Genomic DNA, 45,300 nt, shown 5'->3' on the forward strand with positions numbered 1-45,300 from the left:
TCTGGGGGAGCGACTTGGTCAGGTGGTACTTCGCGGGTTTGGCGCTGTCGTTCTTCGGGACGAGCGCGATGCACCTCGTCGCCGGTGTCTGGGTGAAGTCGCTGACGGGAAGCGACGCCCTCGCGACGATCGCCATCCTGTGCGTGTACGCGCCGGGCGTGCTGTCGCCGTGGATCGGCAGGATCGCCGACTCCTACCGCCGCAAACCCCTGCTCATCTGCACCGATCTGGCGATCGTCCCCGTGCTGGCGGTGCTGTTCCTCACCGACGAGATCTGGGTGATCTACACCGTCCTGCTGATCTACGGCGTGAAAGCCGTGCTGGTCAGCGCCGCGGAACCGGCACTGCTCGTGGCGCTGCTGCCACCGGATCGGCTCGCCAGGATCAACGGCCTGCGCATGTCACTGCAGGAAGGCATGAAGCTCGTTGCTCCACTGGCGGCTGCCGCGCTGTTCGCCGGATACGGCGCGTGGCCGGTCATCGCGATCGACGCGCTGTCGTTCCTGCTCGCCGCCGCGGCCACCAGCATGATCAAGGTCGACGAACCACCGCCCGCCCCGCGCGAAACGCCGAGCCGGCCCCACCTCAAAGCTCTCACCTGGCCGATCGCCGGCGCCGCGACGGCGTTGTTCGCGGGCTCGATCGGCACCGCCGCGTCGTTCTCCCTCGTGGAGAACGGACTGCACCACGACCCGGAGTTCCTCGGTGTGCTGTCCGCGGCCCAAGGCGCCGGATCAGTGATCGCGGGATTGCAGGGCAAGCGCGCGAACGTCACCGCAGGGCTCGTGCTCGTCGCGGCAGGCGCCCTGGCCAGGACGACGGCGTGGCTCCCTGCGGTGCTCGCGGGCGGGTTCCTCAACGGCGCCGGCCTCGCCTGGGCCGTGATCGCCGTCGCCACGCTCGTCCAGCAACGCACCCCACCAGCGGTTCTCGGTCGCGTGAGCGCTACGGCCATCAGCATCGTCTTCGCGGGCGGACCGCTCGGGCTCGCGGCGGGCGCGGCACTCGTCGCGCACCTGAGCTTCGAGGCCATCTACGTGATCATCGCCGTCATCACCACCGCCGCGGCGGTGTGGGCACGCGGGAGCCAGGCGCGCCGCTTCACTGCGCGCCGGGCTCCCGCGCGGGCGACCGACCAGATGGAGTGATCAGCCGCAGGTGGTGGCGGTCGGCGGAACCTGGCAGAGCCGGGCCGCGTAACCGCCGTTGCGTGCCACGGGCACCGTCAGGGAGTCTCCCGCCGAAACACGTTTGGTGTCGAACGCGATCTTCCCGGTCGGACTGTCGTGGTACAGCTCGACCAACCACGAACCGGAGCCGAGGAATCCCGTTCCGACCGAAAGGTCGTGTGGATCACCCGCCGCACCGGCACCGAGGAACCACGTCGAGCCGGACCGCCTCGCCAGCACCGCGAGCTTGCCAGGATCGCCCGCGACCAGCCGGGTCTCGTCCCACACCGCCGGAACCGTCCTGAGGAACTGCTCCGCCACCGGGTACGCGGCATAGCTGGAGATCTTGTCCGCGAAGTGCTGCACGCCGGACTCGTAGAGCACGCTCAGCGCGAGCTCCGCCGCGTCGGAGTTGGGCCGCACCCCCGAGAACGTCACCGGCGTGAAGTCCATCGGCCCGGTCAGGTTCCTGGTGAACGGCAACGTGAGGTAGTGCTCGATCGGGAACGGCTCCCGGCCAGGACGCGGCTTCGTGCCCTCCGCTCCCTTCACCGCCTCCGCCGTGAGCACGTGCGGCCAGGTCCGCTCGACACCGCGCGGGATGGGCGCGCCGTGGAAGTTCAGCATCAGCTGGTACTTCGCGGCCGCCGCGTACACGGCGTCGTACCAGCGCATCCGGTCCTGCCCGTCGGACTCGATGAAATCGATCTTCAGGCCCACCGCGCCCCACGAGCGGTACTGGGCGAAGAGCCGCTCGCGTTCGCTGTCGGTGTCGATGGTCTGCCATCGCACCCAGAGCCACGTCTCGACGCCACGCGCCTTGGAGTACGAGATCAGCTCGGGGATCCAGTCGGCGCTCCAGCCGGAGTCGACGAGGTTGTACCGGTAGCCCTGCTTCGCCGCGTAGTCCGCGTACTGCTTCTGCAGAGCCAGGTTCCCCGTGCCGTCACCCCACCACGACCACACCGCGGTGCCGGGCTTGATCCACGACGTGTCGGAGATCTTCGACGGCGGCGCGAGGGAGGTGATCAGCGAGCTCTCCACCAGCGACTCCAGCGACCCCACCCCGAGCACGCGCCACGGCGTGGCCAGCGGACCGGCCGAGGTCTCCGCGGGATCGGGCAGGACGAGCCGGTAGCGCGAGCCGTCGAACGCCACCCGCGAACCGCCGTAGCGGCCGTCGACATCGGATTCCGCGAGCAGCAGCCACGAGCCGGCGACGTTGAACAGCGCCGGATACCCGTACTCGACACCCTTCTCGGCAACGCGCACGTGCGCGGACTCGTAGTCGCCGCGCCCGTTGTCGTACGGCAGCAGGAACTTCTCGGCCGACGACGGCACCGCGAACTCCGACGCCTCGCCGAGCACGGTCGCCCACTTGCCGGATGGCAGGACGTACCGGTACGCCACGCCTTCCGCGGACGTGCGCACCACGACGTCCAGCCGTTCCGCCATTCGTTGAAGGTGGAACGTCGTCTCGGTACCGACGTAGGTGTGCCGGCGTTTCCTGCCGGACACCGTCGTGTACGAGTCCTGGACGAGCCGCGACGCCGACCCGACGAACTTCAGCCCCGACGTCAGGTCGGCGTCAGCGGTGCGGAGGCCCAGCGCGGACGGCTCCAGCACCGTGGTGCCGCCGTGCCGGACGGAAAGGCTCAACCTCCCCTTGTCGAGCCGGACAAGTGCTTCCGGTGCAACGGATTGCGCCCCGGCTGGTGCGGCGACGCGCCACTCGCCGGACTCGGCGACGGCGGGAGTCGTGCCGATCAGCGCGCCGGCGGCGGCCGCACACACCGCCACCAGCAGCACCGATCTGTTGCGAAGCCCCATGCGTGTCACTCCCTACAGCGTGGCGGCGGTAGGTGGACAGAGTTGGGAAAGCGCTTACCAGCTTAGGACAGCAGTCCAGCCGACTCCAGGTGACCGAACACGATCCGCGTGACCGGTGAGACCCGGTCCGCGTCGGCGGCGGTGAACCACGCCAGTTCGGCGATCTCGCTCGCCGGTTGCAACTCCCCGGCGAAGGACGCCGTGTAACAGGTCATTCGCACGGTCTCCCCCTCGGCGCGACCGTGCGCCTGCGCCTCGAACACGCCGAGCAGCTCGGCGCCGGAGACCTCGACCGACAGCTCCTCGCGAATCTCGCGCACGAGCGTCTCGACGTCGGACTCCCCCGGCTCGCGCTTGCCGCCGGGCAGGTAGAACGTGTCCTTGCCGTGCGACCGGGCGACGAGCACCCTGCCGTCTTGCAGATGGACCCAGGCGATCTTGTCGATCATGCCGCCAGGCTAGGGCCTGTATCGAAGTCCCGTTCGATGAGAGTCGCGCCTGAGGTGGTTTCTGGTGGTGCGGCCGGACGGCCCGCATACCGGTGTTGTATGTGGGTCGTCCGGCCGTGCCGCCAGGGGCCGCCTCAGGCCCGGCTATCGCGAACATGGACTTCGATACAGGCCCTAGGCCGAGGCGAGCTCCTTGACCACGCGGTGCGCGTCGGCGAGCGACTCGACCGCGAGCTCGCGGAACTGGTGCAGCTGCGGGTTGACGTCGGCCATCGTGAGCTCGGCGTGCACGAACTCCAGGTTCTGGTCGAGCCCGATCATCGACAGCACGGCCCGCAGGTACGGCTCCTGGAAGTCGAAGCCCGCACGCGGCGTGCCCGGCTTGTACGACCCACCGCGCGCGGTCACCACGACGACGCGCTTGCCGCCCAGCTCGAACGTGCCGTCCTCGCGCTGGAAGAAGTCCGGCGACGCGATCTGGTCGATCCACACCTTCAGCGTCGACGGGATCGAGAAGTTGTACATCGGCGCGCCGATGAGGATCACGTCGGCGGCCCTGACCTCGGCGACGAGGTCGGCCTGGATGTCGTGCTGGGTGCCGTCCACGTGCGGGATCGGGTCCGCGTGGAGGTCCCGGTAGGTGTAGCCGCCCTCGGGGTTCACCGACCGCCAGACGTCGGCGAACGCCGAGGTGATCTCGCGGGTCACAGACCCATCGCGACGGATGCTCGAGTCGATGTGAAGCAGATTGGTCATACCAAGAACATACGAGTTGAGAAGTTCCGAGTCAAGATGTTCTCAATCGAGAACATCTCTCCTCCGATGTATGATCGACCACATGGAGGTACAGCAGCCGATCCCCGCGTGCGTGGAGAAGTGGGACTTCAACTGGCTGCTGCACCGCGCCGCCCAGCGGGTCGGGTCCGCGTTCGCCGACGAGATCGCGAAGTTCGGCATCTCCTTGCGCGGCCAGCTGGTCCTGAACGCCCTCGCGAGCGACGAGGAGGCCGCGCGCACCCAGCTCAAGCTCGGGGCCATGCTCGGCCTGGACAAGACCACGCTGATGAGCGAGCTCGACAAGCTGGAGCGAGCCGGCCTGATCCTGCGGGTGCCCGACCCCAACGACCGCAGGGTGCGCACGCCGGTGATCACCGACAAGGGCCGCGAGCTGCAGAAGCAGGCAGGAGACGCGCTCGCCGAGGTCGAACGCGGATTCCGCGCCCGCTTCACCGATCAGGAGATGGCGGTCATCCGCAAGGCCCTGGGCGAGCTCGCCAACGGCGACGCCCCGATGCACGGCTCCTGCATCTAGGCCAGAGAACCCAGGTCCGCCTCACGCAGCAGTGCCGGAGTCACGGTCGCCTGCGCGTCCACCAACGCCTGCAACGCCGTGCCGTGGTCCCAGACGTTGACGTTCATGGCCGCCCGCAGCCGTCCGTCCCGCAGCCAGAACGCGATGAACTGCCGCGCGGCCAGGTCGCCGCGCACCACCACCTCGTCGTCGGGACCGGCGAGGCCGCGGTACTCCATGCCCAGGTCGTACTGGTCGGTGAAGAAGTACGGCGACTTCTGGTACGGCTCGTCCAGGCCGAGCAGCGAGCCGGCCACGTGCGTGCCCTGGTCCTTCGCGTTCGCCCAGTGCTCGACGCGGACGCGGTGTCCGTAGCGCGGGTGGTCGTGCGCCGCGATGTCACCGGCCGCGAACACGTCGGGTGCGGACGTGCGCAACGCCGCGTCGACCGCCACGCCGCCGTCGGTCAGGTCCAGCCCGGCGGCTTCGGCCAGCTCCAGCCGCGGTGTCGCGCCCACGGCCAGCACCGTCACGTCCGGCAGCAGCTCGGTGCCGTCCTCCAGCACCACGCCCGACGGCGAGAAGGCCGCCACGCCGGTGCCCAGCTTGAACTCGACGCCGTGCTCCTCGTGCAGGCCGCGGAACATCCTGCCCATCTCCGCACCCAGCACGCGGATCAGCGGTTCGGGCAACGGGTCGACCACCGTGACGCGGCAGCCGTGGGTGCGGGCGGCGGACGCCACCTCGCAGCCGATCCAGCCCGCACCGATGATCACGACGTGCCTGCCCTCGCGCAACGCCGGCTTCAGCGCGAGCGAGTCGTCGACGGTGCGCAGCACATGTCCTTGCGCGCCAGGCAGAACGCGGGGACGTGATCCGGTCGCGAGCAAGAGCCGATCGTAGGAACGCACTGCTCCATCGGAGTCAACGATCGTGTGATCACCCGGTCGCAGCTCCAGCACCGAGACGCCGAGCCGGAGGTCGATCTCGTTGTCGGTGTAGAAACCCGGCTCGTGCACCCACGCCGGCTCCGCGGCCTTGCCCAGCAGAACGTCCTTGGACAGCGCGGGAAGTTCGTACGGGCGGTGGTGCTCGGTGCCGAACACGGTGATCTCGCCGCCGTAGCCGCGGTCTCGGAGTGCGCCGGCCGCGGAGGCACCGGCGAGGCCGGACCCGACGATCACGATGCGTTGCGGTTCCGCCATTTTCACTCCTCCTCGTGACCAACTCTCGTCCCACGTGCGACGCTATCCGCAGCTCGGCACGGTCGCTCGACGGAGACTTTTCCCGCGAACGCGAAATCGCCGTCACGACCACCGGCCGCGCGCGTCTCATCCACGCGAGCGCCGGGACCACCGGGCCGGCGCGCCGAGTGAGCTGGAGGAAGAAACCCGTGGGAGCCAAAGAGGAGTGGCAGGTGAGCTGCCGCGACATCGCTTCGCGCCGACGGGACTTGACGGTGTTCGTCAGCCAGGGGCACATCGTGATCAACGTGCCACCGGGCGAAGCCGCTGTTCTGACACCGCTGGAGGTGGGCCGTCTGCGCGCCGCGTTGCGGGAAGCGGTGGTCGCCGCGTCCGACACGGAGCTGTGACCGCCGTCACAGCGTTACCTACTCGCAAGTAGGTAAGTGGTTAGAGTGGGCGGCATGCTGACCCGCGTGCTGCTGACCCTGGTCAAAGCCGGAGTGATCCGGCCGTTGGGCCCGCGCGGCCTCGCCGGCACCGTGCGCGGGTATCTGCAGTGGGACATCACGCTCGCGTGGGGTTACCAGACCGGCGCCGGACGACACCCGGACCGTGCCGCGATCGTCGACGACGACGGCGTGCTGACGTACGCGGAGGTGAACGAGCGCACCAGCAGGCTCGCGCACGCCTTCCGCGCCGGCGAGCGCATCGGGCTGCTGTGCCGCAACCACCGCGGTTTCATCGAGACGATGACCGCGTGCACGAAGATCGGCGCCGACGCCGTCCTGCTCAACACCGGCCTGAGCAAAGGGCAACTGGCCCAGGTCGCCCAGGACCAGAAGATCGACAGGATCGTCGCCGACCGCGAGTTCGCCGACGTGCTGCCCTCCGGAGTTCCCACGTACTTCAGCGACGAACTGGAGTCGCTGATCCTCAACGGTCCGACGACGCCGCTGCCCCGCCGCCCTCCGCGCGGCCGGCTGATCATCCTCACCTCCGGCACCACCGGCACGCCGAAGGGCGCCAAGCGACCGGAACCCGCGAGCCTCGCCCCCGCCGCCGCGCTGCTGTCCCGGATTCCGCTCAAGCACGGCGACGTCATCGCCATCACCTCGCCGCTCTTCCACGCCTGGGGCCTCGCCGCGTTCCAGCTCGGGCTCGTGCTCGGCGCCACGCTGGTGCTGCGCCGCAGGTTCGACCCCGTGCAGACGTTGAAGGACGCGGAGAAGTGCACGGCGATGTTCGTGGTTCCCGTGATGCTGCAACGCATGCTGGAGACCCCGCATCGGCCGAAGCTGCGGATCATCGCGTCGAGCGGGTCCGCTCTGCCGCCGCGGGTCGCCACCCGCACGCTCGAAGAGTTCGGCCCGGTGCTCTACAACCTCTACGGCTCGACGGAGGTGAGCTGGGCGAGCATCGCGACGCCGGAAGAGATGCTCAGGGAGCCCGGTACTGCCGGGCGACCGCCGCTGGGCACCCGACTGGCCATTGTGGACGATCAGGGCAATCCGGTGGCACCCGGCGAGACCGGGCGGATCTTCGTGGGCAACGAGATGCTGTTCGACGGCTACACCAACGGCACCAGCAAGGAGTCGTTGAACGGCCTGATGTCCACCGGCGATCTCGGCTACGTCAAGGACGGACTGCTGTTCGTGGCCGGTCGCGACGACGAGATGATCGTGTCCGGCGGCGAGAACGTGTACCCGCGCGAGGTCGAGGACCTGCTCTCGAACCTCGATGGCGTCACGGAGGTCGCCGTGCTCGGCGTGCCGGACGACGAGTTCGGGCAGCGGCTCGCGGCGTTCGTGGTGGGCGACGAAAGCCTGACAGCCGACCACGTACGTGAACACGTGAAGGCGAACCTGGCGCGGTTTTCCGTTCCGCGAGATGTTTTCTTCGTCAACGAGTTGCCGCGCAACGCGGCCGGGAAAGTGTTGAAACGTCAGTTGCGCGAACAGGTCTAGAGTCGAGCCCCGAAGGGGGCTTGATCCATGACGGTTCCCGGCAGGACCGCCGACCCGCGGTCCAACGCCGTGCACAACCTGCGCGAGGCACGCATCGCACTGGACGAGGGCAGGCCAGGCGAGGCGCTGGAGTACGCCGAGAAAGCGGTTGCCGCGTTCGCGTGGCTCGACGACGTCGAGGGCGTCGCGGAGGGCGTGCTGGCGCAGTCGGTGGCGCTCGGCAAGCGCGGGCTGTGGCCCAGCGCGCTCGACACGATCGACAGGGTGCAGGAGATCGCGGCCGCGAACCGCCACATCGGACTGCAGGCGCGGTGCAGCTTTTCCCGTGCCGTGGTGGAACTGCGGCTCGACTCGCGGGAGCGGAGCTTCAACTCGTTCGCCCGCGCGCTGGGGCTCGCGGAGCTCACCGGCGACAGCGAGCTGATCGGTTCCGTGCTGTTCGAGCAGGCGCGGGTGATGCGCATGCAGTACCACGAGCACTGCATGATCCGCACCCAGGAGAGCCGCTGCAGCCTCGACGGTGAACCGTGCGTGCGCAAGCTGCGGCGCGCGGAAGCGTTGTGCGCGCAGGTGCGCGACCGGTGGAAGCAGGTCGGCGACCCGGTGCGGATGGCGATGGTGAACGTCCTGCTGACACACGTGCGCATCGATCTGGGTGAACTTGACCGCGCGCATCGCAGCTGGCAGCGCGCTGACCAGTTGCTTGCCGGAAGGAACCGCCCGGTGGCGCGGGCGGAGGCGTTGATGGCGCGAGCCAGGCTGAGCGGGGCGCGCAAGCGGTACCCGGACCAGATCAGCCAGCTCACCCAGGCCGCCGAGCTCGCGATGAGCTGTCTCGCGCGCGAAGTCGCGGTGCACGCCCACCAGCAGCTGAGCGAGGCGTACGAACGATCCGGGGACCTGGAACGGGCGTTGCGGCACGCGCGGCTGCAGCTCGAGCAGTACCGCCTGTGGGAGCTGCAGGAAGGCAGGGATCTGCTGCGGATGCGCGAGCACGACCTGTCGTCCCGGCTCGTGGAACAGTTGGCGCACAGGCGTTTCGAGCCCAAGCGGGAGGACGCCGTGGTGCGCGTCCCGCACACCGGCGAGCTGCACGAGCCGGGGACCGCGGAGCACACGAACACCCGGATCGCCCGCGCGCTGCGGGCAGGGCTCACCAAGCGCGGCATCGAGGTGCTGCGGCTCGTGGCGGCCGGCGCGAGCACGGCGATGATCGCCGAGTCGCTCGGCCTGTCGCCCAAGACCGTGCAGAACCACCTCCAGCGGATCTACACGACGCTTGACGTCAACGGCCGTTCCGGCGCCGTCGTGTGGTGGATGAGCCTGGCCTCTCACGAGTCATCCATTGTCAAGTAATTGACAATTCGTCCGACCAGACCGGGTTCCCATCCCCCGTTCGGCCGCTTGCCGCTGACGAGGTGGTCGCGAATCTTGGGTGATTTACCCACCCCGGCGCGGTGGAATTGGGTGATGTGACGGGTAACTGGTCTGTGTCATGCTCCGTTAACAAGGTGTCCAGTTAACGAGCGAGGGGCGGTCATGACCGGGCAACGTCGCCTGCGGTCAGTGCTTGCGGAGAGCGATCCGCGCCACGTCGCGCCACAGGAGCGGATCGACACCTTCGGGGTTGATGTGCTCCAGCAGCGCGGCCAGGGCCGTGCGCGCACCCGTGCTGCCGTCCGGGTCGACCTCGTCCGCCGCCCGCACCAGCAACAGGTGGCACCGCAGCTGCTGCTCCGCGTCGAGCTCGCCGGTCGCGATGGCCTGCTCCGCGAGCTCCCGCGCCCGGTCGACCTCGCCGTCGCGCAACGCCAGTTCCGCGCGCAACGCCCTGGCGTGCGCCAGCAGGCCGTCCTGCCGGCGCATCGCCGCGACCGTCGTCTCCACCTTGTCCAGCAACGCCACCACCTCGTCGAGGTTCGCACCGGGCGTGCGCAACGCGATGGACGCGCCGGCGAGGCGGACGCGGCAGCGGTACTCGGGATCGCCGTCGAAGTCGTCGAGCATGGCGACGGCCTCGCGGATGCAGTGCGCGGCTTCGGTTCTGTCGCCCAAACGGTCAGCGACCTTGGCGCGCGCCCACCACGTGGAGATGGCGAGCCGGTCGCGGCCGAGTTCGGACAGCCGCGCGGAAAGCTGGTCCACGACCTGTTCGGCGTCGGCCAGACGTCCCGCGGCGGTCAGCTCGGCGCACAACGAGATGAGCGCGCGCGTGTTGACGCGACGCACCCGTTCGCCGTCACCGCTGGCCAGCTCAACGGCCTCGGTCGCCGCTTTCACGGATTCGGCCGTCCGGCCGAGGCGCCGCAACGAGGATGCGCGCAGGATCTCCACCAACGCGTCCACCGCCGGACCGGGAGACCAGGACTTGCGCAGCTTCGCCGCCGCCAGCAGCAGACCCTCGTGGTCGCGTTGCCTGGCCAGCATCACCAGGCGCGTCCACCGCACGCACCAGCCGAACATCTCCTCGTCCGACCGCTTTCCCAGCGTCTCCAGCAGGTCGACGGCCATCACCAGGTCGCCGTCGTGGTAGGCGAGCAGTGCCTCGCACCACGCCAGCGCCTCGTCCTGCATCGCGGTGCGGTCCTCGTCGACCATCAGCTCGGACGGGTCGACGCCGAGCACCTCGGCGAGCCTGCGCACGACGGCGGGCGACGGCACCCGTTCACCGGATTCCAGCCGGGACACGTAACTCATGGACACGCCGGGGCACGCGAGGTCCTTTTGCGACAAACCGCGTTGCAGCCGGACCGCCCGCAACCGCGCGCCGAACCTCGTCAACGACTTCCTGCCCTCATCCACGGCCGCCACCTATCGGAACGGAGCACCTCAATGAAGTTGAACACTATCGCTCGAACCATCGCAGCAGTGATCCTCAGTTTGGGCGCTGTGGTGATCGCGAGCGGCACGGCCGCCGCGAGCGGGCCCCAGATGAGCCCGCCGCCGTTCACCCCGCCGTACGTGGCGCCCTGCGGTCGCTGACGCTCTCGACCGGTCGGGGTGGTCTTGCCTCCCTCGCAAGCAAGACCACCCCACCACCGGAACGCCGATTGACGCACCTGGCGACATCACCGGTGCGGAGTGAGGCACCCTTGTGGGGTGACTCTGCAACTGCGCACGCCTCGTCACCAGGTGAGTCCCAAGTCGGTCCTGCTGTGGACGATGCAGGCCGCCGTGTTCTGGCTGGTGCTCTTCATCCCGCAGCTCATCGTGTTCCTGCTGGTGAGCTCGCCGCCCACGTGGGAGCTGGCGCTCATGGTCGCCACGCTGGTCGTCGGCCTCGTGCACACCGCGGTCGAGCCGAGCTGGCGCTACCGCGTGCACCGCTGGGAGACGACGCCGGACGCGGTGTACACCCTCTCCGGCTGGCTCAACCAGGAGTGGCGGGTCGCACCCGTGTCGCGCATCCAGACGATCGACACGAAACGCGGGCCGTTCCAGCAGTTGCTCGGCCTCGCGACGGTCACGGTGACGACCGCGTCGGCCGCCGGTCCCGTGGAGATCGAGGGCCTGGACCACGAGGTGGCGCAGCAGCTCGTGGTGGAGCTGACGAACACCACGCAGGCCACTCCGGGTGATGCCACGTGAGCACTCCCCCGGAAATGCCCACCGAAGTGCCGTCCGGGCTGCCCGCAGCACCGGAGTTCACCGAGCCGCTGGCGGAGTGGCACCGCCTGCACGTGCGCATGCTGGTCGTGCGGCCGCTCAACGAGGGCATCGCGATGCTGGTGCCGATCCTCGTCCTGCTGTTCACCGGCAACGGCGAGAAGTGGCGGCTCTTCGCGAGCGGCGTCACCGTCGCGGTGATCCTCGCGTTCAGCTACTTCATCTGGCGCACCACGAAGTACCGCATCACCGACGACCAGGTGGAGCTGCACACGGGGCTGCTGACCCGCAAGCAGCTCGCCGTGCCGCGCGATCGCATCAGGACTGTCGACCTCACGTCCAAGCCCGGCCACCGCGTCTTCGGGCTGTCGGCGGTGCGGATCGGCACCGGGCAGCAGGACACTCCCGGTACCGACGGCCTCACCCTCGACGCCGTGACGCAGGAGGAGGCCGAACGCCTGCGGGTGTTGTTGCTGCAGAAGGCGGTCACGCACAAGGCAGGCGCGCCGGGGACCGCCTCCCCCGGCGAGCCGCACGCGGAAGTGGCGGTGCCCGAGTCGGAGGTCATCTCGCAGCTCGACCTGAAGTGGCTGAAGTTCGCGCCGCTGTCGCTGTCCGGTCTGGTCGCGATCGGTGCCGTGTTCGGCGTGCTGTCGAACTACGCCGACGACCTCGGCCTGCACCCGGTGCAGGACCTCTGGGAGTGGCTCTTCGAGCACCCGAGCTTCACGCTGCTCGGCGCGTTCGTCATCGCGCTGGTCGTGCTCGGGCTCGTGCTGTCGGTGCCGCTCTACATCCTCCAGTTCTGGAACTACCGGCTGACCCGCGAGCCGGACGGCACGCTGCGCGTGCAGCGCGGCCTGCTCACCACCCGCTCGGTCTCGGTGGAGGAACAGCGCCTGCGCGGTGTCGACATCCAGGAACCGCTGCTGGTCCGCGCGGGCAGAGGCGCGAAAGCCGTTGCGGTGACGACGGGTCTGGGTTCGAAGGGCGAGAGCAACCTGCTGCTGCCGCCCGCACCGCTGTCCGTGGCGCACCAGGTCTCCCGTGACGTCCTGAAGGTCGAGGACGACCCGACGACGCGCAAACTGCGCAAGCACCCGTTCGCCGCGTTGCGCCGCAGCCTGATCCGGCACGTGGTGCCGTGGGTGGTGATCACGGTGGGCCTCGCGATCTGGGCGCCGTCGTGGGCGTGGCCGATCCCGGTGGCGATCATCCCGTTCGCCGCACTGGTCGGCTGGGACAACTACCGCTCGCTGGGCCACGCGCTGGACGACCGCTATCTCGTCACCCGCAACAACTCTCTCGTCCGCAGCACCGTGGCGTTGCAGCGCACCGGCATCATCGGCTGGCGCATCCGGCGCTCGTTCTTCCAGCGCCGCAGCGGGTTGATGACGATCGGCGCGACCACCGCGGCGGGCGCGGGCGTCTACCACGTGACGGACGTCGGCGAGTCCGACGGCCTGGCGCTGGCCGACGCCGCCGTGCCGGACCTGCTCCGGCCGTTCCTGATCGACACGTCCACTGTGGAGGGTCAGGCGGAGCGGAACGTCTGACGGTAGGCCGACGGCGACACCCCGATCGACGCGGCGAGCTGTTGCCGCAACGCCGCGCCCGTCCCGAAGCCCGCGTGCCTGGCGACCAGGTCGATCGGCAGGTCGGTGGACTCGAGCAGGTGCCGGGCGCGGTCGACGCGTTGCTGGGTGAGCCACTGGCCTGGCGACATGCCGGTCTCGGCGCGGAACCGCCGCGTGAACGTCCGCACGCTCATCCTCGCCCGCTCGGCCAGCGCGGCCAGCTCCAGCGGCTCGTCCAGCCGGTCCAGGGCCCACGCGCGGGCGGGTGCCGTGGACGAGTCGGGGTCGTCCGGCACCGGCCGGTCCACGAACTGCGACTGGCCGCCCTGCCGCCACGCAGGCACGACGCAGTAGCGCGCGACCCGGTTCGCGACCTCGCTGCCGTGGTCGGACCTGATCACGTGCAGGCAGAGGTCTATCCCGGCCGCGACACCCGCCGAGGTGAGCACGTCGCCGTCGTCGACGAACAGCACGTCGGGGTTGAGCCTGACCTTCGGGTACAGCGCGCGAAACTCGTCGGTGGTCCCCCAGTGGGTCGTCGCGGGACGCCCGTCCAGCAGACCGGCCGCGGCCAGCACGAACGCGCCGGTGCAGATCGACATGATCCGTTCCGCGCGGGTGGTGGTGAGCGCCTCGTGCACCGCGGGCTCCAGCTTTCCCGCCGTCCGCGCGGGCAGGTAACGGGTGCCGGGCACGAGCACGGTGTCCGCGTCGCGGATCACCTCCAGGCCGTGGTCGGGCGTGATCGAGTAGCCGCCGCTCGTCGCGATCGGGCGGCGATCCGGCGAGCAGACCAGCACCTCGTAGCGGTCGGACAGGAAGCCGAACATGTGCGTCGAGGTGCCGAGGTCGAAGGCGACCGACACCTCGAGGGCGAGCACCGCGATCCGATGGGCCATGGCCTGATTCTTTCACATGTTGGCCATCAGGCCACTGGTCGCCGGGTCGGCGATCACCGAACCTTGTCGTCGTGAGACTCCATTGGGCCTGGGTTGTCGCAGGTGTGTCCTTCATCGCCTTGGTGGGTGCCGCGTCGTTCCGCGCGGCACCCGGTGCGTTGATCGAGCCGTTGCGGGCGGAGTTCGGCTGGACGACCGGCACGATCTCGCTCGCCATCTCGATCAACATCCTGCTGTTCGGGTTGACCGCGCCGTTCGCGGCGGCGCTGATGGACCGGTTCGGCGTGCGGGTCGTGGTGAGCTGCGCGTTGACCATGGTCGCGATCGGCAGCGGGCTGACGGTGTTCATGACCGCGTCCTGGCAGCTGATCCTGCTCTGGGGTGTCGTGGTCGGGCTGGGGACCGGGTCGATGGCGCTGGCGTTCGTCGCGACGATCACCGGCCGGTGGTTCGTGCGGCACCGCGGCCTGGTCACGGGCGTGCTGACGGCGGGTGGCGCGGCCGGGCAGCTCGTCTTCCTGCCGCTGGTGGCGTGGCTGTCGTCGGCCTACGGCTGGCGGTCCGCGTCGCTGATGATCTGCATCGCCGCGCTGGCCGTGGTGCCGCTGACGGCATTCTTCCTGCGCGAGTACCCGCGTGATGTCGGGCTGCTGCCGCTGGGCGCTGCCGAAGACACTCCCCCGCCGCCGTCCGGTGGCGCGGCCCGGCGGGCCCTCTCCGCGCTGGGTTCGGCTGCGCGCACCCGGCCGTTCTGGTTGCTGGCCGGCGGTTTCGCGATCTGCGGTGCCTCGACGAACGGTCTGGTGGGCACGCACTTCATCCCCGCCGCGCACGACCACGGCATGCCGACGACCACCGCAGCCGGACTGCTGGCTCTGGTCGGCATCTTCGACATCGTGGGCACGATCGCGTCCGGCTGGCTGACCGACCGCGTGGACTCACGGCTGCTGCTGGCGGCGTACTACGCGTTGCGCGGCCTGTCGTTGATGCTGCTGCCGCAGCTGTTCGGCGAGTCGGCGCACCCGTCGATGCTGGTGTTCATCATCTTCTACGGCCTGGACTGGGTCGCGACCGTGCCGCCGACGGTGGCGTTGTGCCGCCAGCACTTCGGCGTGTCCGGTCCGGTCGTGTTCGGCTGGGTGTTCGCGTCGCACCAGGTGGGTGCGGCTCTGGCGGCGTCCGCGGCCGGGCTCACCCGCGACCACCTGGGCAGCTACGACCTGGCCTGGTACGTCGCGGGTGCGCTCTGCATCGGCGCGGCGGTGCTGTCAGCGTCGCTTGCGCGAAGTGCCGAAGATGCCCCGCGTGATCTCGCGCGCCAGGGCGCTGCCGGCTGACCGCAGGAACGACTTCACGGCGCTGTTGCCGAGCACCTTCTCGACGAGCCCCGGTTCCTCCTTCTGAGGTTTGGGAGGTTCCGGGGCTTGTTCCTGTTGGGGTGGAGCGACTTTCTGCATCAGCTGCTCGTAGGCCGACTCGCGGTCGACGGTCTCGGCGTACTTGCCGTGCAGATCGGATCCCTGCGCGGCCTGCTTGATCGCGTCGGTGCCAATGGTGTCCATCAACGAACGCGGCGCCCTGAGCCTCGTCCACGCGACCGGCGTCGGGGCGCCCTTCTCGCTCAGCACGGTGATGATCGCCTCGCCGATGCCGAGCGAGGTGAGCGCTTTCTCCAGGTCGTAGTGCGGCGTGTTCGGGTACGTCTTCACCGTGCGCGCCAACGCTTTCTGGTCGTCCGGCGTGAACGCGCGCAAGGCGTGCTGGACACGCGCGCCGAGCTGCGACAGCACCTCGTTCGGGATGTCGGTCGGCAGCTGCGTGCAGAAGAAGACACCGATTCCCTTGGACCGGATGAGCTTCACGGTCTGGGTGATCTGGTCGAGGAACGCCTTCGACGCGTTGGCGAACAGCAAATGCGCCTCGTCGAAGAAGAAGACGAGCTTCGGCTTCTCGACGTCGCCCTCCTCCGGCAGCGTCTCGAACAGCTCGGCCAGCAACCACATGAGGAACGTCGAGAACAACGCCGGGTTGCCCTGCAGCTCGGCCAGTTCCAGCAGGCTGACGACACCCCTGCCGTCGCGTTGCCGCATCAGGTCGGCCGGATCCAGCTCCGGCTCGCCGAAGAACCGGTCACCGCCCTGCGCCTCCAGGTTCACCAGGGCCCGCAGGATCACCCCGGCCGTGGAGCTCGACACACCGCCGATGCCCTTCAGGTCCTCCTTGCCCTCGTCGCTCGTGAGGTGCTGGATGACGCTGCGCAGGTCCTTGGTGTCGAGCAGCGGCAGGCCCTTCGAGTCGGCCCAGTGGAAGATCAGGCCGAGCGTCGATTCCTGGGTGTCGTTCAGGCCGAGCACCTTCGACAGCAGGATCGGCCCGAAGCTCGTGACCGTCGCCCGCAACGGCACCCCGACGCCGCCCGTGCCGATCGACAGGAACTGGACCGGGTACGCCTGCGGCTGCCAGTCGTCGCCGGTGTCCTTGGCGCGGGTGTCCGTCCGGTCGTTGCGCTCGCCTTCGCGCGACAGACCGGACAAGTCGCCCTTCACGTCGGCCATCAGCACCGGCACGCCGTTGGCCGAGAGCTGTTCGGCGAGCAGCTGGAGGGTCTTCGTCTTGCCCGTTCCCGTTGCACCCGCGACAAGTCCGTGGCGGTTGACCATGGACAACGGGATGCGGACGTGTGCCGTCGACTCCACCTGTCCGTCGACCAGCACCGCGCCGAGTTCGATGGCCGCGCTCTCGGAGGCGTACCCAGCAGCGATCTCAGCTTGAGCCGTCATGCACGAGGAGCGTAACCAGGTTGCTGCACGCCGCCACTCGAAGTTGACGCGTTGCGCAGTAATGTTCGGGGCGTGATGGATCGTCTGGTGTGGATCGACTGCGAGATGACCGGACTCGACTTGGGCAAGGACGCTCTGATCGAGATCGCGGCACTGGTCACGGACGCCGAGCTGAACGTGCTCGGCGACGGCGTGGACATAGTGATCCACGCGGATGACGAAGTGCTCGCCTCGATGCCGGACGTCGTCATGGAGATGCACGCCAAGTCGGGCCTGACCGAGGAGGTCCGCGCCTCCACGGTGTCGTTGGAGGAGGCCGAGGCGGCCGTCCTCGCCTACATCAAGGAATGGGTCCCCGACCCGCGCACGGCACCGCTGGCCGGCAACTCGATCGCCACGGACCGCGGCTTCATCGCCCGCGACATGCCCGCGCTCGACGCGCACCTGCACTACCGCATGGTCGACGTGTCGTCGATCAAGGAGCTGTGCCGGCGCTGGTACCCGCGGATCTACTACGCGCAGCCGGGCAAGGGGCTCGCGCACCGGGCGCTCGCCGACATCGTCGAGTCGATCCGGGAGCTCGCGTACTACCGGCGCACGGCGTTCGTGCCGCAGCCGGGGCCGACGACCGAGCAGGCCCAGGCCGTGGCCGCTGAGCTGCTGAAAAACGCGGACTGACCCCTGATTTTTATCTTGGTGGATGCCGTTGCTATGCTTTCCTCGCCGGTCACGGACCGGTGATGGTGGGTGTAGCTCAGCTGGCAGAGCACTGGGTTGTGATCCCAGGTGTCGCGGGTTCAAGTCCCGTCACTCACCCTTTGTCGAAAGGCCTCCGCACAACGCGGGGGCCTTTCTTCACGTTTCGGGAGAGTTCATGACCACGCTCGTCGCCAAGGATCTCGCCGCAGGTCACGGTGACCGCGTCCTGTTCTCCGGGCTCGATCTCGTGGTCGCTCCCGGCGACGTGATCGGGCTCGTCGGCGTGAACGGCGCGGGCAAGTCGACGCTGCTGCGGACGCTGGCCGGGCTCATTCCGGCCGAGCAGGGCCGGGTGTCGCTCAACCCGCCATCCGCGAACGTCGGGCACCTGCCGCAGGAGCCGGAGCGTCGTGAGGGCGAGACCGTGCGCGAGTTCCTGGCTCGCAGGACTGGTGTTGCCGCAGCTCAGGCCGACCTGGACCGCGCCACCGAGGCGTTGACCGCCGGGAACGACGAGGGCTACTCGGACGCGCTCGACCGGTGGCTCGCGCTGGGCGGCGCCGACCTGGAGGAACGGTCGCTGGAGGTCATCGCGGACCTCGGCCTGACCGTGGGGCTGGACGCGTTGATGACCTCGCTGTCCGGCGGCCAGGCGGCGCGGGCCGGCATGGCGTCGTTGCTGCTCAGCCGCTACGACATCTTCCTGCTGGACGAGCCGACCAACGACCTGGACCTCGACGGCCTGGAGCGGTTGGAGAAGTTCGTCACAGGGCTGCGCGCGGGCACGGTGCTGGTGTCGCACGACCGCGAGTTCCTGGCCCGCACGGTGACGAGCGTGCTGGAGCTCGATCTGCACCAGAACGCCGTGCGCCTCTACGGCGGCGGCTACGAGTCGTACCTCGAAGAGCGCGCACGTGCCCGTCAGCACGCCCGTGACGACTACGAGGAGTTCGCGGACACCAAGGCCGCGTTGGAGGCCCGTGCGCGCATGCAGCGCGCGTGGATGGAGAAGGGCGTGAAGAACGCCCGGCGCAAGGCGGGCGACAACGACAAGAACGCCCGCAAGTTCCGTGCCGACGCCACCGAGAAGCAGGCCTCGAAGGCCCGCCAGACCGATCGCATGATCGAACGGCTGGAGGTTGTCGAGGAGCCCCGCAAGGAGTGGGAGCTGCGGATGGAGATCGCCGCGGCCCCGCGTTCCGGTGCCGTCGTGGCGTCTCTGCGTGCGGCCGTGGTGTCTCGCGGGTCGTTCACGCTGGGCCCGGTCGACCTGCAGATCGACTGGGCGGACCGGGTCGCGATCACCGGGGCGAACGGCGCGGGCAAGTCGACGTTGCTGGCGGCGCTGCTCGGACGGGTGGAGCTGGCCTCCGGTTACGCCACGCTCGGCTCCGGTGTCGTGGTGGGCGAGGTGGACCAGGCTCGCGGGCTGTTCCTGGGCGACCTGCCGCTGGTGGACGCGTTCCAGGAGGCCGTGCCGGAGATGACGCCCGCCGACGTGCGGACGTTGCTCGCGAAGTTTGGGCTGAAGGCGGCGCACGTGCTGCGTCCGGCGGCGTCGTTGTCGCCGGGCGAGCGGACGCGGGCCGCGCTGGCGTTGCTGCAGGGCCGCGGGGTGAACCTGCTGGTGCTCGACGAACCGACGAACCACCTCGACCTGGCCGCGATCGAGCAGCTGGAGTCGGCGCTGGAGAACTACCCCGGCACGTTGCTGCTCGTCACGCACGACCGGCGGATGCTCGAGGCGGTGCGGGTGAACCGTCACCTGACCGTCGCGGACGGCCAGGTGACGGTGTCCTGAGCTACTTCAGGTCGATGCGGTAGATCTGGGTCGTGCTGTTGTTGGGGATGGAGTCCTTGTCCCCGTTGGACGTCGTGAGCCAGAGGTCACCTCGGGGCGTCTTCTCGACCGTCCTCAAGCGACCGTAGGAGCCCTCGAAGAAGATCTCCGGCTGACCGCCGATCGGGATCCGGTAGAGCCGCTGACCGCGCAACGCCGCCAGGTACAGCACGTCGTCCACAATGGTCAGTCCGCTCGGGGAAGCCTGCGAGACGGGCCAGGTGTGCTTGGGCGCGATGAACTCGCCGCACTGGCCGGACGTGCCCTCGCAGGCCGGCCAGCCGTAGTTGCCGCCCGGCCTGATCAGGTTGATCTCGTCCATGACCGAGTTGCCGAACTCGGCCTCCCAGAGCCTGCCGCGCGAATCGAACGCGAGACCCTGCACGTTGCGGTGGCCGTAGCTGTAGACGTACTTGCCGGGGAACGGGTTGTCGCGCGGCACGCTGCCGTCGGGGTTGACCCGCAACACCTTGCCGCCCAACGAGTTCAGGTCCTGCGCGTTCGCCGCGACCTGGCCGTCGCCGGTCGCGATGTAGAGCTTGCCGTCCGGGCCGAACCGCAGCCGGCCGCCGTTGTGGAACTTGTTGCGCGGGGCGCCGGTCAGCAGGACCTGATGCGCGTCGAGCTTGCCGTCGACCAGCTTGAACCTGACGAGCCGGTTGTCGGTGGGGCTGGTGTGGTAGGCGTAGAGCCAGCCGTCCTTGTGCTCCAAACCGAGCAGGCCGCCCTCGCCGTCGGTGCTGACGACGTTCGGGACGCGTCCGGCGACCGTCTTCTCGCCGTTGGGCGCGATGCGGATGATGTCGCCGGTGTCGCGCTGGGCGTAGAACGCGGTGCCGTCCCTGAGGAACTCCAGGCCCCACGGCACATCCGTGTCGTCGGTGATCTTGGTGACCTCACCGACGGCGTCGTGCCCCTTGCGGGTGGCCGTCTTGATCGGCGCGGTGAACGGCGAGCTCTTGCCGGCGGTGTCGACGGCCTTGACCACGAACTCGTACGCGGTGTCCTGCTTGAGGCCCGCGATCGTGGTCTGCAGGCCGGTGGTCGTGCCGACCTGGACGCCGCCCGAGAAGACCGCGTAGCTCGCCACTGCGACGTCGTCGCTCGAAGCTCCCCAGGCGAGCGAGACGCTGTTGGCGGTGGCCTTGGTGGCGATCGCGGTGGACGGCGTGGTCGGCGGTCCGGTGTCGACGACGGCGGGCGGCGTGGTGACCGTGACCGAGTTGCTCGCCTGCGAGATGTTGCCGGCGGCGTCCTTCGCGTTGACGTAGAAGGAGTACGTGGTGTTCGGGGTGAGCCGGGTGATGTTGTTGGAGAGCCCGTCGACGGTCTTCACGTACTGACCGGACTGGTAGATCTCGTAGTTCGCGACGGCCACGTTGTCACTCGCCGCGCCCCACTGCAGGTTCACCGAAGTGGGCGTGAAGGCCTTGACCGACAACGTTCCCGGGGCGCTCGGCGGTGTGGTGTCGACGACGCCAGGAGTGCCGTGGACCTCGAATTCCCTGAGCTCGTAGGCGTGGAAGCACGGTGTGGTGAGGGAAACCCGGATCCAGCGGCCGAAGCCGGTGAACTCGATGTTGTCGTCGCCGCCGTCACCGTTGTCCGTGCTGTGCACGTCGCGCCAGTACACGCCTTCCGGCGACGTCTGGACCGCGTACTTCCTGGCGCACAGGGCGCCCCAGCGGAGCACGACCCGGTTGATCGTGGACATCGAGCCGAGGTCGATGGCGATCCACTGCCGGCCACCGCCCTCGCTGCGCCACGTGGTCCTGCGGTCGAGGTCCGTGGCCTTCGTGGCGACGTGACGGGCGTTGCTCTCGCTCGACGCCGTCGCCGGTCCGGCGAGCGAGAGCAGCACGTCGTCTGCCTGTGCTGGTGGTGCCGCCACCGCCGTGAGCGCCAGTGCGGTGATGACCGCGAGCAGTCTTCGGGCCACGGTGCCTCCCAGATGGGTCGGGTGGCGGTGGCGGCGTCAGCCTTTCACAAACGTTTGCAGAGGGCTAGCGGTTGCCCTGAACCCACTGCGTCCACGGGACCTGCCAGTCGCCGAAACCGTCCCACGCCTCCAGGGGCGGGCCACCGGAGTTGGTGACGATGACGACATCGCCCTGCTTGCTGTTGTCGATCACCCACTTGGCGTTCTCCGGCGAGAGGTTGAGGCAGCCGTGGCTGACGTTGCGCCGGCCCTGGTCACCGATGGACCACGGCGCGCTGTGGAAGAAGATGCCGCTGTTGGACATCCGGTACGCCCAGTCGACCGGCGTCTTGTAGCCGCCGTTCTCCAGCGCCAGGCCGTACGTGGTGGAGTCCATGATCATGTGGTCGTGCTTCTCCATCAGCACGTACGTGCCGACCGGAGTGGTGTTCGCCGCGTTGCCCATCGACGTCGGCATCGTGCGGATGACCTGGCCGTTCTTCTTGACGGTGACCTGGTGCGTCTGCCCGTCCGCCTCGTAGATCATCTCGTCGCCGACCGTGGTCGTGATCACGCGGTCTTCCTGGCCGTAGATGCCGTCGCCGACGGTCTTGCCGTAGACCTTGATGTGCATGGTGATCTTGGTGCCCGGCTTCCAGAACTTCTCAGGACGCCAGTGCACCTCCTTCTTGTTGAACCAGTAGAAGGCGCCCTCGACCTTGGGCTCGGTGGTGATCTCCAGCATCTTCTCGGCCGCGACCTTGTCGGCCACCGGCTCGTCGAAGTAGAAGGCGAGCGGCTGCCCCACCCCGATCGTGGTGCCGTCCATCGGGTTCGTCGACACGTAGGTCAACGTCCGCGGCTTCACCGTGGTGAAGGTCGACTCCTTGGTCTGCGGCTTGCCGTCCTCACCGGTCGCCGTGGCGCTCAGCTTGTAGGTCTTGCCGTACCCGAGCGGCTCGGTGTTGGTCCACTGCGTCGACTCGGGGTTCATCTTCCCCTCGACGAACTTGCCCTCGGGGTTCGTCAGCTTGACCTCGGTCAGCTTCCCGTCCGCCGCCGTGGCGATGACCGGCAGCCCCGGCGCCACGTCCACCGCGCCGTTGTTCAACGCCAACGTCAAGGTGACGGGCTTCGGCGGCGGCGGAGCACTCGACGACGTGCTCGCAGCCCCGCTGGCCCCCTCACTGCCCCCTGAACAGCCTGCGATCAGGATCACAGCGACTCCCGCCATGACCACCCCACGACCGCGCCTGCCCCACATCCCCATCGACGCACTTCCGATCTGCTTGTCGCCCGCTCCCGAGACTGCCTGCACGAAGTCGTATTGGCGTCCCCCGACTAGGTGACGACATGGGGTGCCCGAAAGTTGCGCGAGTGGCCGGATCGTTACGAGCCGGATGACCCCCCGGAAGGCCCTGACCAGCCGATTGGGATCCGATCGAGGCCCTGTGCTAACGTTCTCCACGTCGGAACGGCAAGTGTCCGGCACACAAACAAGCGCCGCTAGCTCAGTTGGTTAGAGCAGCTGACTCTTAATCAGCGGGTCCGGGGTTCGAGTCCCTGGCGGCGTACTTCACAAATGGTTGGCTCATGCTCATTGAGAGCATGAGCCTTCCTTTGTTTCGTTGTGTTTTTTGGGGGCCGAGCCCCCAAACCCCACGCCGGGGGCAAGCCCCCGGACCCCCAGCGGGTGTCGCCGCGGAGTGATGAACCCGGGCGATGGCCTTCGTCGTAGGTCGAATGGGTGGCGAGGTAGGTCGTGTGGGATGGCGATGCTGTCGTCGGCGCGGACAAATCCCGGGCTGATGGAGGCCGGATGGTTGAGGTTTGTCTGAGCGGGCATCCGGAGGCAGACGTCGCACCTGAGATTCGGGTGTCGGGGAAGGACCACATGGGCACCGACGACAAGCTCGACGCCAAGGCCGACGAGCTCAAGGGCAAGGTCAAGGAAGGCGTCGGCGACGCGACCGACGACAAGGGCTTGGAAACCGAGGGCAAGGTCGACCAGGCGAAGGGTCACCTGAGTGAGTCGGCCGAGAAGGTCAAGGACGCCTTCAAGAAGGACTGAACGGCTCACTGCTCTCCCCAGGAGCGCGCACCTCGGCGGTGCGCGCTCCTGGCTGTGTGCGGTCCCGCGAACGGTCCATCACGGCTGCGAGCGGTTACAGTGAGGTGCAGGGCCGTTCATCGGCCCGTCCGCTCGCTTCGTCACCTCCGCGGTCTGAGTGCCCGCCCGCCTTGGCTCCGCAGCGACCTGAGGAAGATGGAGACCGCATGGCAGTGACCGCGCCCATCGGTGATGATCGGGTCGTGCGCGGCGGGAACGCCACCTCCGAGGGCACGTACCTGCTGGCAGGCGCCCTCGAGCGTTATGTGGGGAAGGTCGCCGAGGCTCTCGGTGTGCCGCGCGACGGCATCAGCTTCGAGGTCACCGACACCGCGACGGCCTACATCGCACTCGGCTGCCGTGCCGTGGCCCACCCCGATCGTGACGTCATGCTCGTCTGGAGCGCGACGCAGGGCTGGACCGTGTCGATCGAGACCGATCCCGCCGAGCCTCGGATCGTGCTCGCCCGCTCGGCCGGGGACATCGTGCAGGCGCCTGAGGCGGTGGTGCGCCTGGTGGCAGAGTCCATGGGACGGCTCGGTGCCCGGGAGACCGCGGTGGCTGGCCCGCCGCTGATGGGGTGGTCGGACCTCGCCGAGTGCATGGAACGTTACGCGCCCTGAAGTCGTGGACGCCGTTCCGGTCGGGCAGGCCGGTTCACGTCGCACTCGGCGAAACCTGAACCGGTCCCCTTCCGGGGACCTCGCCGCCGAACTGCCCGCGGTGCCGTCAGTTCGGCTGGGCGAGATACCGCGGGTGAGCTACAACGTTCACCGGGTTCTGGTCGGAGCCGCCGCACACCGTGAACGTCGTCGCGGGCGACCGGCGCCACCTCACCCTGCTCCCCGTTCCGCCGCAGTGAAACCAGTTGGTCCATTGTGGACATGGCTGATGCCGGCAGGGCATAAGAGCGCAGGCTCAAGGTGGTGGAGGACGTGCTGACCGGACGAACCCGCCACGGCGTTCGCCGGGGTGAGAAGAGTGTGCTCTCAGCGCTCTGCGGAAGCCCGCGGGGCCGGCACCGGCTCCTGGAACAGGTTCGTCCAGGACGGCTGTTCGGGACCGGGCGAACTGGATGCCGCCACCGGGTCGTGCGTCTCGGGATGGCTGAACAGGTCGTTGACAGGGTGCAGGGTCATTGGATGCTTTCCGTTCGTGGACAAGGTCGTCGCGAGTGATGCGGAACCTGAGTGTCTGCACGGCGCGTGGGTGACCGGGGGTGCGGAACGCATCGACCCCAACCTCGACAGTACACCTCTTCGTGATGCGTGTTGACCGCCCGCAGTCGGGTACACGTCCTGTAGGCCCGTGCATGCACCGAGACCTTGGAGCGACTTGTGACAGCCACTTCCAACGGGCATCGCGGGTTGATCTTGAACGTGGACCTGAGCAGCGATGCGACCCCACCGCTCGGCGATCTGCGGCGCTCTGTGCGGCAAGCACTGTCCCATCTGGACACCGACTGCGTGGAGGACGCCGAGTTGCTCGTCACAGAACTCGTCAGCAACGCCTACGACCACGGCAAGCCACCCATCCGCCTCCGGTTGTGCCAGCTGCCGAACTCGTCGCTGCACATCGACGTCGAGGACGGCGACCGGACGCATCTCCCTCGACTGCGGGTTTCGGGGCCGAACGCGGAACGCGGCCGCGGCTTGGTTCTGGTGGATCAGCTGTCCCGCGAGTGGGGATTCAACGTGACCGCGAGGACCAAGGTCGTGTGGGCGGAGATGGACTGCCGCGCATGGAGGCCAGGCGGCCGCGGCTGACCCGGTCGAGCCGTGCCAGTGCCGGGCCTGTGCGGACGAGGTGGCCGGGCTGCGGGAGACCGCGGCCCTGCTCGGCGGCGCCGTCGACCACGCGTGTCCGGCGTACCTGCGGCCGCGGGTGCTGGAGGCGGTCCGGTTCGTGAAGACTCCGGGAACCGCCCGAAAAGCGCGATTCCCGGAGTCGCGGTACTGCTGACCTGGAGATGTCAGGCGGGCAGCAGGACCGAGTCGATCAGGTAGACGGTGGCGTTCGCGGTGTGCACACCACCGCAGATCACGTTGGCGTCGTTGACCTTCAGCGCGTTGCCGGAGCCGGTCACCTTGACCGTGCCGGTCTGCACGGTCTTCTGCTCACCGGCGATCTTGTCCGGGGAGATCTGGCCGGGGACGACGTGGTAGGTGAGGATCTTGGTCAGCAACGCGTCGTCGGTCTTGAGCTTCTCGATCGTCGCGGCGTCGATCTTCGCGAACGCCGAGTCGACCGGCGCGAAGACCGTGAACTCGCCGCCGTTGAGCGTCGAGACCAGGTTCACCTTCGGGTTGAGCTTGCCGGACACCGCGCTGACCAGCGTCGTGAGCAGCGGGTTGTTGCTCGCAGCCACGGCGACCGGGTCGGCGGCCATGCCCGACACGGAGCCGGCACCGGACGGGACCTGCTTCGCGTAGTCGGCGCAGCCGGGGCCGACGAGGTCGCGGGCCGGGTCGGCCATCGCGGAGGAGGACGGCGCCGTCGAGGTGGTGGTGGAGGCCGGCGCGGTGCCGGAGCTGCTGCCGGCCATGTCGCCCGAGCCACATGCCGCGCCGAACAGGGCGAGCGAGGCGGCGCCGATGGCGAGGACGGTGTTGCGGACGGTCTGGTTCATGACTGGACATCTCCAAGGAGTTGTGTGGGTTGCTGCCCGTGATTCGCCGCCCCGCGGAGAACGGATGGGTGCGGTTATCGAGCCGTTACCGACAGCCCTCAGTCCACATTGAACTATCCACAGTGGATGGTTCAGGCCACCGGGATCGCGAGCACCGGAGTCGTGGTCGGGGCAGGTGAGCCACCGCTCGGTTCGACGGTCACCGCGAACGCCCGCGCGTCGCCGAGCCCATCGGTGACCACGGGTTCGTTGCGCAGCAACCCCGCCGGGCGAGGTCCGCCGGAGCCGACCACCCACAGCTGGTAGTCGCGGCCGGAGGGCAGCGACGGCAACCCGTTCGCGAGGAACACCGCCTTGCCGCGGCTCGGCGACACCACCACGGTTCCGCTGCCACCCGTGGATCCCGGCTCGCTCAGCAGCTTCGCGTCGGGAGCGCTCAGCAGCTCCGACACCTGGCTGTAGCCGGCCGCGGACTGCCGCAACGCCTCCAGCTCACGGCGGTCCTGCGCACCCTGAACGCCGACGACCAGCGCCACCAGCACGCTGGCGGCCGCGGCGAGCAGGCTCGTCCTGACCAGCCACCGGTTCCGCGTCGGCGGCACGGCCGCCGGAGCCGCCGGAGCAGGTGTCTCCGGCAGCAGCTGGCGGGTGACCGCCGCGGCCATCAACACCTTTGCCCGCAGGTGCGCGGGCGGCGCGATCTGGGTCACCGTGCCCAGAGTCGCCGCGGTGGCCTGCAGTTCGGCGACTTCCTGGGCGCAGGGCGGGCAGTGCGGCAGATGTGCTTCGAACTCAGCGCGTTCGGGGCCGGACACGGCGTTCAGCGCGTAGACGCCGATCAGCGTGTGCGGGTCTGGCGTCGTGGTCACACCGTCACCCCCAGGCAGTCGCGCAGCCTGATCAGGCCATCGCGCATCCGGGTCTTCACCGTGCCCAGCGGAACACCCAGCAGGCTCGCCACCTCCGGATAGCTGTGGCCCTGGTAATAGGCCAGCTGCACGGACTCGCGCTGCAGGTCGGTCAAGAAGGCCAGGCAGCGCCGGACCTTGCGCTGTTCGAGGCGTTCGGTGACCTGCTCGACGACCTGGTCGAACGGCCGGGTGGCGTCCATCATCGCGACTCGCTGGTCGCGGTTGGCCGCCGCCTGCGCGGACCGCACCCGGTCGACCGCGCGCCGGTGCGTCATGGTCAGGATCCAGGTCATGGCCTTGCCGCGCTCGGGGTCGAACCGGCTCGCGGTCCGCCAGATCTCCAGCATGACCTCCTGGAAGACCTCCTCCGACTGCGCCTGGTCCCGCAGCACGCGGCGCACCAGCCCGAACACCCCGCCCGAGACGAGGTCGTACAGCTGCCCGAACGCGTCCTCGTCACCACGCGCCACCCGCAGCAGCAGTTCCTCGGCGCCTGCCGGGTGCCCGAGATCCTCGGGACCGAGCGGGGCGACCGGTTGCACATGATCTCGTTTCCGCACAGCGCTCCCCTTCGTCACCTGTCCGACTGGAGTTCGCGGCGGAGGCCCTGTTCGGATCGAATCGAAAGTCGCGCTGGACACCTTCTACGCGACCGAGGTGAAAACCATCGAGTGCCAACCGGTGGCGCCGTCCGGGATGGGGGCCGCGCGCTCGTTGGTCTGGGTACGTCCCTTGCGGTCCGTGGCACGGCATTCCACCGTGTGGTTGCCCGGCTGCAGATCCAGCTCGATCCTCCACATCCGCCACGTGTCGACGTTGACCTCCCTGCTCAGCGCCGCCTGCTGCCACGGCCCGCCGTCGACGCGGACCTCCACGCGGTCGATGCCGGTGTGCTGCGCCCAGGCGACGCCCGCGGCGACGAACCTGCCGGCGGGCACCCTCTCGAAGGACTTCGGCCGATCGATCCTGGACATGACCTTGACCGGGGCCTTCTTCGCCCAGCCGCGCTGCGCCCAGTACGGGTCGAACGCGTCGAAGGTGGTGAGTTCGGCGTCCACCAGCCACTTCGTCGCGGAGACGTAGCCGTAGAGCCCCGGCACGACCATGCGGACCGGGAAGCCGCGTTCGAGCGGCAACGGCTCACCGTTCATCCCGACGGCCAGCAGCGCGTTCGAGCCGGGCGCCATGATCTCCGCGACCGGGGTGCCGCACGTCCAGCCGTCCACGCTGCGGGTCGCGAGCTGGTCGGCGCCAGGCCGCACGCCGGCCTCCCGCAACAGGCCGGACAGGGAGACACCGATGAAGTTCGACGTGGAGATGTACGGGCCGCCGACCTCGTTGGACACGCACACCAGCGTGATGGTCTTCTCCACCAACGGGCGCCGCAGCAGGTCGTCGTAGGTCAGCACCATCTCGTTGTCCACCATGCCGTGCACCCGCAACCGCCAGTCCTCCGCCCGCAGGCGCGGCACGCTGAGCGCGGTGTCGACCCGGTAGAACTTCTCGTTCGGCGTCAGGAAGCTCGGCGTGCCCTCGCGGGAGAAGTCCGCGTCGAACGGGATCTCCGGCGCCTTCTCGCCCGGCCGCAGCGCGATGCCCCGCCGGGACGCCTCGACGTCCACCCGTCCGGCCAGCAGCTGCCCGCCCACCGCCGCGACACCGGCACCCGCCGCGATCGCCGCGGTCGACAGCAGGAACCTCCGCCTGCCAGGGGCCACGGCGGGTTCCCGCGACCACAACCAGCGGAACGCCGCGACCCCGGCCACGAGACTCGCCAGCGGGGCGACGACCGCCCAGCCCGTGGTCGTCGGTCTGGCCAGCACCGCGGCGATGCCGAGCAGGCCGAGCACCGCGGCGAGCGCCGTGCCCGGCCAGGGGCTGCGGCGCGACACCAGTCCCGCCACCGCGCCGAGCACCGCGAGCACGACCGCCATGCCGCCGAGCAGCACCAGCTTGTCGTTCTCGCCGAACGCGCGGATCGCGAAGTCCTTGACCGGGTGCGGTGTCAGGTCGATCGCGGTGTTGCCGACCGCGAGGAACGGCGACGCCAGCGGACTCACGAGCCCCGCGACGAGATGCCCCGCCGCCAGCGCCGCGGCCACCGACACCAGGCCGAGGAGCATGCTTCGTGTTGGCTTCACACCCGAGGTTCGGAACGGACCGCGCACCGGATTGCCCGGAGGAGGGGTTCCAGATGCTCAGCTGGTCGACTGTCGCCTACGGCGCCGCCCTGTCGGCGGTTCTAGCCGCGGTCCCCGTGGCGCTGCTGGTACCGCGCCGCCGCATCGGCGTCATCCTGATCGCGGGCCTCGCCGCCGGGCTCGGGCCCGCCGCATGGAACGCGATCCTCAACACCGTGCACGCACCGGGTTTCTTCACCGATGCGCCGATCGCGGTGTTCCCCGTCAGCTGGCAGGACACCGGCAGCGGCGTGTTCGCCGTCGCCACTGCCGCCCTGCTGCTCGGCCTGGGCCCGTAAGGCACCGACTCGAGCCGGCGGGTCGCCGTCGTCGCGCTGCTCGCCGGGATCGCCGCGTTGGGGTCGACGTCTACCTGTACTGAACCGACCGCGTCACCGCCCTTCCCGGTGCAGATCGGGCGCGACGGTGTCGGTCAGCCGCGGGTCCGGCTCGCCGCCCGCCATCGAGAGCGCCCCGGCGACGACGCGGCCGAGCTTGAGCAGGTCGGCGGGGTTCTTCTTGTCCAGCCCGGCGAGGAGTTGCTTGAGGATGGTGAGCTGATCGAAGTAGATGCGTTCGGTGACGAGGTTCTCGTTGTCGTCGAAGAGGAAGTACGCAGTCATGCGCGTGCGGTGCTTCGAGCCGGTGGGCGGGATCTTGCCGAGCGGGCCGTTGTGGGTGCCCGTCAACCAGAACTCGACGATCACGGCGTCGTGCGCGTGCCGTAGCGCGATGATCTCGTGGTTCTGGTCGGGGAACGCCACGCGCGTGTCGTGGTAGTACTCGCGGACCTCGCTGTCACCGTCGTGGACGGTCATCTGCGCGATGAGCTCGTAGTGCGGGTGCGGGAACGTCGAGAGCGTGGCGTCCCAGTCCTGACGAACCTCGTCGTGGAAGTGGTCGAGGACGAGCTTCTCGCGTGCGCGCAGGACTTCCTCGGGCGGCAGGGTGAAGCGGGACATGGCAGGTGCTCCTGGGTCGTTCGCGGGTGATGTGGCGGCGCAGTTTATCCACAATGTGGGTTTAAAGACGGCCACGCTATACCCACACCGTGGATTTCAACAAGGGGCTGGGGCACGATGAACGCCATGAGCACCAGCACCGCGCGCCGGGGACGTCCGCCCAAGGGCGAGAGCCAGCTCTCCCGTGCGGCGATCGTGCAAGCCACCCTGCGCGTCATCCACACCGAGGGCGTCAGCGCGGTCAGCATGCGCGCGGTCGGACGAGTCCTCGGCGTCGACGCCAAGAGCCTCTACAACCACGTCGACGGCAAGGACGGCCTCCTCGACGCGGTCGCCGAGCACATCCTGGCAACCATCGCCCTCCCGGAACACACCGGCGAGGTGAGGACCGACCTGCGGGCGATCGCGCACGCCTTCCGCGAGCGGGCGCTGACCCACCCCGAGGCGGCCTCGCTGGTGCTCACCCGGCAGCTGGCCTCTTTCGAGGCACTGGCCCCGATCGAGGCGGTCCTGACCGTCCTGTGCGGCGCGGGCTGCCCCGCAGACGAGGCCGTCCACCTCCTCAGGGCACTCGTCGCCACGCTCATCGGCTCCCTGCTGCGGGAGGTCAACGCCGGTCCGACCTACGGCACCACCGACGTGGAGGGAATCGCGCGGCGCCGGGCGGTCCTGGAGAACAGCGGCCTGCCCGCGATCGCCGATGCCGCACCGCACCTCGCCCGGTTCGACGCCGCCGCCGAGTACGAGTTCGCGGTCGATCTCGCACTCGACGCGCTGGCCGCACGGCTCGGCCGGAGCCGTCCACAGCGCTGACCGGTCCGTAGTATCGCGGCCCGTGGACGAACCAGCGCCGGAGAACAGCCGCCCGACGGGCGTCTCCCGGCGCACCGCGATCCTGTCCGGTGCCCTGGTCACGTCGCTGGTGGTCGTCGGACTGCTCGCGCAGCGGCGTTCGCACGAACCTCAGAGCGGCGGCAGGAACCTGCCTGCCGTGCTGGCGCCCGCTCCCACGGACGAGCCGGTGGAGGTCGTGTGCTGCGCGGGCTGGGACGCCGCCTCCCGTGCGCCGGTGTCGCCGATGTCCGAGCCGGTGGCACGTGCCCAGGACGCGGCCGGTGGCCAGTACGCGCTGGTCCTGTTCGTCGGCGGAGTGGCGCGGGCGGTCGTGGAGGTGTGCTGGTCGGCCCGCCACGCCGAGGTGTGGTTCGTCGACGACACCGGTCGCCGGTACCGCGGTGTCGCGTACCGACGCTGGCCGGACGGGCGGCTGCGGCTGTTCGAGGTCCGCGGGTGGCGCTACGCGGAGAAGGACACACCGGAGTTCCACGGCGACCGGCCGACGGTGCGGGCCCGTGTCCACCGGGACGCGGCAGCGGCGATCAAGAACGTCTCGGTCACCACCGAGCTGCCCGACGGCGGCAGCATGCAGACCTGGGCCGGCTGGAACGATTGGCCGGAGCCGACGCGGCCCCCGGAGGACGTCGCCGCGCCGTCGGTGGACGGCTGGCCGGTGCTCGCGGGCATGACCGGCCCCGTGACCGTCCGTTCAGGACCCGGCGAAGTCCCCGCCGCGTTCCCGTGGCGGCCGCCGCACCCGTTGCGTCCGCGCCACGTCACCGAAATGACCACCGAGGGGGCGCGGTTCCGCACGCGGAACGGTGACGTCCTCACCGTGCGGCGGACACCCGCGGGCAAGATCCGGCTGCCCGGCGGCAGGCTGGTCGTCGCGGACCCCGGCTGGCTCGACGCCTCGTCGACGCCGCTGGCCGCGGCGGTCCCGCCCGGTGAGTACCCGCTGGACGTCTTCCAGGTGACGGAGGACAGGACGACCTGGACGGCCGCGTGCCGGGTGAGCGTCACGTACGCGCCGGTCGCGTCGTGGGAGCTGGCGCTGCGGGAGGGCGACGTCGAACTGGAACTGGGTGACGGCGAGTTCTACGGCAATCCGGTGGACACCGCCACTGTCGCGCTGGTCGACCAGACCGGCGCGACGGCGTTCTCGCACACGGACATCGACGCCGCCATGGCAGGCGAAGCCGTGTACCGCACGCTTTCCTCCGGCAACACCGACCTGATCATCGTGCCGGGCTGGAGCGACGGTGCGTGCCTCGTGTGGCTCGGCCGCGCCGCGGACGGCTCCGTCAGCCGGTTCGTCGTCGACCTCCAGGTGCCCCCGCTGGCCACCTCGGAACCCGCCTGAGTCGCCTGCTGCCGCCGCGGCTCAGGCGCGAGTGAACCCGTGGCTGCGCTCCACCTTCGCCACGTGCAGCGTGTAGCTCTGGTACCACTCGGCCCGGCCGCGTTGCTGCGCCGCGCGGTGCTCCTCGTTGGACCGCCATTGGGTGAGGGCGTCGGCGTCGCGGAAGTACCCGACGGTGATGCCCAGCCCGCCGGGAGTCTGGGCGTGGTCGATCCCCAGGTAGCCGGGGATGTCCTTGACCAGGTCTTCCATCCGTGCGTTGGTCTCGCGGTAGCCGTCCTGCTCCTGGGTCCGCACCGTGGTGAAAACAGCCACGTAGTAGGGAGGTTCGAAGGCCTCTACAGGCGCCACAGAGTCGCTCACGGCGTCACCGTAGGACGAGATGTGCCCGGCGATCCAACGACTTTCCCCGAGGTCAGCCGACGGCGACGGTGAACGCCGCGGTGTGCAGCTTGCCGCGGTGGAAGAACTCCAGGAACAGGCGGTACTCGCCGCGTTCGGCGAACACGGCGCGGAACGTCAGCTCGCCGTTGATCAGCGGTGCCCCGGCCGGTTCCACGGGGTGCAGGTGCGTCGCGGACAACAGCATCGTGTGGAACCCGGTCATGTGGCCGTTGGCGCCGAGGTGGGATTCGAGCTTCTCGACCGGTGTGCCGTCCGGGGTGCGGATCGCCAGGCGCAGCGCACGTTCGCTCAGCAACGGCAGCGTGGCGGCCTCGTCGACGCGGGTCACCGTGTAGCCGGTGGCGGTGACGGTCCGCGCGTCCGGCGCGGGCACGGGTACCAGCGAGGTGTCGCCGGGAACGCTGAACGGGACGCCGAGCACCACGGGGTGGCGGGGATCCTTGGTGTCCAACGGGATGAACTCCGCGAACATGCGGTAGGCGCCCCCGTCGGGGAGGTCGACCGAGGTGTGCCAGGTGTCGCCGTCGAGCGTCGGGTGCACGTGCCGGAAGACGTTCATGTCGTCGCGGACGACGAAGAAGTGCATCTGCTTGGTCTGGTTGTCCAGGAGCGAGGTCACCGGTTTGCCGTCGGCGGCGAGGATGCGGAACGCGATCGGGATCGCCGATCCGCGGCCCTCCGGCATGACGACGCGCTGGAAGCGGTAGCCACTCTCCACTTCGGACATACCGTCGCTGTGGCTCGCCGGCACGACGGCGCCGGGATCCAGATAGGACGGTACGGGCGGGACCGGCCTCCCCGATCCAGCCCGCATCGGCCTGCGGCGGGATGGTGTAGCCCAGGTGCTGCAGGCTGTAGAGGACGTTCATGGCGCAGTGCTTCATGCCGTCCTCGTTGCTCATGATCAGGCACCCGCCGACGCGGCCGCAGTACGCGTACTGACCGGCGTCGTTGAGCAGGTGCGAGCACGCGTAGAGCCATGACCCGTTCGTAGATCTCCGGCCAGGTGTCGGTCACCCAGCCGTGCTCTCTCATGTCCGGCCAGACGCCGATCGCTATGTCGTGGTCGATCGCCCGCACCACCTCGACCTGGCCGCCCTGCTTCTCCATGATCGCCCTGCTGACGTCGACAGGCCCCGGTGTTGCTGCGGCCGGGGGAACGCTTGAGCGTGCAGTTGATGAACATCGCTCGGAGATCGCTGTAGTCGGTCATGGCGAGTCAGTTCCCGCAGGATCCGCCCGCGTTACACGACCAGGTCGAAGCCCGCGTCCGGTGACGCATCCACGTTTCGCGGTCCTCTCCGAAGCTGCACACGACCGGCAGGCCGAAGCCGATCGTCACTCCTTCGTGGACCTGGATTGTCTAGGCTGAGCCCCGAAACCGAGGAGTGCTCATGAAGCTGTACGCAGTCGCCGCCGCCGTCGACTCGGTCATGGCGACCTTGAACGGCACCAAGAACGTGCGCAAGGTCACGAAAGCCGCCCTGATGCCCACCCTGGCCGCGACCAGCCCGCCCCGCGACCCCGGCATGGCGGTCGGCCTGGCCGGATCCTGGGCAGGCGACGTGGCACTGCTCGGCGACTCGGACCGCGCCTTCCGCACCGGCCTGTTCAGCTTCCTCGTGGCCCACGTCGGCTACACGGCGGCGCTGGCCAGACGCTCACGGCCGGGCTCACGCAGGGCGGTCCTGCCGATAGTCGCGGCGTCGGCGACCGGAGCGGCGGTGTTCTCCCGCGCCGCGGGCCCGATGGGACGACCGGTGGCCCTGTACGCGCTGACGCTCGGGACGATGGTCGCCGCCGCGTCCACCGCGCGCGGGCCGGGCGCGCGACGGGTTTTCGGCGGTGCGGCGCTGTTCGCGGTGTCGGACGCGCTACTCGGGGCGGGTCGGTTCGTCCTCAAGGGACAGGCCGCGCGGGCTGCCGCGGCCGGGGTGATGCCCACCTACGCGGCCGCTCAGTGGCTGATCCACACCGGGTTCGCACGGGAGGGCGCCCCCGCCTGAAAACCCCTTGGACCCCCTGTGCTAACGTTCTTCGTGTCGGAAACAGCAAGGCTCCGGCATACGAACAAGCGCCGCTAGCTCAGTTGGTTAGAGCAGCTGACTCTTAATCAGCGGGTCCGGGGTTCGAGTCCCTGGCGGCGTACTCCAGAGAAGCAGGTAGAGATTCGGCTCTACCTGCTTCTTTGCATTTTCCGTACTCATCGTCATTCTCCGTTTCATCATTGTGGATCATGGTCTGCGAGCCCGAGACGCGGATGATCTTCGATCGCCGGACGGTCTGGCTCACTCGGTACGAGATGACCTTGCGCGGCACCAGACGGCCAATGCCCTCCGCTGTGGCCTGTGCAACCTGGGGCAGCACACCGGTATAGGTGTCCGCGGTGATGGTGATCGAGGTGTGCCGGAGCAAGCTGGACCCGACCTTGATGTCCGCGCCGGACGCAAGCGCTAGGGTCGCCGCGCCGTGCCGCAAGTCGTGCAGGCGGATCGGGGGCAGGCCTGCCTCCGCGACGAGGGCGTTGAACAGGTCGGTCACATCCGCCGGGTGCGGCGGCGAGCCGTCGGGCTGGGTGAACCTCAGACCGAGGTCGACCCACGCGTCTCCGGCCGCGTGACGTTCCCGCTGTTGACGCGAGCGGTGGGCGCCCAGTTCGAGAACTGTCCTGCGGTCGAGCGTGATGATCGCCACGCTGCTGTCGGTCTTCGGGGTGTCGAACTCGGTTTCCCACCCGATCTGCAGCAACTGGAACCGGATGGCGAGTGCCCCGGTGTCATCGTCGAGATCAGTCCAGTGCTGACCGAGGGCCTCGCCCCGGCGCAGCGCGGAGTGCGCGAGCAGGTGGAAGTACGCGTACAGGCGGTGGTGAGCAACGAAGTCGAGGAACGTGCCGGTCTGCTCCGGTGTCCAGACCATCACCTTGCCGGGGATCTCCCCGGTTTCCAGCCAGCGCGCGACCCGTGCTTCGGTCCATACGAGCGGCTTGGGCCGCACCTCAGGTGGCAGCTCCACCTTCACCGCGGGGTTGAGGGGATCAGGCCATCGATGTGGACCGCGTCGTTGAGTGCCTTGCGAGCCGTGGCCATGATCCGGTGCATCGAGGCGATGCCGACCGGACGCCGGTACCTCACCAACGCCCGTTGTTCGGGGTCACGGCTGTTGCGCATCTCTTCGATCCGGTCGTTGAACTCCTCGATCCGCTCGAACATGAGCTTGAAGTCGCCGCGTTCCAACTCGTCGAGCCAGATGTCGCCGAGGCAGGGCACGAGGTAGAGCCGGATGTGCGACTCATAGCTGCGGCGGGTGTTGCGTGACAGCCCCTTGCGGCCAGGCAACCAACCCAGCAGATAGGCGCCGAACTTGACCCGGTCGCGCAGGCCGCCCTTGGGCCGAACCCGTGCGCGGACCGTGTCCACATCCGGGATCGGTTGCTTGGTCCGGATCGCCTCCGCGATGAGGTCACCGATCCGCGTGAGGGACTTGGTGTCGCCCTGCTTGGGGATCGCGAGCAGGCTCAGGATGAGGTCCAGCTCCTTCTGAGCTGCGGCCTCGGTCTCGAACGAGATGCGGCGTCGCGGCCTGCGTTCGCCGTCGTCGTCCTCGGGAAGCTCGATGCTGTAGGCCCACGGACCGTGGTCACTTCTGGCCAGCTTCGGGCACGACTTGCCCAGTTCCCTTCTGGTGCGCGGGTCGCGACAGGAGCAGCGCTTATAGGTGGAGCCGAGCGGCACACCCTTCGCTGCTTCAGTCTTCTTCGATCGCATGACCATGATGCTCGCGCCGCGATGCGGGCCCGGGCGAGCCCGAGAAATGGGTGAACTTGGCCCGAGACATAGGAATCCGTTCGTGTCGAGTGTGGACCGTCAGTGACGAGTCCGACGCTTGTCCTGGAACTTGGTCACGATCGGCTGCGATCGCGCACCCGGAGCCGGCGGCGTCGGCACCGACTCGAGACCGAGTTCCCGGCGCAGGTCCGCGGTCGGAACCCGGTAGGCGGATCCGACTCGCACAACGCGGCAAGGGAACTCACCTCTGCGCGCGAGCATGTACGCCGTCGTACGTCCGAGTCCGAAAGCGCGACCCGCGACCACGATGTCGACAACGGCGGGCAGCCCCATGACTTCGGCGACGGTCAGCGGCTTGGCTGCCACGGCGTCTCTCCTTCCTGCTCTGCGAAGCGGGCGATCGCGAGGTCGTGGAACGCAGGGTTGAGGTCGATGCCGATGTAGCGGTGGCCGAGCGCCCGCGCTGCCACTCCGGTAGTCGCGGTACCGCTGAAGGGATCGAGTACGACGCCTCGGCGGGGGCAACCAAGTTCGATCGCCTTCGCTGCGATGTCTACCGGCCCCACTGCGTTGTGCGCGCCGCGGTAGGCCCGCACCGGAACACTCCACAGATCCGCTTCGCTGGTCGAGCTCAGGTAGTGGCGGTCGGACGCGGCGAACAGGAACACGGTTTCGTAGGAAGTGCTGAACCTGTCGCGGACCGATTCCGGCGCCGCGTTCGGCTTGTGCCAGACAACGGCGCTGCGCAGCAACCATCCGTCCTGGCGCATCGCGAAAGCCACTCGCCGCGGAAGTCCGATCAAGGACTTGCGTGGCATCCACGACTGCGGTCGACGGTGAGCGCCATGCCGCCGCTCGCGTACGCGGTCTTGTGCGGTTCGGGAGGACGAGCCGACCGCGACGTAGTTGCCCCACGAGCCGCCGTAGGAGTCGCCCAGGTTCACCCAGCACGTTCCGGTCGGCGTCAGGACGCGCTTGACCTCCGCGAAGACTCTGCGCAGCGACGCGGCGTAGTCCTCGACTGTGGGTTCCATCCCGTACTGACCGTCGGCCCCGTAGTCGCGCATGCCCCAGTACGGCGGAGACGTGACCACGCAGTCGACGCTGGCCGTGCCCACGGTGCGCAGCACCCGCAGGGCATCGCTCTTGAAGAGCGTGACGCCAGGAGCGTGATGGTGTACGAGCTCAGTCCAGCTGTTCATGCCACCCACCGCTGCCCCTCGTCAGATCGCTCAGAGCTGATGCCGATAAACCGACGCCCGCACTGCACTGCGGCGAACTCCACCGACGCGGCCTCGTGGAACGGATCGACGACCACGCCATCGCAAGGGCATCCGGCTGCGATGCAGCGGGATGCGACGTCGAACGGCAGCTCCGGTCGCGGTGACGAGTCCGCCGAGCTGAACCACACATCACCCGGATTCCGCGGTTGCGCTCGGCCTCCTCGCGATGCGACACGAACCGCGTCGAGGTCGAAGCTGTACTTGCGTTGCTTTGCGAACAGCAGCAACGTTTCGTAGCTGCTGCTAAGCGCTAAGGTCCGCCGGCTCATCTCGTCGGCGATGGACCAGACGATCGCATTACGCAGAACCCAACCGTTGCGCTGCAGCGCCAACGCGATGCGCCATGGGACACCCGCCAGCGAGGAACCGCAGCCACCTCGCGCGCCCGCGACAACGTCCCCCACGCTCAACCAGGCAGTGCCGTCATCCACCAGCACACGCTTGAGGTCATCGAAGACGTCGCGAACGTACGCAACCACTCGCCGCATCGCCAGCTGCTCGTCCGACAAGCGCGACACAGCGCAGTGAACCGACCGCTCTCCACGCTGAGACATGCCCCGCACAACGGCGCCAAGCCCGCTCACCGACGCGAGATCGGAACGTGCGCAGAGACGTCCGGAGAGGTGGTCACGCGGCACTGACATGACCACCACCTCCCGCTGCCACCTGCTTGGGCTGGGCTTGACGGAAGGTGCGCTCGTCGATGAGCGGCTCGTGCACCATCGGCGCTGAGATGACCCACTGCTCTACCGGCACGGGACGGCCCGCTGCTGTGCGAGCCCAGACCTGGCGCCCGGTGTACTTGATGTTGGTGACGATCCGCGCAACCGCCCTGGCCGTCCACCGACCGTTGGGTGTCGGGGGCGGGTACTGACGCAGGTCGCTGTTGAGTCGTTCGGCGATGACCTCGAACGGCAGACCGTCATCGGCTCGCCAGACGAAGATCTGCCTGACGACCGCGGCGGTGTGCCATTCGGGAACGAGGACCGCGCGCAGTTTGCTGTGACCGGTCAGCCCGATGACGCGGATCCTTAGCGCGCGATAGCCGTAGAGCGGCGGTCCGATCTGGTAGCCGGCGCGCACAAGGTCGACGATCGCCGCGCGGGCTCGTCGAGTCGTCTCGGCATGGTGTGCACTAAGCGCGGCCCACTGGATGCGGTCGCCACGACTGGTCGAGCTTTCCTCGACCCGAGGCTTCGTTCCGTTGACGTTGTTCCTCATCGTTGCCATCCCGATCGGAGTGATCGCAGCATTCCTCGCGATCGGCCAGCGCGACGGCATCACTATGGACCGATTGGTGCTGACAGCACTGCGGCAACGTGTGAGTCCGCGGTACCGGGTCACCGCACCAGAAGGTGTCCATCCGGCGCCGGAGTGGCTCACCCACCAAGTGAACATGAGCGGCAACGGCAATGCCAACACGCCTCACAGCTCAACAGCGGTGGTGTCGCCGGCCGCGTTGCGGCTGCCAGCCGAGGCGGTCACCGATACCGGCGTCATCGATCTCGGCAATGACGGCGTCGCGGTGGTCGCGGTGTGCTCCACGATCAACTTCGGGCTCCGCACGCCTGCGGAGCAGGAGGCTCTGGTAGCCAGTTTCGGGCGGTATCTGCATTCGCTCACCGCACCAGTGCAAGTGCTCATCCGCGCGGAACGGCTGGACCTGTCCGGGCAGGTCGCCGAGCTTCGCGAACAAGCCGGTGGCTTGCCATATCCGGCGCTGGAGCAGGCGGCGCGCGAGCACGCCGAGTACCTCGACCAACTCGGCCGCGCGACAGAACTGAACCGCCACGAGTTTGAGACCGGCTTCGGTTTCAGGCCAGCGCCGGTCGGCGTGGTGGATATTGAGAGTAATACGCGGCTTCGTACTCGGCCGGGGTCAGGTAGCCCAGTCGCGAGTGCAGTCGGGCGTTGTTGTACCGGCGGGCGTTGTTGTACCAGTCCGCGTTGTACCAGTCCGCCCATTCCATGAGCGCGAACTCGACCTCGGCGAGGGTCTTGAACGGGCCGTGCCGGTTGATGACCTCAGCCTTGAACAAGCCGATGATCGACTCCGCTAGAGCGTTGTCGTAGGCATCGCCCACCGAGCCCATAGAGGCCGAGAGTCCTTGCAGAGCAAGGGATTCGGTGAACTTGACCGACGTGTGCTGACTGCCCGCATCGGAGTGGTGGATCAGCCCGGGCTCGACCGGGTAGCCGTGGTGGTCACGGCGCCACACGGCCATGTTGAGTGCCTTGGACACCAGCGCGGGCCCTGGCGACGCAGGTAACGGGTCATCTTGCGGCGCCCGTACATCTCCTCCGGTGTGCCCCCGCAGGTCGCGCAGGGCGTTCTCCAGATAGGCGCCGGTGACATCGCACGCCGACGGTGGCCGGCGGCGGGCCTTGCGGTAGGCCCCTGGGCGCGATCTGGATTCCGTGCTCGGTAAGCACGTCGCAGATCGACTCGACGCCGTAGACCTGGCGGTACTCGTCGACGAAGCCGACGATCAGTGGCGCCGCGGGTCGAGTTCCCGCGCGAAAAAAGCCGAGGCCAGCTTGAGGATCTCGTTGGCCTGCTTGCGATCCCGGACTTCCTTCCGTAGCCGCAGCAACTCCTCGCGCTCGGCCGGCGGCAGTCCCTGCGGTGGCTGCGCAGCGGGCCGGGAGCCCTCCGCGAGGGCCTTCTTGATCCACCCCCGCAACGTCTCGTAGTGCACATCGACCATCAGGCCGATCGCCCTGGCCGCGGCATACGGAGACTCGAACTCATCGAGACGCTCAAGGGCCAGGCGCACGGCCTTCTCACGAACCTCGGGCGGGTAACGCTTCGACATGATGACGACCATCTTCCTCAAGAACGGAAGCGGTCTCAAATCCGTGACGGTTCACTCCGCACCCTCGGCATCTCACCGACACTCGGGCGCAACACCGCGCTCATGGACATGGCAGCCGAGATGCCCGCAGCCGTGATCGCGAGACTGCTCGGGATCAGCCTCGACCGAGCCACCCGCTGGACATACGACGCCGGCAACACTCGCCCCGGCTATGCCAGAGAGGTAGCCCGTCGTGACCAACTCCGCTGACGTTGTCGCCTGCCATCACCAGGAGTGGCATGACGTCCATCGCGCTGTTGCTGCAACCAGAGGCAAACCCGGGGCGCAGAGGAAGTTCGGTACTTCCGGGCACACATCCCCGGTAAAACAGACACGCCGCCCGCATGTGGGTGTACCGGCAGAACGCTGAATGTTACGTTCCGTTGCCGTGAGCAGCTTGCAGGAGAACTTTGCCGTCAATGCCACGGGTGTCACACTCACACCTGCGGCCGTCGAGAAAGTTAAGGCACTGCTATCCCAGGAGGGACGCAGTGACATGCGGCTCCGTATTGCCGTCCAGCCAGGTGGATGTGCCGGCCTCCGTTACCAACTGTTCTTCGACGACCGACTGTTCGACAGCGACCTCGTGACGAAGTACGGACCGCCGGACGACGCAGATTACGACAGTGGCCACGAGAGCGGAGCGGATAATTGAGCGAGACCGAAACCTCTGAGGCAGCCAGGGCAGACGTCGTCAGCTTCGAACTCGTCGTGGACCAGAAAAGCGCTCCCTACCTGCAAGGCGCAATCATCGACTTCGTCGACACCATCGAGAAGCAAGGCTTCGTCATAGACAACCCTAACGCTGGTGGTTCGTGCGCGTGCGGCGACTCATTCAACTGACGTGACCGACACACCCGATCTCGATATCCCGATCCTGTGGTTCTCCCTTGAAAACCAAGCAGACGCTCTCATCTGCACCGCGCACGGTCGCGTACCCAACGCAACTTTCCAATATCGCGCAGCCCGCGACGTGTTGGCGCTGTCATTTCTCATCAGCAATCAAACTCCCGACGATCCACTCGACCTTCGCTTGAAAACGATCAGCCCTCATCTGACGAACAGCTCGAAGTGGCTCGACTGGTGTTCGTCACATCTAGGCCAAACCTTATCGGGACTATCTGCAGCAGACTACGACCTCGCCTGCAACGCCTGGCGCTGGCTAACCGGCGACCGACTCCTCATCGACTCAGCTTCCCTTTGTCCTGCCGGGTTCACGGCAGCCAAAGGATGTCAGGTCGGGGTTGAACGAGCTTGGCAAGTCGTAAATTCAGTCATCACTCGCGACCAGTGACTCGGGCCCTGCCGGTGGCACGCCAGGGTCATCTCACTCAGCACGCAGCTGATCACGCGTCGCGGAAGCTCGCCGAGCAGTCAGTTCAAACTCGGACCGCGGTCCCAGCCGGTGCATAACACCGGCTGTTGAGCCATCCGGACCACGCACGCACCTACTCGCCGTATTGGTCATCAGCCGCCGCACGACGGCACAGCTACGAACTATTCCGCAGGATCTGACATCCGAGGTTGCCGGTAGCACGGCACCTACGCCTGGCCGGTCGTGCAGGCCAAGCACCGGGCGAATCTCACGTTCGTCCTTGACGACCTGGCGGGCAGGGAAAGCTCCATGCTCACCGAGCTAAGCGCGGCGAAGTTCCACGGAGCGTGGGTCCGGATTCACGACAGCGGTGACTTCTTCTCCGACCCCTACCTGCTGGCCTGGCTGCGGATCTGCCACGCTCGTCCGGGCGTGAACTTCTACGCCTATACCAAGGAAGTCGACAGGTTCCGCCGTCTTGTCGAGCCGAACCCGCCCGCGAACTTCCTGTGGGTCTCCTCCTATGGCGGAACGCAGGACGCGGCCCTGAATCCTGGCGTGGATCGGGTAGCCGACGTGTTTCCCGACGCGCAAGCGATCGCCAGCACCGGATGGGCGTCGCAGGAAGCCAGCGACCTGCTGGCAGTCCTCGGCCCGCGGCTTGCAGGCGTCCCAGCAAATCGGATTCCCGCTCACCTCAAACGGTTGGCTGGGCGCAGGTTCTCCGAGTGGCAGGCCGAAGTCGACGCAGAACGCACGGCTCGCCGGCACCTGCGCTTGGCAGTCGACAACACCCTGCCCGCCACCGAGCCTCGCACGCCCGATCACGTGCAAACACCGATCGAACAGCAGGAAGCAGCTTGACCCGACACGCCCTGCGCATGCCTCGATCCGTCACGACCGTTGGTGGGAGTTCCTGATGTCCTATCCGATCATCACCGCACCGCCGTCGTTGCTCCCGCTACGGTGAGCCGCGCTGCACGTGGCTGTTCTCCGTTCACCGGTCAGCGACTACCTGCGCGACCCACTCGCCGTGTTCCGGCATGCCCTGGCCTACCTGAGTGACCTCGCGACTGCTTGGGGACCGATGGTGGGGCCGAGCTTCGCGCTCGCCGTCGCGGCAGCCGCTATCGCCCGTCGGCAGCGGCGTCGCCGCTACCACGACAAACTGGCCTCTGACGCCCGACTGATCACGGTGTTGGCACCACAGACTGTCGACCCATCCGGCGCGCTCACGATGTGGTCGAACCTCGTCGGTCTGCTTCGACCAGGATGGTTGCGCCGGTTCAGCGGCCAGCCCCACCTCGGGTTCGAGCTGACGTTCACCGACGACGGTGTCCAGATCCGGCTCTGGGTACCTGGTCTCGTACCGCCCGGCATGGTCGAACGCGCGATCGAAGCCGCATGGCCCGGTGCACACACCCGCACGGCTCCAGCCAAGCCTCCGATCCCGCTCAGCACCGGTACCGCCCGCCAGGTCATAACGATCGGCGGCGAGCTCCGGCTAGCGCGTTCCGAAGCGCTGCCCATCCGCATCGAACACCCAGCCGACCCCCCATAGCTGTATCGCGCCGCTGACGGCGTAACCAGGCGTCATGGACAACGGTCCAGGTTTGCCCATCCGCGTAGACGATGCCATGGCTCAGCAACAGTTTCGATAGCTGTGCCGGACCCGCATCAGATCACCGTGGCAGTCCTCACGAGCCCGCGCCAGATCCCGCACGGCTTCTTGATCCACGCTGGGGCACCGCCACCTGCGTGACCTCGTCCAACCGCGGCAGCCGCGCCAGACGAACAGCGTCCTTGGCGTCGGTCTTGACCCGGTCATCCGACGGACGCTGCAACTTCGCGTCAATCCCCAGGGGCGCCGGGCCACCGCGTCCGCGCGGCGTTGGAACTGCACGACCGGGGATGGTCCGCCACCATCGACGTCTGCCGCGCATTCTGACAGACACCGAGCCCCAAGCCCCGGCGCCGCCGAGCCTGCCAACCGGGCAGCGCCTGGCAGGTTCGGCACATCGTCGGAGGCAGTTCATTGTGGAACAAGATCGTCACGAGCTCGCCGGCCCGGGCGGCCTCACCTTCAGCGGTGCGAGCGGCGACTCGCCTCGGTGGCAGGTGATTCCTCGATCCTTTTAGGACAGCAACTGTGCGGAACCGTCGAGGAATGGCTGGACGGAAGTTCCGGTGGGCGGAACGCTGAGATTGGCATCACAAGGGCTCGCGTCTACCTTTGTCCGCATGGTGTTCATGAAGGCGTTAGGAGAAGGCGATGAACATGCAGGACCTGCTGAGCCATGATGAGCTCGCGATCGACGACTACCCGACACTCTGCAGCATTCCGCCACGTGCGGAGCTGTTCGAGGAGGCTGACCGGTCGGACGCGGTCATCGTGCGTGGCACCGACTGACGTGCCGCCGCGGTGTCTCAGTTCTGGACAGCCGTCTGGATTTCCTACGAGTTCCGTGTCCCGGTCGAGATCCGGGCGGCAGCAACGTCTTCGTGGGAGCCCCGTCACGATTGCTGGCGATGATCCAGTTCGCCGCCCGGCACGGCCTCGTGGTGCTGCAGTTCGACCGCCTGCTGCTGATCGCCGAACAGGTCGGCCCGGCTTGCCGGTGGTACTTGAGCCGTCTGACGGGAGCGGAGGCGTTGGTCGGGAGCTTCGGCTCGTCCGAGACCGGGACGACCGCCTTGACCTGTGAACGCGGTCAGCTGCGCCTGCAGATGTGCATGGAGTACGGGCTGCAACGTGGCGGCTGTCGTCGCCGACATCGGCGGCGACGCACGCGGCGGTGTGCAACCGTCCAGCCCAGCCGTGGCATAGCGACGCGTCGCTTAGCAGCGCGAGTTGCTTAGGGTCAGTGAGACAGGCGGCTAGAGCACTCTCCGCGCCACGTTGCCGAGCAGGGTCGTGCGGCGCGATGGAGGCCAACTGCTAGGCGCGGGCGAGACCTGGGGTGCCGTAGCACCAGGAAGGCCGTTGTGGTCCGGACGCTCGCGTCGCGTTGGTGTGGTGTTCGGCGCGGGAGATCATGCCTGTCCACCATGCGCTGCGGCCGGTGCCGACACGCCAGTTGTCGAGCCAGTCGAGCAGGCAGCTGATCGTCTTGGTGTGTCTGGGCGCAGTGATGCCGCGGCGGCCAGCAGTGCGAGCGGGCCAGTGATGCCGTGGGGCGATACCGAGGGTGGCGTGTCCGCCGGGCCACTCGCTGCTGACACAGCCAAAGGGGCCGTCGCCGCTCCACCAGCCGGGCAGTTGCTCGCCGTCAGCAGTGATCGGCTCGGTGAGCCTCACGAGGTACGCCAGGACATCGCGCAGAAGTTCAGGCTGGGTGTTGCGGTGCAGAAGCACCACACCAAGTCCGGTGAGACCGCTGATCAAGTCGACCTCCCAGTTTGTGCAGGTAGATCGAGGACAGGATCGGGGAGGCCACCCCGCCCTGGGGAGCC

49 protein-coding genes, 3 tRNA genes, 2 pseudogenes and 1 other annotated feature are annotated in these 45,300 nt (G+C 68.4%); of the genes and pseudogenes, 27 read left to right on the forward strand and 27 right to left on the reverse strand.

Translation table 11 applies throughout. The features are described from left to right. Positions 1 to 14 precede the first annotated feature (14 nt). Complete coding sequence (locus tag IEZ09_RS19425) at positions 15 to 1,148, forward strand: MFS transporter (protein ID WP_189255135.1); 1,134 nt, start codon at positions 15 to 17, stop codon at positions 1,146 to 1,148. Here IEZ09_RS19425 and IEZ09_RS19430 read toward each other — a convergent pair whose 3' ends face one another. The 3 genes from IEZ09_RS19430 to IEZ09_RS19440 form a co-directional block, all read right to left on the reverse strand. Continuing rightward, positions 1,149 to 2,999: a glycoside hydrolase family 97 protein gene (locus IEZ09_RS19430; protein ID WP_189255136.1), complete on the reverse strand. Its 1,851-nt coding sequence runs from the start codon at positions 2,997 to 2,999 to the stop codon at positions 1,149 to 1,151. It abuts the gene before it with no gap. Positions 3,000 to 3,061: 62 nt separating this feature from the next. After that, the gene (locus tag IEZ09_RS19435; protein WP_189255137.1) at positions 3,062 to 3,448 is read right to left on the reverse strand and encodes an NUDIX hydrolase; all 387 of its coding nucleotides are present in this window, start codon (positions 3,446 to 3,448) and stop codon (positions 3,062 to 3,064) included. Positions 3,449 to 3,622: 174 nt separating this feature from the next. Continuing rightward, on the reverse strand, positions 3,623 to 4,204 hold the full coding sequence (locus IEZ09_RS19440) for an FMN-dependent NADH-azoreductase (RefSeq protein WP_189255138.1): 582 nt from the start codon (positions 4,202 to 4,204) through the stop codon (positions 3,623 to 3,625). Between the two features lie 82 nt (positions 4,205 to 4,286). On the opposite strand from IEZ09_RS19440, the gene IEZ09_RS19445 reads away from it, so the two are divergent. Continuing rightward, positions 4,287 to 4,760 carry a MarR family winged helix-turn-helix transcriptional regulator gene (locus IEZ09_RS19445; RefSeq protein ID WP_189255139.1) on the forward strand — a complete coding sequence of 158 codons (474 nt, stop codon included), beginning with the start codon at positions 4,287 to 4,289 and terminating at the stop codon, positions 4,758 to 4,760. Here the strand turns inward: IEZ09_RS19445 and IEZ09_RS19450 are convergent. Beyond that, positions 4,757 to 5,944, reverse strand: coding sequence for an NAD(P)/FAD-dependent oxidoreductase (locus IEZ09_RS19450; protein ID WP_189255140.1), 1,188 nt, complete (start codon positions 5,942 to 5,944; stop codon positions 4,757 to 4,759). The genes IEZ09_RS19445 and IEZ09_RS19450 overlap by 4 nt on opposite strands. Before the next feature lie 188 nt (positions 5,945 to 6,132). Between IEZ09_RS19450 and IEZ09_RS19455 the strand changes: the two genes are divergently transcribed. Genes IEZ09_RS19455 through IEZ09_RS19465 form a run of 3 tightly spaced genes read left to right on the forward strand, consistent with a single transcriptional unit; the run spans position 6,133 to position 9,246 of the window. Next, positions 6,133 to 6,333 (forward strand): hypothetical protein, encoded by a 201-nt coding sequence (locus IEZ09_RS19455; protein ID WP_045317853.1) that lies wholly within the window; start codon positions 6,133 to 6,135, stop codon positions 6,331 to 6,333. Positions 6,334 to 6,387: 54 nt separating this feature from the next. Beyond that, positions 6,388 to 7,890, forward strand: a complete 1,503-nt coding sequence (locus IEZ09_RS19460; RefSeq protein WP_189255141.1) for an AMP-binding protein — start codon at positions 6,388 to 6,390, stop codon at positions 7,888 to 7,890. 27 nt (positions 7,891 to 7,917) lie between these two features. Then, complete coding sequence (locus tag IEZ09_RS19465; RefSeq protein ID WP_189255142.1) at positions 7,918 to 9,246, forward strand: helix-turn-helix domain-containing protein; 1,329 nt, start codon at positions 7,918 to 7,920, stop codon at positions 9,244 to 9,246. A gap of 207 nt (positions 9,247 to 9,453) precedes the next feature. On the opposite strand, the gene IEZ09_RS19470 is transcribed toward IEZ09_RS19465, so the two are convergent. Next, the gene (locus IEZ09_RS19470; protein ID WP_189255143.1) at positions 9,454 to 10,692 is read right to left on the reverse strand and encodes a helix-turn-helix domain-containing protein; all 1,239 of its coding nucleotides are present in this window, start codon (positions 10,690 to 10,692) and stop codon (positions 9,454 to 9,456) included. Between the two features lie 303 nt (positions 10,693 to 10,995). Here IEZ09_RS19470 and IEZ09_RS19475 point away from each other — a divergent pair, with 303 nt between their 5' ends. Together IEZ09_RS19475 and IEZ09_RS19480 are read left to right on the forward strand one after the other, a co-directional pair. Then, the gene (locus IEZ09_RS19475) at positions 10,996 to 11,478 is read left to right on the forward strand and encodes a PH domain-containing protein (RefSeq protein WP_370467729.1); all 483 of its coding nucleotides are present in this window, start codon (positions 10,996 to 10,998) and stop codon (positions 11,476 to 11,478) included. After that, positions 11,475 to 13,052: a PH domain-containing protein gene (locus IEZ09_RS19480; RefSeq protein WP_229812719.1), complete on the forward strand. Its 1,578-nt coding sequence runs from the start codon at positions 11,475 to 11,477 to the stop codon at positions 13,050 to 13,052. Before IEZ09_RS19475 ends, IEZ09_RS19480 begins: the two co-directional genes overlap by 4 nt. On the opposite strand, the gene IEZ09_RS19485 is transcribed toward IEZ09_RS19480, so the two are convergent. After that, positions 13,031 to 13,972 (reverse strand): GlxA family transcriptional regulator, encoded by a 942-nt coding sequence (locus IEZ09_RS19485; protein WP_189255144.1) that lies wholly within the window; start codon positions 13,970 to 13,972, stop codon positions 13,031 to 13,033. The genes IEZ09_RS19480 and IEZ09_RS19485 overlap by 22 nt on opposite strands. 71 nt (positions 13,973 to 14,043) lie before the next feature. Here IEZ09_RS19485 and IEZ09_RS19490 point away from each other — a divergent pair, with 71 nt between their 5' ends. Further along, a complete protein-coding gene (locus IEZ09_RS19490) occupies positions 14,044 to 15,309 on the forward strand; it encodes an MFS transporter (protein ID WP_189255145.1) in 1,266 nt (421 codons plus the stop codon). Here IEZ09_RS19490 and IEZ09_RS19495 read toward each other — a convergent pair. Further along, positions 15,241 to 16,752 carry a helicase HerA-like domain-containing protein gene (locus IEZ09_RS19495; protein ID WP_189255146.1) on the reverse strand — a complete coding sequence of 504 codons (1,512 nt, stop codon included), beginning with the start codon at positions 16,750 to 16,752 and terminating at the stop codon, positions 15,241 to 15,243. The genes IEZ09_RS19490 and IEZ09_RS19495 overlap by 69 nt on opposite strands. A 72-nt stretch (positions 16,753 to 16,824) precedes the next feature. On the opposite strand from IEZ09_RS19495, the gene orn reads away from it, so the two are divergent. The 3 genes from orn (at position 16,825) to IEZ09_RS19510 (ending at position 19,252) form a co-directional block, all read left to right on the forward strand. Beyond that, positions 16,825 to 17,430, forward strand: coding sequence for an oligoribonuclease (gene orn / locus IEZ09_RS19500; RefSeq protein WP_189255147.1), 606 nt, complete (start codon positions 16,825 to 16,827; stop codon positions 17,428 to 17,430). Positions 17,431 to 17,495: 65 nt separating this feature from the next. Next, a tRNA-His gene (locus IEZ09_RS19505) sits at positions 17,496 to 17,568 on the forward strand. Between the two features lie 58 nt (positions 17,569 to 17,626). After that, positions 17,627 to 19,252, forward strand: a complete 1,626-nt coding sequence (locus IEZ09_RS19510; protein WP_189255148.1) for an ABC-F family ATP-binding cassette domain-containing protein — start codon at positions 17,627 to 17,629, stop codon at positions 19,250 to 19,252. Position 19,253: 1 nt separating this feature from the next. Here IEZ09_RS19510 and IEZ09_RS19515 read toward each other — a convergent pair whose 3' ends face one another. After that, the gene (locus IEZ09_RS19515) at positions 19,254 to 21,230 is read right to left on the reverse strand and encodes a PQQ-dependent sugar dehydrogenase (RefSeq protein ID WP_229812720.1); all 1,977 of its coding nucleotides are present in this window, start codon (positions 21,228 to 21,230) and stop codon (positions 19,254 to 19,256) included. Between the two features lie 64 nt (positions 21,231 to 21,294). Continuing rightward, positions 21,295 to 22,332: a L,D-transpeptidase gene (locus tag IEZ09_RS19520; RefSeq protein ID WP_229812721.1), complete on the reverse strand. Its 1,038-nt coding sequence runs from the start codon at positions 22,330 to 22,332 to the stop codon at positions 21,295 to 21,297. A gap of 377 nt (positions 22,333 to 22,709) precedes the next feature. Here IEZ09_RS19520 and IEZ09_RS19525 point away from each other — a divergent pair. The 3 genes from IEZ09_RS19525 to IEZ09_RS19535 all read left to right on the forward strand — a co-directional run bounded on the left by IEZ09_RS19525 (position 22,710) and on the right by IEZ09_RS19535 (position 23,942). Then, positions 22,710 to 22,783 (forward strand) — tRNA-Lys (locus IEZ09_RS19525). A 320-nt stretch (positions 22,784 to 23,103) separates the two neighbouring features. Continuing rightward, on the forward strand, positions 23,104 to 23,280 hold the full coding sequence (locus IEZ09_RS19530; protein WP_059362550.1) for a CsbD family protein: 177 nt from the start codon (positions 23,104 to 23,106) through the stop codon (positions 23,278 to 23,280). 206 nt (positions 23,281 to 23,486) lie between these two features. Further along, the gene (locus tag IEZ09_RS19535) at positions 23,487 to 23,942 is read left to right on the forward strand and encodes a DUF6292 family protein (RefSeq protein WP_189255149.1); all 456 of its coding nucleotides are present in this window, start codon (positions 23,487 to 23,489) and stop codon (positions 23,940 to 23,942) included. A 366-nt stretch (positions 23,943 to 24,308) separates the two neighbouring features. Here the strand turns inward: IEZ09_RS19535 and IEZ09_RS19540 are convergent, their stop codons facing one another. Next, positions 24,309 to 24,458 carry a hypothetical protein gene (locus tag IEZ09_RS19540; protein WP_189255150.1) on the reverse strand — a complete coding sequence of 50 codons (150 nt, stop codon included), beginning with the start codon at positions 24,456 to 24,458 and terminating at the stop codon, positions 24,309 to 24,311. A 198-nt stretch (positions 24,459 to 24,656) separates the two neighbouring features. On the opposite strand from IEZ09_RS19540, the gene IEZ09_RS19545 reads away from it, so the two are divergent. After that, positions 24,657 to 25,085, forward strand: a complete 429-nt coding sequence (locus tag IEZ09_RS19545) for an ATP-binding protein (protein ID WP_189255151.1) — start codon at positions 24,657 to 24,659, stop codon at positions 25,083 to 25,085. A 40-nt stretch (positions 25,086 to 25,125) separates the two neighbouring features. Beyond that, positions 25,126 to 25,281, forward strand: coding sequence for a hypothetical protein (locus tag IEZ09_RS19550; protein WP_189255152.1), 156 nt, complete (start codon positions 25,126 to 25,128; stop codon positions 25,279 to 25,281). Positions 25,282 to 25,291: 10 nt separating this feature from the next. On the opposite strand, the gene IEZ09_RS19555 is transcribed toward IEZ09_RS19550, so the two are convergent. From IEZ09_RS19555 to IEZ09_RS19570, 4 genes are all read right to left on the reverse strand, one after another. Continuing rightward, on the reverse strand, positions 25,292 to 25,948 hold the full coding sequence (locus IEZ09_RS19555; protein WP_189255153.1) for a fasciclin domain-containing protein: 657 nt from the start codon (positions 25,946 to 25,948) through the stop codon (positions 25,292 to 25,294). A 131-nt stretch (positions 25,949 to 26,079) separates the two neighbouring features. Further along, entirely contained in the window at positions 26,080 to 26,817 is a 738-nt protein-coding gene (locus tag IEZ09_RS19560; RefSeq protein ID WP_189255154.1) for an anti-sigma factor, read from the reverse strand. After that, complete coding sequence (locus tag IEZ09_RS19565; protein ID WP_189255155.1) at positions 26,814 to 27,401, reverse strand: sigma-70 family RNA polymerase sigma factor; 588 nt, start codon at positions 27,399 to 27,401, stop codon at positions 26,814 to 26,816. The genes IEZ09_RS19560 and IEZ09_RS19565 overlap by 4 nt, the downstream gene beginning before the upstream one ends. Before the next feature lie 102 nt (positions 27,402 to 27,503). Next, a complete protein-coding gene (locus IEZ09_RS19570; RefSeq protein ID WP_189255156.1) occupies positions 27,504 to 28,982 on the reverse strand; it encodes a molybdopterin-dependent oxidoreductase in 1,479 nt (492 codons plus the stop codon). A 71-nt stretch (positions 28,983 to 29,053) separates the two neighbouring features. On the opposite strand from IEZ09_RS19570, the gene IEZ09_RS19575 reads away from it, so the two are divergent. Next, entirely contained in the window at positions 29,054 to 29,338 is a 285-nt protein-coding gene (locus IEZ09_RS19575) for a hypothetical protein (RefSeq protein ID WP_229812722.1), read from the forward strand. Between the two features lie 93 nt (positions 29,339 to 29,431). Here the strand turns inward: IEZ09_RS19575 and IEZ09_RS19580 are convergent, their stop codons facing one another. Further along, on the reverse strand, positions 29,432 to 30,001 hold the full coding sequence (locus IEZ09_RS19580; protein WP_189255157.1) for an ester cyclase: 570 nt from the start codon (positions 29,999 to 30,001) through the stop codon (positions 29,432 to 29,434). Between the two features lie 126 nt (positions 30,002 to 30,127). On the opposite strand from IEZ09_RS19580, the gene IEZ09_RS19585 reads away from it, so the two are divergent. Both IEZ09_RS19585 and IEZ09_RS19590 read left to right on the forward strand, forming a co-directional pair. Then, entirely contained in the window at positions 30,128 to 30,814 is a 687-nt protein-coding gene (locus IEZ09_RS19585) for a TetR/AcrR family transcriptional regulator (protein ID WP_189255158.1), read from the forward strand. 22 nt (positions 30,815 to 30,836) lie between these two features. After that, positions 30,837 to 32,201 (forward strand): DUF4241 domain-containing protein, encoded by a 1,365-nt coding sequence (locus IEZ09_RS19590; protein ID WP_189255159.1) that lies wholly within the window; start codon positions 30,837 to 30,839, stop codon positions 32,199 to 32,201. A 21-nt stretch (positions 32,202 to 32,222) separates the two neighbouring features. Here the strand turns inward: IEZ09_RS19590 and IEZ09_RS19595 are convergent, their stop codons facing one another. Continuing rightward, the gene (locus tag IEZ09_RS19595) at positions 32,223 to 32,564 is read right to left on the reverse strand and encodes an antibiotic biosynthesis monooxygenase family protein (RefSeq protein ID WP_229812723.1); all 342 of its coding nucleotides are present in this window, start codon (positions 32,562 to 32,564) and stop codon (positions 32,223 to 32,225) included. A 52-nt stretch (positions 32,565 to 32,616) separates the two neighbouring features. Next, positions 32,617 to 33,333, reverse strand: coding sequence for a DUF8832 domain-containing protein (locus IEZ09_RS19600; RefSeq protein ID WP_229812729.1), 717 nt, complete (start codon positions 33,331 to 33,333; stop codon positions 32,617 to 32,619). A gap of 667 nt (positions 33,334 to 34,000) precedes the next feature. Here IEZ09_RS19600 and IEZ09_RS19605 point away from each other — a divergent pair. Continuing rightward, entirely contained in the window at positions 34,001 to 34,612 is a 612-nt protein-coding gene (locus tag IEZ09_RS19605; RefSeq protein WP_189255160.1) for a lysoplasmalogenase, read from the forward strand. Between the two features lie 68 nt (positions 34,613 to 34,680). Further along, a tRNA-Lys gene (locus tag IEZ09_RS19610) sits at positions 34,681 to 34,754 on the forward strand. On the opposite strand, the gene IEZ09_RS47895 is transcribed toward IEZ09_RS19610, so the two are convergent. The 9 genes from IEZ09_RS47895 to IEZ09_RS19650 form a co-directional block, all read right to left on the reverse strand. Further along, positions 34,716 to 35,525, reverse strand: a complete 810-nt coding sequence (locus tag IEZ09_RS47895; protein ID WP_368856150.1) for a site-specific integrase — start codon at positions 35,523 to 35,525, stop codon at positions 34,716 to 34,718. The two genes, IEZ09_RS19610 and IEZ09_RS47895, sit on opposite strands and share 39 nt — an antisense overlap. 98 nt (positions 35,526 to 35,623) lie before the next feature. Next, positions 35,624 to 36,373, reverse strand: coding sequence for a hypothetical protein (locus IEZ09_RS46535; RefSeq protein WP_229812724.1), 750 nt, complete (start codon positions 36,371 to 36,373; stop codon positions 35,624 to 35,626). Between the two features lie 99 nt (positions 36,374 to 36,472). Next, entirely contained in the window at positions 36,473 to 36,760 is a 288-nt protein-coding gene (locus tag IEZ09_RS19620; protein ID WP_229812725.1) for a helix-turn-helix domain-containing protein, read from the reverse strand. After that, complete coding sequence (locus tag IEZ09_RS19625; RefSeq protein WP_189255161.1) at positions 36,742 to 37,596, reverse strand: DNA-methyltransferase; 855 nt, start codon at positions 37,594 to 37,596, stop codon at positions 36,742 to 36,744. The genes IEZ09_RS19620 and IEZ09_RS19625 overlap by 19 nt, the downstream gene beginning before the upstream one ends. After that, the gene (locus tag IEZ09_RS19630) at positions 37,593 to 38,186 is read right to left on the reverse strand and encodes a DNA methyltransferase (protein ID WP_189255162.1); all 594 of its coding nucleotides are present in this window, start codon (positions 38,184 to 38,186) and stop codon (positions 37,593 to 37,595) included. The genes IEZ09_RS19625 and IEZ09_RS19630 overlap by 4 nt, the downstream gene beginning before the upstream one ends. A gap of 118 nt (positions 38,187 to 38,304) precedes the next feature. Beyond that, positions 38,305 to 38,907 (reverse strand): recombinase family protein, encoded by a 603-nt coding sequence (locus IEZ09_RS19635; RefSeq protein ID WP_502255045.1) that lies wholly within the window; start codon positions 38,905 to 38,907, stop codon positions 38,305 to 38,307. Positions 38,908 to 39,109: 202 nt separating this feature from the next. Continuing rightward, positions 39,110 to 39,469 (reverse strand): hypothetical protein, encoded by a 360-nt coding sequence (locus IEZ09_RS48140; RefSeq protein WP_189255164.1) that lies wholly within the window; start codon positions 39,467 to 39,469, stop codon positions 39,110 to 39,112. Between the two features lie 22 nt (positions 39,470 to 39,491). Continuing rightward, on the reverse strand, positions 39,492 to 39,920 hold the full coding sequence (locus IEZ09_RS19645) for an integrase core domain-containing protein (protein WP_189255165.1): 429 nt from the start codon (positions 39,918 to 39,920) through the stop codon (positions 39,492 to 39,494). Between the two features lie 157 nt (positions 39,921 to 40,077). After that, positions 40,078 to 40,206, reverse strand: a sequence feature (AL1L pseudoknot). Continuing rightward, positions 40,167 to 40,505 carry a transposase gene (locus IEZ09_RS19650; RefSeq protein WP_189255166.1) on the reverse strand — a complete coding sequence of 113 codons (339 nt, stop codon included), beginning with the start codon at positions 40,503 to 40,505 and terminating at the stop codon, positions 40,167 to 40,169. (Overlaps the previous feature by 40 nt.) Positions 40,506 to 40,902: 397 nt before the next feature. Here IEZ09_RS19650 and IEZ09_RS46545 point away from each other — a divergent pair. From IEZ09_RS46545 to IEZ09_RS19685, 6 genes and pseudogenes are all read left to right on the forward strand, one after another. Further along, positions 40,903 to 41,375: pseudogene (locus tag IEZ09_RS46545) on the forward strand (HesB/IscA family protein). Position 41,376: 1 nt separating this feature from the next. Next, positions 41,377 to 41,826: a hypothetical protein gene (locus IEZ09_RS19665; protein ID WP_189255168.1), complete on the forward strand. Its 450-nt coding sequence runs from the start codon at positions 41,377 to 41,379 to the stop codon at positions 41,824 to 41,826. A gap of 240 nt (positions 41,827 to 42,066) precedes the next feature. Continuing rightward, positions 42,067 to 42,711 (forward strand): annotated as a pseudogene (locus IEZ09_RS19670) (GP88 family protein); the annotation flags it as partial. A 169-nt stretch (positions 42,712 to 42,880) separates the two neighbouring features. Next, on the forward strand, positions 42,881 to 43,408 hold the full coding sequence (locus IEZ09_RS19675; protein WP_189255170.1) for a hypothetical protein: 528 nt from the start codon (positions 42,881 to 42,883) through the stop codon (positions 43,406 to 43,408). Positions 43,409 to 44,119: 711 nt separating this feature from the next. Continuing rightward, complete coding sequence (locus tag IEZ09_RS19680; protein ID WP_189255171.1) at positions 44,120 to 44,257, forward strand: hypothetical protein; 138 nt, start codon at positions 44,120 to 44,122, stop codon at positions 44,255 to 44,257. Between the two features lie 119 nt (positions 44,258 to 44,376). Next, a complete protein-coding gene (locus tag IEZ09_RS19685) occupies positions 44,377 to 44,706 on the forward strand; it encodes a hypothetical protein (protein WP_189255172.1) in 330 nt (109 codons plus the stop codon). 79 nt (positions 44,707 to 44,785) lie between these two features. On the opposite strand, the gene IEZ09_RS19690 is transcribed toward IEZ09_RS19685, so the two are convergent. Next, positions 44,786 to 45,232 carry a glycoside hydrolase family protein gene (locus tag IEZ09_RS19690; protein WP_229812727.1) on the reverse strand — a complete coding sequence of 149 codons (447 nt, stop codon included), beginning with the start codon at positions 45,230 to 45,232 and terminating at the stop codon, positions 44,786 to 44,788. Between the last annotated feature and the right edge of the window lie 68 nt (positions 45,233 to 45,300).

This window comes from Lentzea flava, assembly GCF_014648475.1.
GTDB classification, from domain to species: Bacteria; Actinomycetota; Actinomycetes; order Mycobacteriales; family Pseudonocardiaceae; genus Lentzea; species Lentzea flava.

Excerpts from the sequence above, each read along its gene's own strand:
- IEZ09_RS19430 (WP_189255136.1), bottom strand. The coding sequence starts at position 2,999 with ATGGGGCTTCGCAACAGATCGGTGCTGCTGGTGGCGGTGTGTGCGGCC.
- IEZ09_RS19435 (WP_189255137.1), bottom strand. The coding sequence starts at position 3,448 with ATGATCGACAAGATCGCCTGGGTCCATCTGCAAGACGGCAGGGTGCTC.
- IEZ09_RS19440 (WP_189255138.1), bottom strand. The coding sequence starts at position 4,204 with ATGACCAATCTGCTTCACATCGACTCGAGCATCCGTCGCGATGGGTCT.
- IEZ09_RS19445 (WP_189255139.1), top strand. The coding sequence starts at position 4,287 with ATGGAGGTACAGCAGCCGATCCCCGCGTGCGTGGAGAAGTGGGACTTC.
- IEZ09_RS19450 (WP_189255140.1), bottom strand. The coding sequence starts at position 5,944 with ATGGCGGAACCGCAACGCATCGTGATCGTCGGGTCCGGCCTCGCCGGT.
- IEZ09_RS19460 (WP_189255141.1), top strand. The coding sequence starts at position 6,388 with ATGCTGACCCGCGTGCTGCTGACCCTGGTCAAAGCCGGAGTGATCCGG.
- IEZ09_RS19465 (WP_189255142.1), top strand. The coding sequence starts at position 7,918 with ATGACGGTTCCCGGCAGGACCGCCGACCCGCGGTCCAACGCCGTGCAC.
- IEZ09_RS19485 (WP_189255144.1), bottom strand. The coding sequence starts at position 13,972 with ATGGCCCATCGGATCGCGGTGCTCGCCCTCGAGGTGTCGGTCGCCTTC.
- IEZ09_RS19495 (WP_189255146.1), bottom strand. The coding sequence starts at position 16,752 with ATGACGGCTCAAGCTGAGATCGCTGCTGGGTACGCCTCCGAGAGCGCG.
- IEZ09_RS19510 (WP_189255148.1), top strand. The coding sequence starts at position 17,627 with ATGACCACGCTCGTCGCCAAGGATCTCGCCGCAGGTCACGGTGACCGC.
- IEZ09_RS19530 (WP_059362550.1), top strand. The coding sequence starts at position 23,104 with ATGGGCACCGACGACAAGCTCGACGCCAAGGCCGACGAGCTCAAGGGC.
- IEZ09_RS19535 (WP_189255149.1), top strand. The coding sequence starts at position 23,487 with ATGGCAGTGACCGCGCCCATCGGTGATGATCGGGTCGTGCGCGGCGGG.
- IEZ09_RS19540 (WP_189255150.1), bottom strand. The coding sequence starts at position 24,458 with ATGACCCTGCACCCTGTCAACGACCTGTTCAGCCATCCCGAGACGCAC.
- IEZ09_RS19555 (WP_189255153.1), bottom strand. The coding sequence starts at position 25,948 with ATGAACCAGACCGTCCGCAACACCGTCCTCGCCATCGGCGCCGCCTCG.
- IEZ09_RS19570 (WP_189255156.1), bottom strand. The coding sequence starts at position 28,982 with ATGCTCCTCGGCCTGGTGTCGGTGGCCGCGGCGCTGGCGGCGGGGCAT.
- IEZ09_RS19575 (WP_229812722.1), top strand. The coding sequence starts at position 29,054 with ATGCTCAGCTGGTCGACTGTCGCCTACGGCGCCGCCCTGTCGGCGGTT.
- IEZ09_RS19580 (WP_189255157.1), bottom strand. The coding sequence starts at position 30,001 with ATGTCCCGCTTCACCCTGCCGCCCGAGGAAGTCCTGCGCGCACGCGAG.
- IEZ09_RS19585 (WP_189255158.1), top strand. The coding sequence starts at position 30,128 with ATGAGCACCAGCACCGCGCGCCGGGGACGTCCGCCCAAGGGCGAGAGC.
- IEZ09_RS19600 (WP_229812729.1), bottom strand. The coding sequence starts at position 33,333 with ATGTCCGAAGTGGAGAGTGGCTACCGCTTCCAGCGCGTCGTCATGCCG.
- IEZ09_RS19605 (WP_189255160.1), top strand. The coding sequence starts at position 34,001 with ATGAAGCTGTACGCAGTCGCCGCCGCCGTCGACTCGGTCATGGCGACC.
- IEZ09_RS47895 (WP_368856150.1), bottom strand. The coding sequence starts at position 35,525 with ATGGTCTGGACACCGGAGCAGACCGGCACGTTCCTCGACTTCGTTGCT.
- IEZ09_RS46535 (WP_229812724.1), bottom strand. The coding sequence starts at position 36,373 with ATGCGATCGAAGAAGACTGAAGCAGCGAAGGGTGTGCCGCTCGGCTCC.
- IEZ09_RS19625 (WP_189255161.1), bottom strand. The coding sequence starts at position 37,596 with ATGAACAGCTGGACTGAGCTCGTACACCATCACGCTCCTGGCGTCACG.
- IEZ09_RS19635 (WP_502255045.1), bottom strand. The coding sequence starts at position 38,907 with ATGGCAACGATGAGGAACAACGTCAACGGAACGAAGCCTCGGGTCGAG.
- IEZ09_RS19650 (WP_189255166.1), bottom strand. The coding sequence starts at position 40,505 with ATGGTCGTCATCATGTCGAAGCGTTACCCGCCCGAGGTTCGTGAGAAG.
- IEZ09_RS19680 (WP_189255171.1), top strand. The coding sequence starts at position 44,120 with ATGAACATGCAGGACCTGCTGAGCCATGATGAGCTCGCGATCGACGAC.
- IEZ09_RS19685 (WP_189255172.1), top strand. The coding sequence starts at position 44,377 with ATGATCCAGTTCGCCGCCCGGCACGGCCTCGTGGTGCTGCAGTTCGAC.